The organism is Pajaroellobacter abortibovis (assembly GCF_001931505.1).
In the GTDB taxonomy this organism is placed as follows: domain Bacteria; phylum Myxococcota_A; class Polyangia; order Polyangiales; family Polyangiaceae; genus Pajaroellobacter; species Pajaroellobacter abortibovis.
On sequence record NZ_CP016908.1, the window covers coordinates 568382 to 626052 of the forward strand.

General features: G+C 47.6%; 48 protein-coding genes, 1 tRNA gene and 4 pseudogenes (2 of these 53 running past the window's edge). 31 read left to right on the plus strand and 22 right to left on the minus strand.

Translation table 11 applies throughout. The annotated features are described in order from the left end of the window. Window positions 1-1373, plus strand: partial view of a bifunctional SulP family inorganic anion transporter/carbonic anhydrase gene (locus BCY86_RS02875; RefSeq protein WP_075276368.1) — the 3' portion only. Its footprint begins 913 nt before the window's first position; 1373 of the gene's 2286 nt are visible here — the last part of the coding sequence; the start codon falls outside the window, past its left edge; its stop codon occupies window positions 1371-1373. Here the strand turns inward: BCY86_RS02875 and BCY86_RS02880 are convergent. Further along, window positions 1370-3487 (minus strand): sensor domain-containing diguanylate cyclase, encoded by a 2118-nt coding sequence (locus BCY86_RS02880; RefSeq protein WP_075276369.1) that lies wholly within the window; start codon window positions 3485-3487, stop codon window positions 1370-1372. The two genes, BCY86_RS02875 and BCY86_RS02880, sit on opposite strands and share 4 nt — an antisense overlap. A 314-nt stretch (window positions 3488-3801) precedes the next feature. Between BCY86_RS02880 and BCY86_RS02885 the strand changes: the two genes are divergently transcribed. The 4 genes from BCY86_RS02885 (at window position 3802) to BCY86_RS10700 (ending at window position 6397) form a co-directional block, all read left to right on the plus strand. Further along, a complete protein-coding gene (locus BCY86_RS02885; protein ID WP_156865019.1) occupies window positions 3802-4821 on the plus strand; it encodes a rhomboid family intramembrane serine protease in 1020 nt (339 codons plus the stop codon). A gap of 145 nt (window positions 4822-4966) precedes the next feature. Next, on the plus strand, window positions 4967-5437 hold the full coding sequence (locus tag BCY86_RS02890; protein ID WP_075276371.1) for a hypothetical protein: 471 nt from the start codon (window positions 4967-4969) through the stop codon (window positions 5435-5437). A 244-nt stretch (window positions 5438-5681) separates the two neighbouring features. Beyond that, window positions 5682-5873 carry a thiaminase II/PqqC family protein gene (locus BCY86_RS02895; protein WP_083604143.1) on the plus strand — a complete coding sequence of 64 codons (192 nt, stop codon included), beginning with the start codon at window positions 5682-5684 and terminating at the stop codon, window positions 5871-5873. Window positions 5874-6046: 173 nt separating this feature from the next. Continuing rightward, window positions 6047-6397, plus strand: a complete 351-nt coding sequence (locus BCY86_RS10700) for a thiaminase II/PqqC family protein (RefSeq protein ID WP_075276372.1) — start codon at window positions 6047-6049, stop codon at window positions 6395-6397. Between the two features lie 135 nt (window positions 6398-6532). On the opposite strand, the gene BCY86_RS02905 is transcribed toward BCY86_RS10700, so the two are convergent. The 3 genes and pseudogenes from BCY86_RS02905 to BCY86_RS10040 all read right to left on the minus strand — a co-directional run. Continuing rightward, a complete protein-coding gene (locus BCY86_RS02905) occupies window positions 6533-7699 on the minus strand; it encodes an AIR synthase-related protein (RefSeq protein ID WP_075276373.1) in 1167 nt (388 codons plus the stop codon). Window positions 7700-8507: 808 nt separating this feature from the next. Then, a pseudogene (gene larC / locus BCY86_RS10300) lies at window positions 8508-9827 on the minus strand (nickel pincer cofactor biosynthesis protein LarC). Further along, a pseudogene (locus BCY86_RS10040) lies at window positions 9755-10071 on the minus strand (AIR carboxylase family protein); the annotation flags it as partial. The pseudogenes BCY86_RS10040 and larC, both read right to left, overlap by 73 nt. Window positions 10072-10855: 784 nt before the next feature. On the opposite strand from BCY86_RS10040, the gene BCY86_RS02930 reads away from it, so the two are divergent. The 19 genes from BCY86_RS02930 (at window position 10856) to BCY86_RS03035 (ending at window position 33392) form a co-directional block, all read left to right on the plus strand. After that, on the plus strand, window positions 10856-11182 hold the full coding sequence (locus tag BCY86_RS02930) for a hypothetical protein (protein ID WP_156865020.1): 327 nt from the start codon (window positions 10856-10858) through the stop codon (window positions 11180-11182). Between the two features lie 113 nt (window positions 11183-11295). Further along, window positions 11296-11556, plus strand: a complete 261-nt coding sequence (locus tag BCY86_RS02935) for a hypothetical protein (RefSeq protein WP_075276378.1) — start codon at window positions 11296-11298, stop codon at window positions 11554-11556. Window positions 11557-12800: 1244 nt separating this feature from the next. After that, on the plus strand, window positions 12801-13028 hold the full coding sequence (locus BCY86_RS09625) for a hypothetical protein (RefSeq protein ID WP_156865021.1): 228 nt from the start codon (window positions 12801-12803) through the stop codon (window positions 13026-13028). 135 nt (window positions 13029-13163) lie between these two features. Then, on the plus strand, window positions 13164-14177 hold the full coding sequence (trpS, locus tag BCY86_RS02950) for a tryptophan--tRNA ligase (protein WP_075276381.1): 1014 nt from the start codon (window positions 13164-13166) through the stop codon (window positions 14175-14177). Window positions 14178-14262: 85 nt separating this feature from the next. After that, window positions 14263-15249 (plus strand): AAA family ATPase, encoded by a 987-nt coding sequence (locus BCY86_RS02955; protein WP_075276382.1) that lies wholly within the window; start codon window positions 14263-14265, stop codon window positions 15247-15249. After that, the gene (locus BCY86_RS02960) at window positions 15227-16198 is read left to right on the plus strand and encodes a DUF58 domain-containing protein (protein WP_245776256.1); all 972 of its coding nucleotides are present in this window, start codon (window positions 15227-15229) and stop codon (window positions 16196-16198) included. Before BCY86_RS02955 ends, BCY86_RS02960 begins: the two co-directional genes overlap by 23 nt. Beyond that, entirely contained in the window at window positions 16195-17289 is a 1095-nt protein-coding gene (locus tag BCY86_RS02965) for a hypothetical protein (RefSeq protein ID WP_075276383.1), read from the plus strand. The genes BCY86_RS02960 and BCY86_RS02965 overlap by 4 nt, the downstream gene beginning before the upstream one ends. Then, window positions 17286-18428: a vWA domain-containing protein gene (locus tag BCY86_RS02970; RefSeq protein WP_075276384.1), complete on the plus strand. Its 1143-nt coding sequence runs from the start codon at window positions 17286-17288 to the stop codon at window positions 18426-18428. Before BCY86_RS02965 ends, BCY86_RS02970 begins: the two co-directional genes overlap by 4 nt. A gap of 74 nt (window positions 18429-18502) precedes the next feature. Next, complete coding sequence (locus tag BCY86_RS02975) at window positions 18503-20440, plus strand: VWA domain-containing protein (protein ID WP_245776257.1); 1938 nt, start codon at window positions 18503-18505, stop codon at window positions 20438-20440. Between the two features lie 171 nt (window positions 20441-20611). Continuing rightward, window positions 20612-22468, plus strand: a complete 1857-nt coding sequence (locus BCY86_RS02980) for a BatD family protein (protein WP_172824785.1) — start codon at window positions 20612-20614, stop codon at window positions 22466-22468. Beyond that, window positions 22465-23289, plus strand: coding sequence for a hypothetical protein (locus BCY86_RS02985; protein ID WP_075276387.1), 825 nt, complete (start codon window positions 22465-22467; stop codon window positions 23287-23289). Before BCY86_RS02980 ends, BCY86_RS02985 begins: the two co-directional genes overlap by 4 nt. A gap of 2390 nt (window positions 23290-25679) precedes the next feature. Beyond that, window positions 25680-26660, plus strand: coding sequence for an SDR family oxidoreductase (locus BCY86_RS03000; RefSeq protein WP_075276390.1), 981 nt, complete (start codon window positions 25680-25682; stop codon window positions 26658-26660). Beyond that, window positions 26623-28638, plus strand: a complete 2016-nt coding sequence (locus BCY86_RS03005; protein WP_083604148.1) for a RecQ family ATP-dependent DNA helicase — start codon at window positions 26623-26625, stop codon at window positions 28636-28638. The genes BCY86_RS03000 and BCY86_RS03005 overlap by 38 nt, the downstream gene beginning before the upstream one ends. 49 nt (window positions 28639-28687) lie before the next feature. Next, window positions 28688-29248 (plus strand): thioredoxin family protein, encoded by a 561-nt coding sequence (locus BCY86_RS03010; RefSeq protein WP_075277547.1) that lies wholly within the window; start codon window positions 28688-28690, stop codon window positions 29246-29248. A 248-nt stretch (window positions 29249-29496) separates the two neighbouring features. After that, window positions 29497-30561: an FAD-dependent oxidoreductase gene (locus BCY86_RS03015; protein ID WP_075276392.1), complete on the plus strand. Its 1065-nt coding sequence runs from the start codon at window positions 29497-29499 to the stop codon at window positions 30559-30561. A gap of 2 nt (window positions 30562-30563) precedes the next feature. Next, window positions 30564-30764 carry a sulfur carrier protein ThiS gene (thiS, locus tag BCY86_RS10045; RefSeq protein WP_075276393.1) on the plus strand — a complete coding sequence of 67 codons (201 nt, stop codon included), beginning with the start codon at window positions 30564-30566 and terminating at the stop codon, window positions 30762-30764. Window positions 30765-30766: 2 nt separating this feature from the next. Further along, window positions 30767-31564: a thiazole synthase gene (locus BCY86_RS03025; protein WP_075276394.1), complete on the plus strand. Its 798-nt coding sequence runs from the start codon at window positions 30767-30769 to the stop codon at window positions 31562-31564. 38 nt (window positions 31565-31602) lie between these two features. Then, window positions 31603-32289, plus strand: a complete 687-nt coding sequence (thiE, locus tag BCY86_RS03030; protein WP_075276395.1) for a thiamine phosphate synthase — start codon at window positions 31603-31605, stop codon at window positions 32287-32289. Then, window positions 32232-33392: a HesA/MoeB/ThiF family protein gene (locus BCY86_RS03035; protein WP_075276396.1), complete on the plus strand. Its 1161-nt coding sequence runs from the start codon at window positions 32232-32234 to the stop codon at window positions 33390-33392. Before thiE ends, BCY86_RS03035 begins: the two co-directional genes overlap by 58 nt. Here BCY86_RS03035 and htpG read toward each other — a convergent pair. Then, window positions 33389-35338, minus strand: a complete 1950-nt coding sequence (htpG, locus tag BCY86_RS03040) for a molecular chaperone HtpG (protein ID WP_476703812.1) — start codon at window positions 35336-35338, stop codon at window positions 33389-33391. The two genes, BCY86_RS03035 and htpG, sit on opposite strands and share 4 nt — an antisense overlap. 40 nt (window positions 35339-35378) lie before the next feature. Further along, a complete protein-coding gene (locus BCY86_RS03045) occupies window positions 35379-36455 on the minus strand; it encodes an agmatinase family protein (RefSeq protein WP_075276398.1) in 1077 nt (358 codons plus the stop codon). 381 nt (window positions 36456-36836) lie between these two features. Between BCY86_RS03045 and BCY86_RS03050 the strand changes: the two genes are divergently transcribed. Both BCY86_RS03050 and BCY86_RS03055 read left to right on the plus strand, forming a co-directional pair. Continuing rightward, the gene (locus BCY86_RS03050) at window positions 36837-37190 is read left to right on the plus strand and encodes an MFS transporter (RefSeq protein WP_156865023.1); all 354 of its coding nucleotides are present in this window, start codon (window positions 36837-36839) and stop codon (window positions 37188-37190) included. A 44-nt stretch (window positions 37191-37234) separates the two neighbouring features. After that, a complete protein-coding gene (locus BCY86_RS03055) occupies window positions 37235-37714 on the plus strand; it encodes an MFS transporter (protein WP_075276400.1) in 480 nt (159 codons plus the stop codon). Between the two features lie 947 nt (window positions 37715-38661). Here BCY86_RS03055 and epmA read toward each other — a convergent pair. The 3 genes from epmA to BCY86_RS09635 form a co-directional block, all read right to left on the minus strand. Continuing rightward, a complete protein-coding gene (gene epmA, locus BCY86_RS03060) occupies window positions 38662-39585 on the minus strand; it encodes an EF-P lysine aminoacylase EpmA (RefSeq protein ID WP_156865024.1) in 924 nt (307 codons plus the stop codon). A gap of 386 nt (window positions 39586-39971) precedes the next feature. After that, the gene (gene pgsA / locus BCY86_RS03070) at window positions 39972-40649 is read right to left on the minus strand and encodes a CDP-diacylglycerol--glycerol-3-phosphate 3-phosphatidyltransferase (protein WP_075276403.1); all 678 of its coding nucleotides are present in this window, start codon (window positions 40647-40649) and stop codon (window positions 39972-39974) included. Between the two features lies 1 nt (window position 40650). Further along, window positions 40651-40851 (minus strand): hypothetical protein, encoded by a 201-nt coding sequence (locus BCY86_RS09635; protein WP_075276404.1) that lies wholly within the window; start codon window positions 40849-40851, stop codon window positions 40651-40653. Window positions 40852-40893: 42 nt separating this feature from the next. On the opposite strand from BCY86_RS09635, the gene BCY86_RS03080 reads away from it, so the two are divergent. After that, window positions 40894-40980, plus strand: a tRNA-Leu gene (locus tag BCY86_RS03080). On the opposite strand, the gene BCY86_RS03085 is transcribed toward BCY86_RS03080, so the two are convergent. The 5 genes and pseudogenes from BCY86_RS03085 to BCY86_RS10705 all read right to left on the minus strand — a co-directional run. Next, window positions 40968-43301: a hypothetical protein gene (locus tag BCY86_RS03085; protein WP_075276405.1), complete on the minus strand. Its 2334-nt coding sequence runs from the start codon at window positions 43299-43301 to the stop codon at window positions 40968-40970. The genes BCY86_RS03080 and BCY86_RS03085 overlap by 13 nt on opposite strands. A 152-nt stretch (window positions 43302-43453) precedes the next feature. Further along, window positions 43454-44911 carry a hypothetical protein gene (locus tag BCY86_RS03090; RefSeq protein ID WP_075276406.1) on the minus strand — a complete coding sequence of 486 codons (1458 nt, stop codon included), beginning with the start codon at window positions 44909-44911 and terminating at the stop codon, window positions 43454-43456. Window positions 44912-45153: 242 nt separating this feature from the next. After that, on the minus strand, window positions 45154-46545 hold the full coding sequence (gene fumC / locus BCY86_RS03100; protein WP_075276408.1) for a class II fumarate hydratase: 1392 nt from the start codon (window positions 46543-46545) through the stop codon (window positions 45154-45156). Window positions 46546-47628: 1083 nt separating this feature from the next. Next, window positions 47629-47844: a M15 family metallopeptidase domain-containing protein gene (locus BCY86_RS03110; RefSeq protein WP_075276410.1), complete on the minus strand. Its 216-nt coding sequence runs from the start codon at window positions 47842-47844 to the stop codon at window positions 47629-47631. 56 nt (window positions 47845-47900) lie between these two features. Continuing rightward, window positions 47901-48194 (minus strand): annotated as a pseudogene (locus BCY86_RS10705) (M15 family metallopeptidase); the annotation flags it as partial. 560 nt (window positions 48195-48754) lie between these two features. Between BCY86_RS10705 and BCY86_RS03125 the strand changes: the two are divergent. Genes BCY86_RS03125 through BCY86_RS03140 form a run of 4 tightly spaced genes read left to right on the plus strand, consistent with a single transcriptional unit; the run spans window position 48755 to window position 53527 of the window. Beyond that, window positions 48755-50170: a BamA/TamA family outer membrane protein gene (locus BCY86_RS03125; protein ID WP_156865025.1), complete on the plus strand. Its 1416-nt coding sequence runs from the start codon at window positions 48755-48757 to the stop codon at window positions 50168-50170. Next, window positions 50167-50817, plus strand: coding sequence for a hypothetical protein (locus BCY86_RS03130; RefSeq protein ID WP_075276413.1), 651 nt, complete (start codon window positions 50167-50169; stop codon window positions 50815-50817). Before BCY86_RS03125 ends, BCY86_RS03130 begins: the two co-directional genes overlap by 4 nt. A gap of 9 nt (window positions 50818-50826) precedes the next feature. Then, window positions 50827-52839 carry an excinuclease ABC subunit UvrC gene (uvrC, locus tag BCY86_RS03135; RefSeq protein WP_075276414.1) on the plus strand — a complete coding sequence of 671 codons (2013 nt, stop codon included), beginning with the start codon at window positions 50827-50829 and terminating at the stop codon, window positions 52837-52839. Window position 52840: 1 nt separating this feature from the next. Beyond that, window positions 52841-53527 (plus strand): response regulator transcription factor, encoded by a 687-nt coding sequence (locus tag BCY86_RS03140; RefSeq protein WP_075276415.1) that lies wholly within the window; start codon window positions 52841-52843, stop codon window positions 53525-53527. Window positions 53528-53533: 6 nt separating this feature from the next. Here BCY86_RS03140 and BCY86_RS03145 read toward each other — a convergent pair whose 3' ends face one another. The 8 genes and pseudogenes from BCY86_RS03145 to BCY86_RS09335 all read right to left on the minus strand — a co-directional run. Continuing rightward, window positions 53534-53728 carry a hypothetical protein gene (locus BCY86_RS03145; protein ID WP_216636029.1) on the minus strand — a complete coding sequence of 65 codons (195 nt, stop codon included), beginning with the start codon at window positions 53726-53728 and terminating at the stop codon, window positions 53534-53536. A 13-nt stretch (window positions 53729-53741) separates the two neighbouring features. Beyond that, on the minus strand, window positions 53742-54008 hold the full coding sequence (locus tag BCY86_RS03150) for a hypothetical protein (RefSeq protein WP_075276417.1): 267 nt from the start codon (window positions 54006-54008) through the stop codon (window positions 53742-53744). Between the two features lie 658 nt (window positions 54009-54666). Then, entirely contained in the window at window positions 54667-55098 is a 432-nt protein-coding gene (locus tag BCY86_RS03155) for a deoxycytidylate deaminase (protein WP_075276418.1), read from the minus strand. A 154-nt stretch (window positions 55099-55252) separates the two neighbouring features. After that, complete coding sequence (locus BCY86_RS03160; protein WP_075276419.1) at window positions 55253-55540, minus strand: hypothetical protein; 288 nt, start codon at window positions 55538-55540, stop codon at window positions 55253-55255. A 60-nt stretch (window positions 55541-55600) separates the two neighbouring features. Then, the gene (locus tag BCY86_RS09640) at window positions 55601-55882 is read right to left on the minus strand and encodes a hypothetical protein (RefSeq protein WP_156865026.1); all 282 of its coding nucleotides are present in this window, start codon (window positions 55880-55882) and stop codon (window positions 55601-55603) included. Between the two features lie 766 nt (window positions 55883-56648). Next, window positions 56649-57000 (minus strand): annotated as a pseudogene (locus tag BCY86_RS10710) (4a-hydroxytetrahydrobiopterin dehydratase). A gap of 31 nt (window positions 57001-57031) precedes the next feature. Beyond that, window positions 57032-57355, minus strand: a complete 324-nt coding sequence (locus BCY86_RS09330; protein ID WP_083604151.1) for an ATP-binding cassette domain-containing protein — start codon at window positions 57353-57355, stop codon at window positions 57032-57034. An 18-nt stretch (window positions 57356-57373) separates the two neighbouring features. After that, on the minus strand, window positions 57374-57671 hold the 3' portion of the coding sequence (locus BCY86_RS09335) for an ATP-binding cassette domain-containing protein (protein WP_083604152.1). It continues 98 nt past the right edge of the window; 298 of the gene's 396 nt are visible here — the last part of the coding sequence; the start codon falls outside the window, past its right edge; it ends in the stop codon at window positions 57374-57376.

A 57671-nucleotide genomic window follows, 5' to 3' on the forward strand; every position in this document is an offset into this window, starting at 1 on the left:
GTGGGATCCCTATCAGTGGGGTGATCGCCCGTTCTGCCACTAATATTCAAGCGGGGGCGAAAACTCGCCGCTCGTCCATTTTTCATTCGGTTGCTCTACTTCTCACAGCGCTGTTTTTGGCCCCTGTGATGGCTAAGATTCCAGTTTCCGCGCTGGCTGCCTTGTTGATCTCGGTGTCCTGTCGGACATTGAATCCAACTCGGTTGGTCCACCTGTGGCGTGTCTCTCGGGCGGATGCGATTATCTACATCACCACTTTTCTGATTATTGTCTTTGTAGGTTTGATCGAAGGGGTTCAATGGGGTCTTTTGGCTGCGCTTACGATGGTTGCGATTCGACTTGGACGCACGCAAGCCCAACTCCAAGGGATCGGTTCAGAGGGGACCTATCGCCTCGAATTGAAGGGATCACTCACGTTTCTATCTTCTCTTCAATTAGGTCAACTGCGGGAGGAAGCTCAAGGCATTGAACCGGGCAAGAAAATTGTCATCGATCTCAGTGAGATCACCGATATGGATGCATCCGGTGCGGAGATGCTGGCCGATCTGATCGATCTTCTTCAGCGCAAGGGATCTAAGGTGGCGATCTTTCGCCTTCATGCCGAAGGAAGAAAGTTCTTAGCTTCGGTGAACGGGGGGGAGCCATTGGTGAAACTGATGGCTTCTACAGAGCAAGAGATCGATCAGATCTTGGAAGATATGATCCCGTGGCAAGCTTCGGAGATGCGTTTAATCCGTGGGGTTCAGCGTTTTCATCACGAACAACATATGCATTACGCGAAATTGTTTGAGAAATTAGCGCGCGGACAGGCCCCTCATACGCTTTTTATTACGTGTTCAGATAGCCGTATTGATCCGAATCTGTTGACGTCGAGCGATCCAGGGGAGCTGTTTCTTGTGCGGAATGTTGGGAATATGATTCCCCCTTGTTGCTCTCGAACCGCTTCTGCTGAAGGGGCAGCTATCGATTTTGCCGTCGGTATTTTGTCTGTCAAAAATATTGTTGTCTGTGGTCATTCCACATGTGGTGCTATTAAATCGCTTTTTAATAACGAAGTTGTCCCTGATGCACTGCACTCTCTGAAAGCTTGGCTAAAAGCCACTGAAGCCCGTGAACTGATCACGCGTCTTCCCGAAGGCCTTGATGTGGATGATGTGGCACGTCTCAATGTGCTCTCCCAGATGGATCATTTGCGCACGTATCCCATTGTGCAAGAGCGGGAGGAAACTGGACAGCTCTGTCTTAACGCGTGGTTTTTCAACATTGCGACGGGGCAAGTAGAAGGGTGGTCCACTTCATTGAAGCAATTCGCCGTTTTGGGGACTTCTAGTGGCCGTTTTCCATCTGCATCCAAAATAGAGACAGACACCTAGAAATGGAGGTGGTCTCTCCTCTCTTGAGGGGGGGTGGAGAGTTTGGAATGCCATACCGTGGAGCGATTGCGGCCTGATCGCTTCGAGTAATACAATGCCTCATCGGCTCTCTTGAACAGAACATCCCACGTGTGCCCGTGATCAGGAAAAATCGAGATCCCTAACGAGCAAGTCACATGAAGAGGTTTTTGTGAAGTGATGAACAATTGTTTAGCGCATTCTTCTCGGATTCGCTCAGCGAGCAGCATTGCCCCTTTCTCATCGGTCTGCTCACAGAGGAGGATGAATTCCTCCCCTCCGAATCTGGCTGCAACATCGGTAGTTCGTTTCTGCTTGGAGAGAATCGCACCGATCCCTTGAAGGACGATATCTCCGGTATCATGCCCGTAGTGATCATTGACCTTTTTGAAAAAGTCGATGTCTAAAATCAAGAGAGATAGTTTCTGATGCGAGCGCTCTGCGCTGGTGATTTTCTGCGTGGTAATATTCAACATCGCTGTTTTATTGAGTAGCCCTGTTAATCCGTCTGTTGTGGCGAGTCGCTCCAATTGATGGATCATGCGTGCGTTTGATAAGGAGACCACAAGATGGCTAGCCAGGACCTCGAGAATCGAGCGGATTGAGTCGCCGAATGCGCGAGGTTGATAAGAGCTGAGGATGAGTGTCCCCATCGCCCGGTCGTGCAAAAGCAGGGGGAGGATCAAGAGAGAAGCAACCTTAGGCCATCGCTGATATGGAGACAGCACATGATTTTGTCCTCCATCCATCTCTCCTTTGTACGGGAGGGGATACCGATTTTGAACGACCATCGAAACAAGGCTGTTGTTTTGAGCGAATCGAGTATGGAGTAGAGGATCGAGGGAGTGATCGTTTGAGTGGACAGCGCGGACCTCATGGATTTGGCTCGCTTCGTCAAAGATGGTCACAGCAGCTAGATCGAAAGATGTGATCTCTTGGGTCGCCTGGAGTCCTACTTTGAGAACATCCTCTTCACTCAGCGCGGCTCCGAGCGCTTGTGCGGCTTGATACAGTTTTTCCTGTTCGATTTTTGTTTTTTCTAGTTGTACGAACACGCGTTCATTCTGGACGGTCCGAATACAGAAGCGCGCAGCTTGCATGACTAGGTTTTCTTCATGTGGACTGAATGGCTCTCCTCTCGTTCTGTCCACGACGAGCACCCCCTGCAGCGTCTCATGTTCGAGAAGGGGGAGAGCGAGGAGTGATCGTATCGGACAGGGGCCTCGATAATAAGGAAGGTGGTAAATCATTTTTAAATCTTGAAGGCATAGTTTTTTGCGTTGAGTGGTAACAGCACCTAACACGCCATCTCCGGCATGGAAGGGGGACTCGTCGATCTCTGCTCCGGGTTCGGAGACAAATTGGCAGATGCGTAGATGTGTACCTGCACGGTTAAGCCATAGAAGTGCGGCTGTGTGTAAATGGAGGGAGTGATGGAGAAGATTGAGTGCGTACAAAGAGGCTTGCCGGATTTCCTCTACGCTGGACTGAGTCAACGTACTGTTGAGAGAAGGGATTGCTTGCGTTTGTTTGTTAACCTCCAGCAACCGATAGCTGCGCGCATCTTCTTGAATTCGAGCGATCTCCTGATTGACTTTCTCGTAGGTCTCTTTTTTTGTTTGGGAGGTGACAGAATGGATTGCGAACAGGTGGAGTAAAAGAACCCCAAGCAAAAAACCAGCGCGATATCCTAAACTGTCGGGTGGTTGATCAGAGATGAAATGCCGGATCAGCGCTTCTACGCAGAGATGCCACGCTACGCTCGTTCCCAATGCCCATGGCTGAATCCGAGATGCTATCCAAAGAAATAGCAGAAAAACAAAAGGGGCATGTTGGCCGTCGAGGGTACCATCCCAATACAGCAATCCTAGATTGGTGCCGATACTGAGGAGTAGACCCAGCTCCAGATCAGGGAGCGGGTTCCCGGTGTGGGCCTTTTTCGCTCGAAGAACCAGTAATAAAAGGAAAGACCAAAGTGCGCAGAACGTTAAAAAATGTGTAAAAATAGAAAAGAATGCTCGAGGCCCCAAGCCGTATGCTGTCAGGAGCAAGCATAAAAAAAGGCGTCCCCCTCGTTTTACCGCTTGTTGAAACATCTCAGTAGGTGCATTGAATGACCTTAAAATGAAGTATCTACACTATTGAAGTTTTCAGGAAGATCAATCAGAGGGACGATAGAAATCGACATACGCTTAGGGTTATGGTCTCATCCGATCAGCATATGCATGGAGAGATGGGAAGAGGGTTTCCTACTTGATTGTCGAAACGTCTTGTTTTCTTAGTTCCATTAGATAATTCTAGAAAAGAGGACTGCAAGATTAAAACCATCGAGGATGTCAATCGTGAGAGATGGGAAAAATCATCTTGAGAAGAAGGGGATGGGTATGTTGGGTAGGAAAGCGAGAAGAAGGTGAGTTCGCGATTGGTAGAAATGGATGAGCAAGGGTTTTCTGACCGTCTTCTCTGTTTTTTTGCAGGCCCTCCCGGTTGGCTCGAGCAAGCTCCTGTGACGAGAATGTTGATTTGGATTAACATTGTGGTCTTTGCAGGGGAGCTTCTTAAAACTCATCACTGGTATGCGCTGTTAAGTATCCCCGAAGATGTCCTTCTGACATTTGGAGCGAATTATGCCGTGGCAACTATTCGGGAATATCGGGTGGATACATTGATCTCTTCCTGTTTTGTCCATGGGTCGCTTCTGCATCTTGTTTTTAACATGTTTGCCTTTCGAGATGCCGGATCCCTTGTAGAACGGATGATAGGCTCCGGCTGGTTTGCTCTGTTGTACCTTTTTTGCGGGATAGTTGCCAGTGTTGCCAGTTGTGCATGGGGTTGGATGACAGACGTGGAGTGGCTCAGTGTGGGAGCTTCGGGTGCTATCTGTGGCGTATTGGGAACAACTACTGTGATCGCTTGGAAGGTTCAGGGGTGGAAAGGACCGCTTGCGCAAGCTACTTTAAGGTGGTTTGTAATGATGGCTATTTTTGGATTTGTTGCTGCGCAATCCGGAGTGGGGGTTGATAATGCTGCGCATGCAGGCGGTGCTCTGGCTGGTGTGTTGGTGGGGAGCCTCTGGAAGCGAAAAGTAGAGACTTATCCAATGGCATATTATTTTGTAGGGGTTAGTGCCCTGGTACTGGTGACCGTTGCCGCGCATGTCTTCGCTTTGAGCCGCGATCCTTTGAGCCACATGCGTATGCCAGAGCGTTATCTGTATGCGATTCAATCGCTCGAAAGGGGGGATTGTGCAGGAGCGAGGCGGGCGGCAGACCGAGTAGAACGGCTACTTCATGATCCCCCCTTTCAATCTTCCTCGTGGAAGATGATAGAAAGGCGACAAAAGCGTACAGTCCGAGAAAATCTGAAAAGCATTGAGCAATTGAAAGAGGTGATCGACGGGCACTGCTCTTCTCTCTTGACAAGATCGTGAGGAGTTTCTGCAGGAAGAGGAAAAGAAGCTCTAGAAAAGGGATGATTCTAGCCATCGTTAGGAATCGGATGTCATCCTCTTTTTAGATGTGAAATATGGAGAAAGGGGATAGACTTTTCTCAGGAAATCAAAGAAGAAAGAGGGTATGGTACACTATCTTCTCGTTTTCAGTCACTCTCTACTCCGATGGGGCATTCTGTTTCTATTTTTGCCTGTTTTATGGCGTTCGATCAAAGGGGTTCGCAATCGCTCTCCATATCAAACAATAGACGCTCAATTGCGTCTGGCTCTGGTTTCTTTGCTCGATTTTCAGCTGTTGATAGGGTTGGCTTTATTTTGGGTAAGTCCTTTTACTGAAAGAGGGGAAAGAGGGATGGTCCACGTCATGCGGGAACCTCTCTTGCGATTTTGGACCGTAGAGCATCCTTCCACAATGTTTCTGGCGATTGTTTTCGCGCATCTTGGGAAAATATTTATCAAACGAACATCTCAAGATGAGGTTCGGCAGCAGCGGACACTTGTGTTTTTTGGCATTGCCTTTGTGTTGATGATGGCGGGGATCCCTTGGCCTGGGACCCAATGGGGTAGGCCTCTCTCTCCCCTCTCCATTTCATAACACGTTATCCTGTAAGGTTAAAGTGCATGTCCATCCACGGTTAAGAGAATGCTTTTTTCCATACAGTTGGTGCATTAGTTGGAGGCTTATCGATATAACAAGAGGGCGAAATAGTCGTAAAAATCATGGGCTAGTCCATGATCTTATCCATTTCGGGTTCCTCCTCTCGCAAATCAATTAGAGAATAAAAATGATTAATTTATCGGGATAAGTTTGGAATTATTCTTGAACGGTTGTCGGAGCAATTAAGGACCATCCCTTTAATGTGGAACTTGCTGCGAGTACACTCGCTCTTAATAAGTTTGCTTATTATGCTGAACAGGATGCGTTGTATTTGCAGGATTTTAGTGGGTATCATGCAATCATTGTATCTCGCGTTCTGCTTGAATGCGTTCGGTGTTGTCTGCGTAATTCAAATTATGCGTTTGTTGTCTAGCAGGAAGTAGTTCATCTTTTTTTTAGGAAGATTTTTGACCTTGAAGCGACAGGGCTCATAGCTCCTACGATGCTCTCGTATACGAACTATTTTTTTAAAGTTGCTTCCACCGAGCCTGTGGAAATTGCGATTGCTGCTGTTTTGCTGTGCTTTTGGGTATATCGTGAAGTAGATTGTCTATTGTAGGTCAATCGTACCGAGAAAACCCTTATCTTCGATGGATTGAAACCTATTCAGGCGAGAATTTTGGTTGCAGTGTAAGCGAAGTGATCAATATCTTTGATGACGTTGCTTTGAAAATAACTGAGGAAATGCGAAATAAAATGGTTGCCTCATCTTACAAAAGCACCGTATTGGGATGGCATTTCTGGAGTGACGCTTATCGTCGAACCATCTTTGGATGGGTTTTTGTCTTCTTCAGTCTATTCAGGGAAATGCCGATGAAGTCGTTCTCTTCGATCCATTCTAAGTGTGTCTTTGTAGATGATTCGAATTTTGGGTCTGTCCTGGATAGTGTGAAATAATGTTAGAAGAGAAGTTACGAGGAAGAGCCGATTAAGTAAGCGGGGGAGTCAGGTTAGGCTTGTCGGTTCCTATTTGTTAAAACGAGACCTTTTAGTTGCACTTTGTTGAGATGTTTTGTGGTTCTCATTTTCTGATCAGTCGAAGTGGAGGAGTTCTCCTTGGTGTTCGATGGTAAGAGCAGGTCCTGTGTTCCGTTCAGCGGTGTATCCGATGACTTTGGCCTGGACACCGAAAGCGGCAGCACATTCGATAACCTGGGAGGATGCTTCGGGAACGCATATCACTTCGAAGCGTTGCCCCATATTGAAAACCCGCGCCATTTCTTGGAGCGTGAGCTTTGATTTTTCTTGAATAAAACGGAAGAGAGGAGGGGGCTCGAAGAGGTTGTTTTTGATAAACCGTGCTCGGTGAGCGAAGCGAACGCATTTGGTGAGGCCTCCCCCCGTATTGTGAAACATTCCCCATATGGAACTTTTCATATTGGCTAGGAGTTGTACGATAATGGGAGCGTAGGTTCGAGTGGGGGACAGGAGGGCTTGGGCTACGGTCCATGGGGTTTCAGGGACGAGATCATCGAGGTCTAGATCTCCTTGATAGGCTAGGTGTTCCACTTGAGGTGCAAATGTTTCTGGATAGTTCGTACGGAACTGGCTCTTAAGGAGTTCATGGCGTGCGGCAGTGAAACCGTTTGTGCCGATGCCGGAATTTTCATCCGTTTCGTAGTGGGCTTTGCCAGAGGAAGCGAGACCAACAATAGCAGCGTTTGGGGGAATGCGAGAGCAGTCGATAAAGTCCTGGCGTCGCATGCGTACAGCGAGGGTCGAATCTACGGTGAGGGTACGTACCAGGTCCCCTACGTCTGCTGTTTCTCCTCCACATGTGTGGATCTCGATATGGTAAGGCTGGAGCCATTTGGCTAAGAATTCATAGGACTGAATGAGGACTTGGAGCACCTCTCCTGGGATAAGAGCAGCGTTCCGTCCAATGGTATTGGAGAGTACAAAAGGGCCTGTGGCCCCTACGCACAAGAGATCGTCTAGGTTCATAACGAGGGAGTCTTGGGCGATTCCTAGAAATACGGAGGGATCTTGATGTCTGGCGAATGCCAGGTAAGCCACGTTGGCTTTGGTCCCTGCACCGTCAGAATGGAGGAGAACACAGTGATCTGGACTGCCCGTCCATATATCCGGGATAGCCTTGCAAAAAGCATTGGGAAAGAGGCCTGGGTCTATATTCTGGAGGGCGGCAAGCACTTCATGCTTATGGGGTGAAACACCTCGGTCTTCGTAGTGTGAAGTCATCGGATATGCTCTAAGAAGGGGGAGTCTTTCTTTTATACAAAGATCAGAGGAAGGAAATAAATTTTAAATAAAAAAAGCTTCCTAACCAGGAAGATCACTCTTTCCTCAATACAGACTAAACAAATAGGTAAGTAAAAGTAAAATAAAATGGGATTTGGTGATCTTATGGATGGGCATAGGGAAAATGGTGGGTTTCGTCTTTTACGTTGTGAGCTCATCGTAGTTGAAGAATAGGTGGCGGGGCAAGCGCGGTGGAATGCGATTTTCTGATGAGAGCTGTGATATCTGACAACAGAGCAGGTAGTCTGAATTCATTGTCGATATTACGCATAATAGTTCATGAGTTACAACAGTTGGCGTAACCGGGTTTGTTGGGGGACATTACAAGCCAAAGTCAAACAATTCAAAAGACAAATACTTAATACTTGAAGAAGAATCAAACCGAAGCGAACCATTCGTAGATATTTTGCTGCTGTGGTGATACACTAGAGAAAGCTTTTGAAGGCGAATGTATGGGTTATCAGAGACTACGTCACACTGTTATGAGAGAGAAAGATCCTATTAACTACCCAGTATATAAAGAGGAATTGGCTTTATTAAAAGAAAAAGGAGTTATTGCTTCTTATTCCTTTTATAACGACCTCCGTGATGAGACGTGGATTATTCTTTATTATTAAGTTTTCGTTATCTTTACTAATCTCTATGCCCTCCTTCTCCTGAAAATGAACTGGAAGAGGAGGAGAGGCAAGAATTAGGTCAGCCTTTGATGGACATCGGATGAAGCGGACCAAGCTGTGATGGCTGCAGTTCAGACTTCTCGGACGGGTACTTCGTGAGCGCGAACGAGCTGGGCACAGGCGTCGAATTCTGGTTTACCTTTAGGAATGCCATGGGGGTCTTCTGCGATTTTCATCGGGATGAGGCCGAGAGGGGTTTGGATTTCGATGTGATGGCAGAGGTGTGCTGTGCGGGTGGCTTCAATCCATCGACAACCGAGGGTGGTGCTTTCTGTCAGGAGGATTAATTCGAGGAGGGGGGCTTGTTGATAGGTGGAGATAACGGAGAGTTAAAAGCACGGTCGCCCTTTTTTCATGACGAGAGGGGTGACCCATGCGTCTAGTGCACCTGCTTGGAGCAGGCTATCGATACAATGTCCTAAGAGCTCTCCAGTGGCGTCGTCGATATTGGCCTCTAACACGATGTGAGAAGGATGCCAGGAGGAGGCAATGTGATCTGGAGTTACCCTATGATCGCCCTCAGCAGGTTGGGCCTTTCTTTTGGGTTTGCTGTGCCTGCGTCCCCTCCTATGTGCTCTGGAATCGGAGTCGGCCAGCAGCTTGAGACTACTCCTAGGTCCTGCGATGATGGCAGCCCCCGTTGGGGTTACGAATTCAAAATCGAGCGGGTCTTCATAGGTGATAAGCCCCTTCAAGCATTCGACTGTTACAGGGGCTGGGAGGGGTAAGACTCCATGTTGTGTGTTGATAAAGCCCCGTCCCATTGGTAGGGGTGATGCGGCAAGTTGATGCAGGTTTAAGTAAGTGAAGGCGGCTGCGCTTTCCACGATGTCTACCAGTGCATCGCCCCCACATACTTCATGGAAGTGGACATTTGAGACGGATACACTGTGGATTTTCGCTGCTGCTTTAGCGAGGCGGGAGAAAATAGAGCGATCCCTCTCTTAAACTTTTCGGTCGAAGGGGGCTTGTTTAAGAAGCGTATCAATGTCTCTATAGGGGCGTTCAGATTGATGGCTGTGGACAGTGACTTGGAAGTTTGCTGCTCGAACGCAGTTCTGAAATGGTTCTCCTACGTGAAGTTTTACTTCTTCCAGTTGGAGAGAAGACACTGCTGCTTGAATAGAATCCAGGGGGAAGCCGAGGTCGAAGAGTGCAGCTAGGATCATATCTCCTGCTAGGCCGGATGGAGCATCGAGAGAGAGGAGTTTTTCTTTTCCAGCGCCTTCAAGGAGGGAGGTGCACTTGGTTCTTGTCTCTGGGAAAGAGTGAGTGTGCTGGTGGTGGTGGGGATGATGATCGGAATAGTGTGAATGACTCATGGTGTTGGATGAGAACGGAGGATTCTTGCAGCAGCGCATGCCGCTCCGAATCCGTTGTCGATGTTGCATACGGTGATGCCAGAAGAGCAGGGTTGAGCATTGCAAAAAGGGCAGCAGCAGGCCCTTGCAAAGAACTCCCGTATCCAATGGAGGTCGGGACCGCGATTGCAGGGATATCCACAAGCCCTCCGACGACACTGGGCAGTGCCCCTTCCATCCAGGCTATCACAATCAAGCCAGTGCACCTTGTCAGCACCTCTTGTTTTGCAAAAAGGCGATGAATCCCTACAATCCCTACGTCTGTTATTCGTTGAAAGGGGATTCCGATTTCCATCCCCCCAGGTGGCTTCAGCCATCCCTTGGCGAAGCTCGCTGTTGGTGATCCACACTTGCAAAGCTGAGTTCGTTGGTAGGCCAGGATCGCAAGGCGACGAGGGCTTCCTGGAGACTGATCTCTCCTGCTTGGATTCGGGGGAGAAGTTGATGGAGAAAATTGCTGTGCATTTTAATTTTGGTAGCTGACTGGAGTTCAGTAAAGCACCCATTTGGGAGTAAGGGCTAACTGGGATGGAAATTACTGTACTCCCCTGGACAATAAAATTTTCTACTGCGGTTGTTGAGCTTTTCTGAGAGCCTTGCTGGAGCAGTGTTATCATTCGGGTCAGGGTGAATGAGCTAGACAGCCTTCTCAAGATGAGGCTCGGCAGAAAGTGCATATGTATTTTTCGGTGCGGCTTTTGTGTAGATGGTGGCTGGGATCCCTTGGCCTTAGACCCGGTGAGACAGGTTGCTCTTGTCTCCTCTCTAATAGGATGGGTTAGATCTCCGTCTATGGGTGTTTAAAAGACGTACCTATTCGTGATGGGACGCATGTTTTGAATGATCTTGAGACGGCGATATCTATCTATAGGTTGCATAAAATGTTTAATGTAGTGTACGAGCAGTTTGGATGAGTTGGAAAAGACCTCTATTCAGAGTGGATCGATGGAGTTTAAAATGGCGATCTGAGAGTCCTTTTTTTCATAGCTTAGTTTAATACTAATTAATCTATGGAGGAATTCTATGAGCTAGAGCAAACGTTCTCAGAGGATAGTAGGATGTCTATTGACCAGCGTGAGTGTGGTGGTGTGTGGGCGTCAGGAGGATATAACCGATTCGATGATTTCGCACGGTACCTTAACGATGAATGCTGGGAATTCTGCTCAGAAGCGTGTCGGCGGCGAGAGCAGCAAGCGCTACAAAAGGTTGTCGATGAGTTTATTTTCGATGAGTTCAGTAAAAAATCTGAGATCGTGGCTTATCTCTGGAGAGCGCTCTGTAGAGACAATCTAACGATCGAGAAAAAAAAGAAACCTTTGAAACGATGGATCATCTGTCAGGAAGGGAAGATGTTCATAGAGAAAAAGGTGAAAGTAGAAGCATAAAAAGAAAATGATAAAAATAGAAACAGAAACAGGCTGTCTTCTAGATGTAGATGAGAGAATGCGAATGCTTTTAATAAAGGATGAGACCCTCTTATCTCTGTAGCAGGTCGAGCGTGCATAAATCTCATAAAGAGCATTTTCAACAGCCCTCTAAGTGTTGTGTTTCTCTCTCTATTAAGAAAGAGCCAACGAAGAAAGGTCAATTTAACGCGTTGCTTGAATTAAGAAGGATACGGCATGAGTTTCTTTGTCAAAAGCAAATTATCGTTCGTATCAAGAATAGAAGGGAAAAAATCACTTTCCTTCCGCGTGACTACTCTAAAACGAACGAAAAGATCGATCCATCCTATGATGAAAACATAGGGGAAGAATAATTAAGGATAAGAAGAAAATAAATGCATGCCCTTATACAGAAAAATTAGAAGGAGATATGCACAAATTAGAAGAAGAATTGAAAAGATGGTCAGAAGAGACCCACTCCATACAGAAGACACTTGAGCAAACAATCAAGCAGACACGTGAGTATCTGTCCGTACGTATAAAGTGACGATTTAGTATCCAGAGCTCTATGAAAAATTTCATATTTCTTCATTTTTACGGATATTGTTGCAGCATCGTTCTCATGCAATCCAACTCGGGCAAAGGATATTTATAAAAAAGCGGCCGGCTCTATGCCTAATTCTACCCGTGAGCTTGGCAGTGATCTCGAATGGGAAAAATTTGGTGTACATTAGACAGGATAAGCCTTTTTTTATTCAATTAACTTTTCCTCATCAGCTCTAATCTAAGAAGCTTTCTTCAGACGATATGCAAGGCCTTGTACAAGATATGTATTTAGTGTAGAGGATGGGACCTCAGAAAAGGCCCCCCTCTCATTTCCAATCCATAGAAACAGCGTTAAAACAATATGATTGGTGTTATCTGTCCATGCGCCTTGTTTTTTTAAGTAGGCACTTAAGAAGCATGATGGACACTGTGAAGTATTTTCCCAATCTGGTTTGTAAAGGAATATTACTCTCTAGGGTAGAGAAAATGTTATTGATCGTCTTCTCGGAAGAGCTAGTCTACACGATAAGGATGGGTTTTTTCTTTTTTGAATGGGTGGGTTTGATCCTACCACTGTGGCTCTTTCGTTTAATTTTTGTGATAATTCAGGAAATGGAGTCAGGGGAGCTCCAGTCGAAAGGATGCCAAAAGGGAAAGAGCTGACTGAACAAGATCTAATCAATTCTTTAGTCACAGTAGCATTCGTGGAATGAATGAAATCAGGACAACAAATGGAATGGGGGGTGAAAGAATTCCTTAAGTATCCTGTTGGGGGGGGGTGAGTCTTCGAGTGATAATGATATTGGGGAAGGATTCGAAGCCAATGAAGTGGCGAATCAAGTTACATCTCTAAGCAGGGAGTACATAAGCTCTCTTGTGAAGACGGGCTCAAAAGAGTATCAAGATTTGAGAAAAATGGTTATAGAGAGGCTGATAGGGAAGTCAGAGAGAAATAGGGAATTCATTAAACCTTATTTTTAATCCTATTTCTATCACAGCCAAAAAGTAGGGAGAGGAGGATTCTCTCCCTGCTTTTTTAGTTGGCAGGGCCCTTCGCTTTTCGGTTGTACCTATGTGCCATGCGATCGATTCGCTACATCCGTCTATTCTATTGCATCTTCATGGAGGGGCATTGAGATATAGGGAGACTCCTTCCTCTACGGTTCCTCTTCAGTGCCTCCTTTTCTGTACACAAGAGCCTATTCTTCTCTGTGGTCTGACTCTGACTAGTCGAAGAGTCGGAGTTCTCCTCGGTGATTGGATGGTGAGGGTAGGTCCAGAGATGAAGCAAGCTCGGTGAGCGAAGCGAGTGTATTTTGTGAATCCTCCCTCTGTATTGTGAAACGTTCCCCACAGGGAATTCTGTTTTGAAAGGATCGCGGTTCCGGAGATGTCAAGCTTACATCCCACTCTAAGTATATGGTACAATAAAAAAATGCGTGTTGTTTCGGGGATTCAATCTTCAGGGAAGCTCCATCTTGGCAATTATTTTGGAGCACTCCGTCAATTTCTTAAGCTTCAGAATGAGGCAGAATGTTTCTTTTTTATCGCTAATTTGCATTCTCTCACGACGATCCGACAGGGAACGCGGTTACGGGAGGCGACAACCGATCTCGTCCTGGATTATTTGGCTTTGGGATTAGATCCTGACCGGGTCATTCTGTTTCGGCAGTCGGATGTCCCTTTCCATACCGAGCTCGCTTGGTACCTAGCTGCGTTGACGCCGATGGGACTTCTCGAACGCGCCCACTCCTATAAGGATAAAATAAGAAAGGGGCTCGCCGCGGATGTAGGGCTCTTCACTTATCCTGTTCTGATGGCTGCAGACATTTTACTCTACCGGGCTGATCAGGTCCCTGTTGGAAAGGATCAGCAGCAGCACCTTGAAATTACTCGAGACTTAGCTATTAAATTCAACAGAACATACATCGCTGGATATGACCCTGCTGATCCGGAAGGGGTCAAGTCCAAGAATCCCTGTGGAATTCTTAAGCTTCCTCGCGCTTTGGTTATGAAGGATGTTGATGTGGTGCCAGGGATTGACGGAGAGAAAATGAGCAAAAGCTATGGGAATGTGATCGAAGTGTTTGCAGAAGAGACTGTGGTCAAAAAGCAAATCATGTCGATCAAAACTGACTCTACCCCTGTAGAAACACCAAAAGATCCTAATGCTTCTTCTCTTTTTGTTTTGCTTCAGCTGTTTGCTTCACTGCAAGAGGGAGTTGAATTGCAGGCGTCCTTTCGACAAGGGGGGAAGGGATATGGCTATTATAAAAATCGGCTGCTCGAGCTTTTTCATGAAACTTTTAGAGAGGCTCGCCGACGCCGTCCGAAGCTGGCGAGTGAAAAAGGGTATGTCGAGGATGTTCTTAAGCGAGGAGCGGAGCGCGCGTGCGATGATGCATTGGCTTTGATGAAGGAGGTACGCCATGTGGTAGGGACTCGATAGGGACGAGGTATTTTGGTGAGGGGAGGGTCTTTAATTAATTGTGGTTCTGTTAAGCGAAAGCTTCTTTGGTGTGAGGGGTGCCTGCATGTATGACGTTCGTGCTTTCAATGAATTGGTGATGAAGGAGAGTGCTTTTGTGGATCGGTTGGTGGGGGAAGTCGGCAAGGTGATCGTCGGTCAGACCTACATGGTGGAGCGAATTTTGATCGGTCTTTTGGTGGGAGGTCATGTTCTGTTGGAAGGGGTCCCTGGGCTTGCTAAAACCATGACGGTGCGTACGCTTTGCGATGCCATTTCTGCGAGATTTTCGAGAATTCAGTTTACACCCGATCTTCTTCCGTCGGATGTGATTGGAACGGTTATCTATAATCCACAGCGTGGAGAATTTACTTCTAAGCTCGGTCCGATTTTCGCGAATCTTGTCCTCGCAGATGAAGTCAACCGGGCCCCTGCGAAAGTGCAGAGCGCTCTGCTTGAAGCGATGCAGGAGCGGCAAGTGACGGTAGGGGATAAGGCCTATTCATTACCAGAGCCTTTTGTGGTGATGGCAACTCAGAATCCGATTGAGCAAGAGGGGACGTATCCTCTTCCAGAAGCGCAAATTGATCGATTTTTGCTGATGATCAAGGTCGGGTATCCGTCTCGTGAAGATGAGCGGCGCATCATGGACCGGATGACTACGTTCGAACCACAGAAAGTTGAACCTATGATTACCCCGCACGAATTGATGGAAGCGCGTCAGGTGATCGGTCAAATTTACATGGACGATAAAGTCAAAGATTATATTGTCGATATTGTTTTTGCTTCTCGGGAGCCCGAAAAATATGGGCTCAAAGACATGACCCACCTGATTGAATTTGGAGCCTCTCCTCGCGCTTCGATCGCTCTCAATCTTGCAGCGCGTGCACATGCCTTCCTTCGAAGGCGAGGGTATGTGACCCCTGAAGATATCAAAGCAGTTGGCCCTGATGTATTACGGCACCGTATTGTGACAACCTATGAGGCGGATGCTGAGGAGGTCAATTCAGACCAGATTGTTCGTCGTCTCTTTGAAATGGTGGAAGTCCCCTAATCGCTTTCTGTTTTTTATGATCCTCAAGGAACTTCTCTCGACACTGCGTACGATTCGAATTCACACAGCGCGATTGGCTAATGAGAATTTGTGTGGGCAGTACGTTTCTAGCTTCAAGGGGCAAGGCCTTGCCTTTCGAGAAGTTCGGCCTTACCAAATGGGAGATGACGTACGCGCCATCGATTGGAATGTCTCTGCGCGGATGAATGAACCCTTTGTCAAGGTCTTCACAGAAGAACGGGAGATGACTGTCATGTTGGTGGTCGATCTGTCCGCGAGTGAGCAATTTGGAACGTATCGGGTTTCGAAGCTCCGTCTTGCATCTGAAGTTTCAGCGCTGATTGCATTTAGTGCCATCTGGAATAATGACAGGATCGGCCTTATCTTAGGGGCTCAGCGCGTTCATCAGATGATCGCTCCGAAAAAGGGAGACAAACATGTCATGCGGCTCATTCGGGAGATCTTGGGGTTTGAGCCACCTTCTCCTCTTCCGCAAGAAAAAAGCGAATCGGCTGGGAGTGGATTGAGGCTAGGGTTTGGAACGGATCTAAAGGCCTCTCTTGAGGCTCTGGTGCGTGTCTCTCATCGTCGTAGCGTAGCCTTTCTCATTAGCGATTTTTTTGCTCAGGACTATGAGAAAGCACTTGCGCTTGCTGCCGCAAATCACGATATCATTCCTGTAGTTCTTACGGATAAGCGGGAGCGTGAGCTCCCCCCCATCGGATTGATAACCCTTGAGGATTTGGAAAGTGGAACGAGGAGGGTGGTGGACAGCTCAGACACGGGGATGAGACAGGCGTATCAGAAGGAGCTAGAATCGTTTCAGGCAGGTCGTCGGCGTTTGTTCAAAAAGCTGGGACTTGATTTTGTGGAAATCGATACGGCGGGTTCCTTTGTGAGACCACTTCGCGATCTTTTTGCACGGCGTGCAGGGAGAGTACGGCGATGAATTCTGTATTAAAAAAAGCTTTTTGGTTGACCAGCTGCTCGTTTGGTGTCAGCATCCTATCCCCTCATGAAGTGAAGGGAGAAGCGGCGGCCGAGGTAGAAACACTGTGTGTGGAACAGATTCCTACGGGAATGCAGCGCCCAACAGTCGAAAGTCATTTCCCTGAGCGTGGGATCAATGGCTATCGGGCTGTATTGCAAGTGGATGTGGAGCATGGCAAGGGGGAATCGATTTTCCCCTCTGGATTTCAGGTTGAGAACAGTGGGAAAGAAGTGGAAGCCTTGAAAAAGGCTGGTTTCTTCTTCCCTGTGCAGACAGGCAAAGAGAACTTAATCCAAAAAAAGACGATCGAGCAAAAAGAGAATGAACGGGTTCATACGCAATTGGAGATCCCGTTCCTTGTACTTGCTCCTAAATCTGGTCGCAACACGCTTGTTCTCCCTTCGTTACCGATCGCAATTGCGCGTGCCAATGGGGAGTTGGCTACTCTGTGTACCCACTCCCATTCTTTTGTGGTGGAGGATTCAATCGATTCTACTCCTGAAGCGAAGCCACAGGCCAATGTCCCCCCCCGTCAGCAGCGTGAGGAGTGGATTGCTCTTAAGCAGGCGGTGATTTGTATTAGCGCGGGTGTCGTGTTAGGTATATTGGTGGCGTATGGAATTCGTCTCTGGAGAAGGAGACCTGTACCACTTCCACCGCCGTCTCCGCCATGGGAAGAAGCGCTTGAAACATTGGGGCAGATTCGCACAGCAGGTCTGTTAGAAGCGAATCGTTTAAGTGAGTATTTTGACAGGATCCACGATACGATCCGCTTGTATTTAGGTGCTCGCTATGGGTTTGATGGACTGGAGTCTACGACGGATGAGATCGCGGTTGTTTTGCGTTCGATCGTCGCTTCTGAAAGCAAGGTGTTTCCTCAGGTAATTTCCTTTTTACAAGAATGCGATCTGGTGAAATTTGCAAACCTTACCCCTCCACTGGATGCGTGCAACCGTGCGCTTGCAATGGGGGAGTGGATCGTTCAGGCAACTCGCCCGTCCTCTTCTAACATCCCACCACTTCCGTCTGCGCATGAGGAAGAACGATGAGAACAAACGCTTGGCGGCTTGTGTGGAATATACTTGCTCTATTGGGAATATTGATTCTAACACTTCTGTATCCGGCTATCGATTACTACCGAGTGTCCATGCACATTCATTGGGAGAATCGTTGGGCGCTTTTTCTCCTGATAGCAGTCCCCTGGATTTTGATGCGGGTGACGGTGGGGATGGATAAACGCGTTCCTACTTTTCGATTCCCTGCACTTGCATTGGTTGCTCGTGTGTCCCCTGGATGGCGGGCTAATTTGCGTGATCTTCCAGGGATTTTGAGGACGGGAGCGCTCTTTCTCGCAGTTATCGCTCTGGCTCGTCCACAGGATATCGCACGTGGAGAGCATGCGGATGAGCAAGGGATCGATATGGTGGTCCTGCTTGATCTTTCTGGGTCGATGCGAGCAGTGATGGATGGAGAGGGGGGGAATTGGAATGTGGGAGTGAATCCAGGACAGAGAGTGACACGACTCGATACAGCGAAGGAAGTGATCAATGATTTCATCCGGCGTCGGCGGAGCGATCGGATCGGAGTAGTTGTATTTGGTCGAAGCGCTTATGTACTGTCCCCTCCTACGTTGGATTATCAGCTCCTGACAACCTTGGTGCAACGGATGGAGCTCGAGATGATCGATGGCAATGGGACAGCGATTGGAGATGCAATCGGGGTGGGGGTTGCTCGTTTGCGCCGCGGAAACGCCCGGTCAAAAGTGCTCATTGTACTAACAGATGGGGATTCCAATGCGGGGATGATCTCACCGGAATATGCTTCGCAGCTAGCCCAAATACAAGGAGTGAAAATCTATACCATCCAAATTGGGACCGGGGATGAAGTCGAAGTCCAGAACGGGGTAGACTTGTTTGGACAGCCCCACTATGTCCGGGCCCATTTCCCGGTCAATCCTGCTCTTTTGAATAGTATCGCTAGCCAAACCGGTGGGGAATCCTTTATCGCTGCAGATCGACAAGGACTTGAAAACAGCATGCATGCTATCCTAGATCGTCTTGAAAAGACTCGTTTCAGTTCTCAAACCGCTACTGTCAAGGACCTCTTTATGATCTTTCTGGCGCCTGCAGGGTTCATGATAATGGCAGAAGTGATTTTACGTCTTACTCTTGTTCGTCGATTTCCATGAGATTCGCATATCATTTTTGGGATTCTTCACATTTTCTGGTAGGAGGCGTTATTGCCTTCGGTCTCCTACTGATAGTGGCTTTACTCGTCAGAGATCGAGTGGTTCGAAGGTGTGCGTTTCATCAAGTGGGGGATGAGTCGCTTGTCCGTACTTTAATTTGGGGGGGTGTCACTACGCGTAGATGGATCAAAGGAACCCTTTTCCTATTGGCTATGGTCTGTATGGGATTAGCTTTCGCTCGCCCTCAATCGAGCCGGGGGACGCGATTGATCCCAGCGACGAATCTGGATGTGGTGCTTGCTCTGGATTATTCGAAGAGTATGTACGCTCGAGATATCATTCCGAGTCGAATCGATCGTGCAAAGGTGGAAGTAGCTCGCTTGGTACGGCAGTTGGCAGGGGCTCGATTTGCGGCTGTGGCTTTTGCAGGTGAGCCGATGAGCTTTCCTCTAACCAGCGATGGGGCAGCGATTGTGCAGTTCTTGCGGCAACTAGAGCCTAATGACATGCCTGTGGGAGGGACGGCTACTGCGCGTGCCCTTAGGCGTGCAGGCGAGCTTTTTAGTCGCGATCCCCAAGCAAAAGATCATGTGCGTGTGATCGTCTTGATCACAGATGGCGAGGATTTGGAAGGGGACCCAGTCATTACGGCTACTGCGCTTGCAAAAGAAGGGATTCGGGTGGATGTGGTGCAGATCGGTGGCAAAGTACCTGAAGCGATTCCTGAGGTGAATGAAGAGGGAAAGATCATCGGATTTCGCCGGGATGAACAGGGGAAACTCCTCACGACGGAACTCTCTGCAGAAGGGGAAGTGCGGCTTTCCAAAATTGCTTCTTTGACGGGAGGGACGCTCGTTCGCTCGGAACAGGGGGGAACGGGAATTGAACAGATCACAGAGACGTTATCCCGCATGATGCGCGAGGAGTTATCCGAACGGGTCGAGTATGTCTTTTCAGAGGAATATGCTTGGCCACTTGGTTTGGCGATCGTTTTTTTGACTGTGGAAGCCTGGATCGGTGAGGCCCCTCTCCGTAAGCAGAGGAAGCGCTCTTTGCGTTCGATTTTGTTTTCCAGTCTATGGCTTTCTCTCCTTACAGGGATTGGATGCAACAAGTGGAATCCTGCTCATCCCTTTGAGCACAATGCTCCTTTAGTCAGTAAAGCAGTCGATGCTCTGGATGGGGGAGATGCCTCTGCAGCGGCTCTTTCGCTTGAACAGTATCTAGGGGCTGGAGGCTGTGCGGAAGGGAACATTGGGATTACCCCATCTATGGAGAAACGTCCCGCAGCTGTATACGATCTGGCACTTGCCTATTTTTTGCAAGCGGAAGGAGAAGGGCCTCCTTTTGGTGAAGAGGAGGATGGGACCCAATCAGCAAAGGATTCTGTCGCGCAAAAAAGGATAGAAAAGACGCAATGTGCACTTCAGTTGATTGAGAAAGTGCTCTTGGAGAAGGGAGTTGAGCCATCGTCGGATTGGTGGCTGCTTGGCCAGTATCTAAAGGGAAATCTTCATTTTCTGAGAGGTCGCTATCAAAAAGCAGTCGAGGCATATGAAGCTATTCTCAAGCGCACTCCGGCGCAAGAGCAAGGTGTAGAGGGGGGAGGGGGACCCGAATCCCTTGAAATCGCACGACGTGCGGCTTGGAACCGAGCGATCGCAATTCGAAGGGTTGAGCAAGCTCCCCCTTCGCCTCCTCCTGATGGAGACTTGGATGGTGGTTCTTCTTCTGACAGAGATTCAGGAGAAGGGGGAAGTGGACAGGGACAGGCAAAGAATCAGCAAGACCAACAAGAGTCTCCTTCTGATGCTGGTGCTTCTTCTGAGCCTTCCGAGGGAGGAGGGAGTGTACAAGGCGCTTTTCCAGACGTCTCATCCCCTTCTGGTTCACCTTCATCTGATCAAGGGGACAGAATTCTCGAACAATTCGAACATGCTCCTACCGTGCAGCAGGAAGTTGCAAAAAAACGAGCGAAGGCCCGTCAGCTGCGGGGAGGGATCGATAAGTGAGCGATCGATTTTGCTTGCGGACTTAATGCCATGACGATCTTGTCCTGGATTCAGTTGAGAGTGGAATCGATCTTGAAGATCTCGGTTTGTCCCGCATGGTGGATCTGTTCAGCTCATGGAGCGAAAAGATACTCATCTTTTCGAGCTCTCTCCTGGTTTCTCGCTTTGAACGTGGTCCTTTTCCATGAGTCTTTTGCTTGGACTCAGCAGGTAGGCTCTGAGGTAGAGCTCCTTCTGCATGCCGAAAGTGAAGTCGTTGGAGTGGATGACTCGTTTGAGCTGGTTTTATCGGCTTCTTCTTCTGCAGGATCGATTACCAACCCAACCTTCAATCCAGGTTCCTATTTTCACCTGCTCGGGACACGTACTTCCCCTACACAATCGATTTCTATTATGAACGGCAATCTGCAGCGGAGCCATGGCTTGACAGTTGTGTTCTCATTGAGTCCAAAAAAAATAGGTGAGTACGTCCTTGGACCTGCTGCCGTAGTGATGGGTGGAAAGCGATGGGAGTCCAATCAAGTCCGCATCCGGGTTGTTGCTTCTGCTCAACCTCCCCGTGCCAGATCGGGGAGAGGCTTCCCATTCCCTTCTCTTTTCTCCTTTGGCCCGTGGAAAGGACTTTTTGGTGATCTGGGTGCAGACGAAGAGACAGAACCCTTGCCTTTTCAATCTCTCCCTATACTGGCGGATGAGCATCTTACACTGTCTGCTCCTAGAGGGGAGATCGCTTTCTTGCATGGTGTCTTGGATAAATCCTCCGCTGTAGTAGGGGAACAAGTCACGCTTTCTCTTTACCTGTATATCGAAGGTCATAGAGGTTCTCTGGATATTACGGATGTCCACGAATCCGATGCCAGCGACTTTCTCAAGCATTCTCTTCTTTCAGAGGACAGTGCTTCGAAGCCCATCGGATACGTCAACATAGAAGGGAAGATATGGTCTGTCAGCTGTATCCGTAAGCTGGCTCTATTCCCTTTAAAGACTGGTGAACTCGAGATTAAACCCATGTCGATCTCCCTAGGCCGACGATCGATTGCAGCGAATGTCCGTCAAAGTGAGTTTTTCCACATTCCCATTGGAGAGCCCCCTATGCTGGGTCGACCCGCGGGCTATCGGGTGGGGGACGTCGGTGACTTTCAGCTCTCCGTGCAAGTTTCTCCTCCTGAAGTGGAAGAAGGGGGAGGTGTATCGGTTCAGTTAGAGCTTTCAGGGACTGGTAATATCCCTTCGATGCTCTCTCTTCCCGTTCAGCCTAGGGTGGAGTGGCTTGACCCGATTGTTCACGAGAAGTTGGCTGTCGATCAGGCAGGGAAGTGGGGAGGGGCTCGCAGTTTTCAGTATATCGCTCGCGTTCGCGCTCCAGGGGATCTTTCCTTGGGTGAGATCAGCCTCCCCTACTGGAATCCAGAAACTAAAGCCTATGGAATTGCTCGTGCTGCGCTCGGCAAGGTATATGTCAAAGGTAGTCTAAAGAAAAAGGCGGCTTCCTCTTCTGATCAAGAGAATTATTTGATGCAGTTACCTGTTGTGTGGAAAGAGCTCGTAGGTGTTCAGGGAAAGGGTCTCTTGATAGCGGACTCCCCCTTGTGGGGTGTTGGTCTGGTGGCTCCTCCTCTTACCTATCTTCTTGTGGAAGGGGTCTGGTTGTGTGTTTGCCGTTACAGAAAGCGCCAGTTGGCTTATGCTTCTTCTTCTCTTGCAGAGCTCGATCGACAGCGGGCCAAAGTGGAATCACTGCTCAAAGCGGGAGATGCTGTTCAAGCGGATGCTGCAATGGGGCGTGCTCTTGAAATGGCACTTTGCCACTATCTGGACTGCAACCTCCGCCTTCTTCCATGGACTGCGATGGGATCTGCCTTTGAAAAGAACCAACTCCCCCTGGCAATGGTCCAAGATTGTCAGAATATTCTACAGGCTTCAGAAGTGGCTCGATTTGGGCATCCGGTGGTTTCTCTCCCTGAAGTTGAAAAGAGATGGAAACGGACTCAAGAGGTGATCGATTCCATGAAGAGGCGTGCTGCATGAAGTTCTTGAAGATACCGATGCGCGCCATATACTGTTTCATGATGTTGGGAGACAAGGGAGCTTTTTCTGCAGAGAAGATGCCTTCTGATCTGTTCCGTGACGGAGTGAGCGCGCTCGAACAAGAACGACCAGTCGAAGCAATCGCTGCACTGGAGGCGCTTGCGGATCGTGGTGTCCAGGACGGAGCGATCAGCTATGATCGGGGTCTTGCGTACGCTCTTCGGGTTCGTCTAGGGGCTGGTCAGCCGGGGGATTTGGGACAAGCTGTTCACGCCTTTGAAGAAGCTCGCATTCTGAGCCCTGATCGACACCTCCAGGTGGAAGCAGCAAAAGCTGCTCGTACAGTGAGGTTGGAAATTGCGCGGTTGCAGAGGCAGGAGGGAAATCAGGTATGGCTAGAAGATAGTACGCCTTGGGATCAGGCCGTTCTATCCCTTTTGCCAGAGAACGTATGGGCCATTGGAAGCTTAGTGGCTTCGCTGTTATGTTCGCTTGCGTTTGCAGTTTGGAAGCACAGTCCTGCTTTTGCAATACGGAAAAGTGGAGGGATTGTCCTATGGCTGACTAGCCCCTTGGTTGTCGTTTTGGGAATGGGTAGCTGGAAAGCTCGGAGCCATCGCCTCACACGAGAGGAGGGGGTTATCATTGCTCCTATTGTTCGGTTAGCGGATGAGAAGGGGGTTCCGAGCGCAGTAGCATCGCATCTGTGCGAGGGGATTCGGGTTCAAGTTAAAGCGAGACATGGGATGTGGCTGCATATCACAGGTGGCTTTAGGGAAGGATGGGTTCCATCCGGAACCGTTCGGATGCTTCCAAAATAGCTCAACTTTCCCATAGGCCTTTTTCTGTGTATAGGGATAAAAAAGTTATTTTTTTCTTTTGCTTTCTGCTAAGCAGACTCGTCAGATACTCTTCATTTGGGCTAGGAAACAGATTTTTAAAATGTAATACACAATTAAATGAATTTGATTCGGAAGGAAATGCATTAAGATAGGTTGTAGATTGGAGTGACCAAGGGATGTGCTGCTTTCGCTTGACTTAGTTTAACACATCTAATTGCATGATGGAGGGGGCTTATGGGTTATGAAAGAAGTTCTCAAATCATAGTAGGGTTTCTTATTCGTTGGCGTGATGTTGTGTGAGAACCATGGGGATATGACTGCTCCAATGATTGCACAGAAAACCTTGGCGGTGAATGCTGGAGGTAGTTCTGAGAAGCAAGTGATTCAAAAGGCTGTTGACGAGTTGATTCTACGAAAGCTGGGGAGATAAATCTGAGGTGGCTGCTTATCTCCAAAGAACGCTTCGAGGGGACTGGCTAGGGCCGCACGAACAATAAAATATTTCTGAGGTGATGGCTTCGGTCCGCGAGAGTAGACTAGAGCCTCAAGAGAAATTTAATTGGGAGAAAATCAACAGAATAGAAATAAGCCGTTTGCTTTATGAGAAAGCGCAAGTGCTTTTAATAGAGGACGAGGCTTTGTTTTCTGAAGAATCGGTTAAATGGTTTACAAATCTCGTGAATCGTATTTTAGAGCAGCGTCATACTCATGAGATACTGTCTGGTAATCCATTCTAAGGAAGACGATATTTCCAAGTTGCTTGAATTGAAAAAGATCCACCATCAACTTCTTATTCAAAGTCGGCATATCGCTTATATGAAAGATAGGGGAGAATTGTCGCTGCTCTGTTCACGTAAGTATCATTACACAAGCGCATGCACCAATTTTTGACTGAACAAATGGGAACAAGCGGTTGATAATACGCTAGAAGATGCTTATGCGAAACAATTAAGGGAAGATATTCATCAATTGTTAGAAAGAAACGGGGAATACAGGAACCCGGATCAGAAGTCTTGAATCATCAGGCAGAAGGGTGGGCTTCTTATGTTATCTCTGTAGCACTCTAAGAAGATAAGAAAGGACTTAAAGAAGTTGCTCTGCGTGAGTCAGAGCCAAATGAGCAGAAAGGAGAGAAAAGTTCAGCGATTCTTGAGATTTTAGCCTGACAGCTGAAAGAGCTCACTTTCAGTCCTGAAGAGGAGTGGAAGAGAGGACATACGGCAAGATTGATTCTCCGTACGTTTGATGTGATGAATTGATGCTTTCAAGCACATTCTGAAGAATTGTGTGTTTCTTCGAATTTAGTGAATATTGTTGCTGAGTTAATCTCTCGCAATCTGACTCGACTCGAGGAAAACATATTCGTCGAGTAGAGGAAGATTTTACTTCCGATCAATGTCAGTCGCTTGTGGTTACATTGAATGGGAAGAGTCTATGTTTGTTTATCCAGTTAAGTCTTCTTTGTCTGCTTAAATCTGAGAAACTTTCTCCAGATGATATGCAAGGTCTTAAGCGTTTACAAAAGAAGTGTCTCTTGGAAGGGAAAAGATCTCGGAAAGATTTACTCTCTGATTTTGAGTTGATGACAGGGGAACCTGCTTGGATCACTTTAGCGTTTATCCAACGCTCTGAGTATTCAGGGGGCATCCGAATCATTCGTTTTCAGATCAAGCCTCAAAATTCATCAACGAGTGAGCGAGATATAATAATCTTTTTTGGAAAAATGGACGGTAACATCAGAAAAGGTAGTGCTAAAGCTGGGGGGAGTTCTTAAATCCCCTGCTCGAGAGTTTGTTTCTTTGGAAGAATTAAAAAAGAGTCCGAAGCTGCTGGAGCGGCGCATCAGATTCAATTAAGAGGATGTACGGGTTTTCTTAGAGGGGCTACTTCACCGGGTACCAAACATTGAGGCTGCAAGTCTGTGAGGCGGCTGTTAAAGAAGTCCAAAAGAGGTGGGGGGATAATTAAACGCAACCTTTCGTTATGTATCCTTTGGATCTTCTACATGCTGTGGTAGCCAGTCGGCCTCACCATTTACATCCACTAAAAATCAGTCTGCTGAAGTTGTGAAGTAGAGTATCACTTGATTCGTCTTGTATTTACTCATTCGCATGTCGTTGATCTAGCCAAGGAGCATCCAGAAGGCTGTACCAGGAAGCGTGTCCTCTCACATACAAGCTTTGGATTTGGATGGGATGATCGTCTATGCGCCCTCTCTTTATTTTTCTTATACTAAAGTTGGTGCATATAGGGTGTACTGATCCCACCGCGAATCTTCAGGTTAAATGTGGACTCGCTTGAGTACCACAGGTTAGTTTTTAGGTAGGAAAAAGATTTTTATGGAGGCATAATTTTTATGGAGAGCAGATATGATGACATATTTAGTAACTGGGGGGGCAGGATTTATTGGCTCTTCGATTGCCCAAGCGCTGTTACAAGCGGGGGAGCGGGTTCGGATAATCGATGATTTTTCGACGGGTCGTTGGGAGAATATCGATTCTCTTCCGGGGCGAGTGGAATTAATAGAAGGGAGTATTCTTGACCCTGCACTTGTGGATCAGGCTATGAGTGGGGTTGAAGTTGTGTTCCATCAAGCAGCGGTTCCATCGGTTGCTTTTTCTGTCAACCATCCTGTTCAGTCTTTGCGTGTTGGAGTTGAAGGGACGGTTGTTCTTCTTGAATCTGCTCGCTGCAAGGGGGTTCGACGTTTTATTTTCGCTGGGAGCTCATCTGTTTATGGCAATACGCCTGTGCTTCCGAAATTGGAAACGATGTCCCCTTTGCCGCTTTCTCCCTATGCCGTTTCGAAGTTGACGTGTGAGCATCTGCTTATGGTATTTTCAGGTCTTTATGGTCTTGAGACTGTTACTTTGCGGTATTTCAATGTGTTTGGTCCACGGCAGAATCCTGCTGGCGAATATGCAGCTGTGATTGCGAGGTTTATTACGGCCATTCTTGAAGGGAAGCGGCCTATTATTTATGGGGATGGAGAACAGACACGAGATTTTTGTTTTATTGAGAATGTGGTTGATGCGAACCTGCTTGCTGCCTCGACTTCTCGGAAGCTCAGTGGGGAAGTGGTTAATATTGCATGTGGTCAGCGAGTTTCGTTGAATGACCTTGTGGTAATGCTTCAGGAGGAGGCGACTGCCTGTGGTTGGTTATCTTGTTTACTATCTCCTGAATATCAGCCCCCTCGCGCCGGTGATGTCCGTGATTCTCTGGCTGATTTGAGAACAGCCCGGGAGCTGATCGGATATACCCCTCGCGTATATCTGAGGGAAGGTTTGCGCATGAATCTTGAGGCATTTCATGCGCTTCGAGAGAATGCATCTGCACCCACTCGATGAGTTCATGTCGTCTCTTTTTTCCTGTTCTTCTTCAGAGACGTTAGGACAACTACTATCTAAACAGTTTAGACTTAACAGTTTTCATCAATGGCAGCGAGAAGCCATTGAGGCTCTTTTGGGGGAGCCTGGTCGTGTCCTTCTGGTGGCTCCTACGGGAGGGGGGAAATCGCTCACGTATCAACTTCCTGCGGCACTTTTGCCTGGAGTGACTCTTGTGATCTCTCCGCTGGTGGCCTTGATGGAAGATCAAGTGCATGCGCTTTTGTCCAAAGGGATCAAGGCGACTTTTCTAGCGTCTACGCTCGATGCAGAAGTGCGTCATCGTCGCGAGTTACGTCTTGAACGTGGGGATTATAAGCTGGTGTATATTGCCCCTGAGCGACTCGCTTCAGAGTGCTTCATGGCTCGCTTGTTACGGACGAAGATCTCGCTTGTAGCAATTGATGAGGCGCATTGCATTGCTCAATGGGGTCACGATTTTCGCCCGGATTATCTCCGTTTAGGGGATTTGATGACTCGCCTCAAACCCTCCAGGGTGATTGCTTGTACAGCGACAGCAACGCCTCAAGTCCGGGCTGAGATCTGTCAGCATCTTGGATTTCAGGAAGGAGGTTTTCGTGAAATTCTTCGAGGATTTGCTCGTCCTAACCTCCATCTGTCTGCGCATTATGTAGAAGGGGTCAAAAAAGCCTGTAGGGTGATGGAAGAGATGCTGGAGGGAGTTCTTGGCTCGAGTGCTACACCGAGAGGGGGGGCGATTGTCTACACGGCGACCCGTAAGCTGGCTGAAGATGCATGCCACTATTTGCGTGTGCAGGGGTGGCAGGCTAGTTTCTACCATGCTGGGCTTGAGCCTGAAGCACGCGCTTCAGTTTCTTACGCTTTTGCAAGGCGCTCGGTCGATTTAGTGGTGGCTACCAATGCATTTGGGATGGGGATCGATCGCTCTGATGTTCGGGTTGTAGTTCACTTGCAGCCCCCGTCCTCGATCGAAGCGTACTACCAGGAGGTGGGTCGGGCAGGACGGGACGGTCAAGAAGCCTATGGGCTTCTCCTCTGTTCTGGAATCGATATTGCTCTGCGCCGCAAATTGGTGAAGAGCAATGGGGCTGGGGAGCCCCTTGATACTAATGCGGAGCTCAGGGCGTGGGATCAATTTCGAGGGCTTTTGCGCTATCTGGATGCGCGCTCCTGTCGTCATGACTTTATTCTCCGCTATTTTGGGGATGAGCAAGAGCTTCTCGGTGGGTGTGGGCATTGTGATATCTGTGAAGCTGTAGGTTCGCATCCAGCTCGTTCTCTGGACCAAGAGCGGGATCTGCAAAAGACCACCTTGATTGTACGTAAAGGGCTCTCCGCTGTTGCGCGGGCGAATGGTCGAGGGGGGCTTCACGCTGTTGCAGAAATGTTGAAAGGCCTAGAATCGCCTAAGATTCGGCGCTTCGGTTTTACACGTTTAAGTACATTTGGCCTCCTTTCCGAATATCCATTGCCTTGGATTTTTGCTCTTCTTCGGGCGTTTATCGCTGCAGGATGGATTGACCTCACCACCAGTGAATATCCCGTTCCCCTCGTCACAAAAAGCGGCTGGGATGTTCTCCGGGGATCTGCTCCTGTTCGATTGCTTCTCCCGCCGTTCTCTTCTCCTTCTTTTCTGCAATACAAAGCTGGTCCTACGCTCAAAGAAAAAGGCATTCGGAGGTCTTCATCCCATGTGTCTATGCGTCAGAGAGGGGGCGGTGCTCTTACCAGAGACCCTTTATGGATCGCTCTGTCCGCGTACCGCGCACAGGTGGCTAAGAGTAGAGGGCTCCCTCCTTTTACGATTGCCCACAATAAAACTCTGATGGAGCTGGTGATCAAACAGCCAGAGACAGAGGCAGCGCTTCGGGACATCTACGGATTTGGCCCAACTCGGATCGCGCAATATGGAGCTGGATTTCTTAAAGTAATTGAGGAAAACAAAAAAAAACGATAGGATGTGGCTGGAAATCCAAAGAGTAGAGAGTAGAGTAGAAAGGATAACCATGGTTCTTACCCCCTCTTCGATGCTTCCACTTGGCACACAAGCACCTTTTTTTTCACTTCTCGAGGTTGTGAGTGGCCGCACTGTCTCGCTTCATGATTTTGCGTCTGCTAAGGGGCTATTGGTCATGTTTATTTGTCGCCACTGCCCTTATGTGAAACATATTCAGGATGAGCTTGCTTGTTTGGGACGGGATTATCAGCACAGCAGTTGCAGCATTGTGGCGATCAGTTCCAACGATGCGTCGATATATCCGGAAGACAGCCCTTCTAGCCTTAAGGAAATGGCTGAAGAGCTTCAATTTGTTTTCCCCCTTTGTTATGATGAAACTCAGGAAGTAGCCAAAGCCTATCAAGCTGCGTGCACGCCTGATTTTTTCCTCTTTGATGACCAGCGCAAGCTTGTCTACAGAGGCCAACTGGACGATAGCCGACCAAACAGCAGTCAACTTCCTACAGGAAAAGACCTGCGAGCAGCAATCGAAGCAATGCTAGCGGGGAGATCCGTACCCGAACTCCAAAAGCCGAGCATTGGATGCAATATCAAGTGGAAGTCGAAATAGCGCCCAATTTAGACCTAAGTGAAAGGGTGAAATACTAAGCACCTTCACTAGGGAATGCTCCTAATCCAAATGATTCAACAGGAAAAACGTCTGATCTTGATCAGTAAGCTACGCTTCCCTCACGAAACCTTCAACAAGCGATGATTAAGCCCGATGCGACCCCCTTTACACAGATGGAAAATAAACGATGAAAAATAAACAAAGTGCCTCATTGAAAAAGTTTTTAAACAAAAGCATAACATAAAAAAATGGAAGCGGGGATTGCAGGAGCAGGAATTGTAGGACGTTTGTTGGCTTTCTCTCTCCTTCACGCAGGCTGGAAGGTATCTCTGTTCGATCAAGATACAAAGGAAGGTCGAAAGAGCTGTAGTGGTGTGGCTGCGGGGCTCCTCACCCCCTTTTCAGAGTTAGATAAATCGCCTACTTCCGTTGCCAAACTGGGGTGGGTTGCCATTCAACAAGATTGGCCTGAAATTCTGTCCCTCTTGTCCTGTCCTGTTTTGTTACGAAAAGGGGGGAGCCTTGTTGTAGCACATCCCAGGGATCAGGTTGAATTTCCTCTATTTCTGCGGAGGCTTGCTTCTCGCTGGAGCCCTGAGTGTTATCAGCAACTCGACAAGGAGGCATTACATCAGCTCGAACCTGCCTTGTCTCGATTCCAAGGAGCGTGTTACTTTCCTGAGGAAGCATCCATCGATACGCAAGCTGTTTTTCAGAGATTAGGCCATTACCTAACGGAGCACGGTGTAGAATGGCATTCGAACACTCCAGTACAGTCAGTAGATTCAGGTCAAATTGTGCTTAACGAGGGCCTTTTTGAGTGCGATATGGCCTTTGATTGCAGAGGACTGGGAGGACGTGCTTCCTTCGAACAATTGAGAGGTGTGCGGGGAGAGCTTGCCATTGTATCCGCTCCTGATGTTTCTCTTCAGCATATTTTACGCCTATTGCATCCACGAATCAGCCTATACATTGTACCTTGCCCTCCCTTTCGGTATATCATTGGGGCGAGCGAAATTGAGTCGGAGGATTTCAGTGAAATATCCATTCGCACGCTTCTAGAATTGTTGACGGCTGCCTATTCAGTCCACCCCGGTTTCGGAGAAGCGCGTATTCTCGCTACGAGGACACAATGCCGCCCTACCTTACCTCACTCTATCCCTCAAATTAAATGGAAACAAAATTTTCTTGCTATCAATGGTCTCTACCGTTATGGTTACTTACTGTCTCCAACTTTAGTAAAAGATGTTATGCAGTTCCTAAAAGATGGGATGGGTGCTGTGCAATATCCAGAATACTGGAAGGAGCAGTAGGAGTGGAGATTATTGTTAACGGAGAGTCACAAATGCTCAAGGAAGGCTGTTACCTTCGAGAGCTACTTGCGCAGCAAGGGTGGGAAGATCACCATTTTGCAGTATCTATCAATGGAAAGATCGCTCCTCGTGCTCTTTACGATACGATAGAACTTAAGGAGGGCGATTCCATTGATTTCATTCTCCCTATGCAAGGAGGGTAGTGATGTGGGAGGTCGGTGATCGGCAACTCACGAGCCGCTTCTTTTTAGGGACAGCCAACTACCCCTCGCTTGATATCCTGCAACAAGCGATCCAAGAAGCGCACGCGGAGGTGATTACTGTCTCTCTCAAGCGGCAACATCCAAGTGGGAAAGGAGGGCAGAAGTTCTGGGATATCCTTCGAGCTGTAGGTTGTCATCTCTTACCTAACACTGCAGGCTGTCGAACTGCTGATGACGCCATGACGATGGCAGAATATGCGCGGGAACTCTTTCAAACTTCGTGGATTAAGCTAGAGGTCATCGGAGATGAAGATACTCTGCAGCCCGATCCGTTTGAACTGGTCAAAGCAGCAGAAGTTTTAATAGCCAAAGGGTTCTATGTTTTTCCTTATTGCACGGAAGATTTAGTGCTTTGCCAGCGTCTTGTCGAGTGTGGTTGCCAGGTATTGATGCCATGGGCTTCCCCGATCGGATCGGGAAGGGGGCTATTGAATCTCTATCACTTGCAAACCCTACGAAGCCGTTTCTCGAACACAACTATCATCATTGATGCTGGGATTGGGCGACCTTCGCATGCAGCGCTTGCCATGGAGTTAGGATTTGATGCTGTGTTGCTGAACACGGCAGTTGCTCAGGCCCAGTATCCAGTCAAAATGGCACAGGCTTTTCGAAATGCCATTGTTGCAGGTCGTATAGGATATGAAGCAGGAATCATCCACGAAAAAACGATGGCGTATCCAAGCACCCCATTACTTGATACTCCCTTTTGGCAAGCCACAATTCAACAACACAAAGTGTGAGGAATAGAAGTTGAGCTATAGGAAAGGAGGTTGATGGTTTGGGTGCGTTATCTTTTGCAGAGGTTGGTCCTGAGCCTTTAGGCCTTTATCCGATTGTTCATACACTGGAGTGGGTTAAGCGCTTGGTCCCGACAGGTATCACAACCCTGCAGCTCCGCATGAAGGGATGCTCGCCTTCTCTTGTCGCAAGCACGCTCCCTCAGGCAATTGAAGTTGCCCGTCTTTTCAGGGTAAGGTTATTCATCAATGATGAATGGGCTCTTGCTGTTCAGTATAAGGCTTATGGAGTCCATTTAGGTCAAGAGGATCTACAGCATGCAAACCTCTCTGTGATCCGCGAAGCAGGGTTGCGACTTGGTATCAGTACACATTCAGATGCAGAGATCCAAAAAGCGTTTGCTATTGAACCCTCCTATATTGCTTTTGGTGCTATCTTTCCTACCTCTACTAAACCTATGGCGACAGCTCCTCAGGGAATTGATATGTTAATGCGAGTGAGGGAAAAGATCCCTCTCCCTCTTGTAGCCATTGGAGGTATTAATCTATCCAATATAGATTGGATTTTGCAAACTCAGGTCGATGGCATTGCGATGATCTCGGCCATTACTCAAGCGGAAGATCCCATAGCTACCACCCATTTGTTCTTAGAACGAATTGCTCAACGAACATGTCCTCCTCATTTTCAGCCGAAGAGCTCCTTCAATACTCCCAGCATTTCAAATTAAAGGAAATTGGGGAGGATGGGCAGGCTAAGTTAAAACAAGCGCGTGTGCTATGTATCGGTGCAGGGGGGCTGGGTTCCCCCTTATTGCTCTATTTGGCAGCAGCAGGTGTAGGTACCTTAGGTGTTCTCGATGAGGATAGGGTAGAATTGAGTAATCTGCCGCGGCAGATACTGTTCCCTTTCGCATCCTCGCGCCAGAAAAAGGTACATGTTATTCAACGTCGGTTAAGGTCGATCAATCCTCATGTATGTGTTCATGGGTACGCGGAACGTCTGACCTTGGCAAATGCAGAGCAATGGATTCAAGCCTATGATATCGTTGCGGACTGTACGGATAACTTTGAGACTCACTACCTTGTTAATGACGTCTGTTTTTATCTGAATAAGCCTTATGTTTCTGCAAGTATTGCAGAAACCAAAGGTCAAATTTCCTCTTTTCTTGATCAAGAGGGCCCTTGCCTCCGTTGTCTGTTCCCTTATCACCCAACCTTCGATTCCGTTCCGAATTGTACAGCAACAGGTGTTTTCAATGTCCTACCCGGTTTGTTGGGCATTATACAAGCGACTGAAATCATGAAATGGATCCTTGGAGTTGGGCACTTGCTTTGTGGCCGTTTATTGACTGTCAATATCCTTAATATGCGATTTAATGAATTTTTTTTTGGACAGAATCCAAATTGTGAACTGTGTGTTCATCGGCATTCACTAGAACAATTGATAAGACCGAGCTCTTTTCCAGCAACCATCCATTCCATTAGGCACCGTGCAATCACAGCTAAAGAATTAAAAAAGCGTTTAGAGAATCGAGCGCCTCTCTTCCTTTTGGATGTCCGGACTCCTGAGGAACATCAAGTAGATCCTCTTGGAGGCTATCTGATTCCTTTGGATGAGTTGTCCTATCGGCTGCAAGAAGTAGATACAACCATCCCGGTGATTGTTTACTGTCGATCGGGGGCTAGAAGCCAAAAAGCTGTAGAACTTCTTCTTCAACGCCAAAGAAAAGGAGAAGGTGAGATCTATTTCCTGACGGGAGGTCTCATGGCTTGGTACGAGGAGAGTAGAAACAGAGCTAGCTGGTGTCTGGGTTTAAACAACAGGAGTTAGCCATGCTTAGAAATTTCCTCAGGAGGGTTGTGAGTGGGAGAAGGAGTATTGTGATTCATCACGATTTGTTGGAGCAGACAGGTAATGCGCTTTCCAAAGAAGTTGGGATCCTCGACTTTTCCTCCTTCCATCAGAAGTGCTTGATCGTACAGGATGGAGATCCACTCTTGGAGTAAGTTTGAGTTGGGGTCGCGCTGATAAAAGTCTTGGAGAGCTGTTACGAGAGGGTGGGTCGGGTTGATCTCGAGGATCCGTTGGGAAGTAGGAATTTCCTTATGCCGAGCACGCAGAAGTTGCTCAACGAAAGCGTGAGGTTTCCCCTGAGGGACAACAAGACAACACGGGGAGTCAGTCAGCCGATCGGAAAGCTTTACCTGTGAAATTTTATGCTTGAGAGAGGTCTGTATCAACGATAAAAACCCCTGCAATTCCTGGGATGGAGGAGGGGGAGAAAATTCACTCGTTTCTTTCGGATCTAGCATTAATTCAGCGCGCATAGCAGATACGAGCGGCTTCCCCTCGAATTCGTGCAAGCTTTCGGTAGCCCACTCATCGATAGGATCAGTCATATATAGCACTTCGTACCCGCGGCTTTGTAGGGCTTCAATATAAGGGCTTGAAGTCAGCGCTTGCTCGGATTCTCCTAATACATAATAAACAGCTGGTTGACGCAAAGGCATCCGCGCTACGTATTGAGTGAGGGAGATCCACCCATCTGATTTGGAACTACGGTAGCGGAGTAACCGAGCAATCCGATTTTTGTGCTCCCAGCTCATCGTAAGCCCTTCTTTTAAAATAGCGCCGAACTGCTTCCAGAAGAGAAGATAATTTTCATTTTGTTCCTGAGCCAGTTCCTCCAATAATTCGAGCGATTTTTTCGTTACCTGTTTTTGGATCGATTGGACAATAGTCGAGTCTTGCAGTGTTTCTCGGGAGACGTTGAGAGGAAGGTCATCGGAATCTAGTATCCCCCGAATAAATCGAAGCCATGGCGGTATCAACTCTTCACAGTTGTCCATGACAAAAACACGGTTTACGAAGAGACGGATCCCTTTTCGCGTGGGTTCTACCTCAAAGAGTGGGGCGTGCTTGGGAAAGTAAAGCAGTCCAGTAAATGACTGAGCTCCTTCGATAGTGAAGTGTGTATGTGCAAGAGGGTCTTCTGCATCTCGGGTCAGGTGTTTATAAAATTCAGTGTACTGCTCTTCTGTAATATGGCTGCGTGGTTGTTGCCATAAAGCCTTGGTCTGGTTGACTATTTCCCAATCGCGTATTTTTTCTCTTGTGTCGCCAGGGTAGAAGGTCCCTACTTTAATGGGATAATTAACGAAATCAGAATACCGCTTGATCAGATCGCGTATTTTCCCTTCTTCTAGCCACTGTTGCTGATCGGGCTTGAGGTGCAGTATGATGGAAGTCCCTCGTTCTTGACGCTCTGCTCCTTCTATGGTGAAATCGTTTTGGGCATCGGAGGACCAGCAAAAAGCTTTCTCCTGACCTGCCTTGTGGCTGATCACATCAACCCGGTTGGCTACAAGATAGGCGCTGTAAAATCCCACTCCAAATTGTCCAATTAGGTTGGCCCTTCCTTCCCCTTTTTCCTGAATCATTTTGAGGAAGGAGCGCGTTCCTGAATGAGCGAGTGTGCCTAGATTCTCGGCCAGCTCTTTTTCATCCATCCCTATCCCTGTGTCTTCGATGGTCAGCGTGCACTCGGCTGGGTTGAGGATCAAGCGAATTTCGAGGGTGGAGTTTTCTCCCAGGAGGGTTGCATCTGTCAGTCCTTGGAAACGGAGCTTATCGAGAGCATCTGCTGCGTTTGAGATCAGTTCTCGGAGGAATACCTCTTTATGGCTATAGAGAGAATGAACCAAAAGATGCAACAGCTGATGGATCTCTGCTTGAAAAGAGAAGGTCTTTTTTTCTTGGAGAGAAGTGCTCATGATCGGTTGGTTGCTCCTGTATTAGAGGGATGAAGAAAACTCATCAGTCGAAAGGACTTATTTTTTTCAATATCTTCACTTTGTGGTGAGAAGCAAGAGTCCAAGCGGAAAGTTTGTATAGAATTCGAGCCCCTACGTTTGCATCCCACTCGTCTTGAGAAGGAAGAGGGGGAGGGGATACTTCGGTGAGATCAAACCCCACGATACGCCTTCCTGAATGGACGAGGGCAGCCAGTAAATAGACTGCTTCTTGAAAACTCAATCCTCCCGGTACGGGGGTTCCGGTATGGGGGCAGAGAGAGGGATCGAGCACATCAATGTCGAAGGATATCCAGACCTGCTCCGGAAGAGGAGAGAGCACGCAAGAAGCGATCTCGCCCCACAAAGTTCCTTTGAATTTTTCTAGGTTGAGATGATAGGCATCGAACACATACACGCGTTCTGGCTGGCTTTGAGCGTAGGTTGCTTCTTCTTCTCCAGCATCTCGGATCCCCACTTGTACGATCTTGTTCACTTGAGGAATGTGTTTGAGCACGTTGTACATGATAGAGGCATGGGACCATTGAAACCCTTCGTAGTTGGCCCGTAGGTCGAAGTGTGCATCGAGGTGTAGAATTCCAAAAGAAGTATAATACTCTGCTGCAGCTTGGATCGCTCCAAACGAAACGGAATGCTCCCCTCCAACAATTCCTGGGAGCTGATTTCGGTAGAGGATCTCTTTCGTCTTTGAGTAGACATGATGGTTCAGTTGGTTTCCGAGTCGATTGGTGGTATCGAGTGAAGAGAGGGCAAGTGCATTGGAAGAAGTTCGATCGGGGAGCTTCCTGATAGCTTCCACATGCTGCTTAGCGATGTGATTCCATTCGTGGACCTCAGGAGATTCGGGTAACATATAAAGCCCAGCTTCGTAAGGCCGTTCCACCTCTAAGTCATAGAGATCAACTTGGTGGCTCGCTTCGAGAATAGCCATGGGACCTCGAGAAGTCCCACCCCCGTAGGAAGTTGTGGCCTCCCATGGAACAGGTAAGTAGATGAGTGAAGATTCTGTTTGGGAAAAAGGGAGCCCAAAAATGCCTGAGGAAGGTGGGGTAGGAGCATTGGGATCAAAAGAGAGATTCATGGTGTCTTCCTTGAATAGCCTTGAATGAAAAGCAAGGAATATGCCTCATTCAACGGTCATTTTGTCATGGGGTGTTTCCAGCTGCATCTCATTGAAGAGTTATGAGTATATAGATGACTTTGTGAATATGGGAGCATGAATGGATAGACGCTTACTCTTCTTTCAACTGCATCGTTTTATTTCGATGCTGGCGATACATATCCAGTCGATGGTTGTAGGTTGGCAAATCTAAGCTACAAGCGTGTCGTCCGCTCGATCTAGGATATGTTGGATTGGCTTTTTTTCTGCCAAATGCTGGTTTTTCACTCTTTTTGGGATATGTGGCAGATCATTTTAATCGTCGGTGGGTTGTGCTTCTCTGTGAACTTCTCCTGATCGACTGTGTCTACCTCTTGGGTACTCTCTTGTGGGATCGGAACCCCTCCTTTATATCTCATGTGCGGAGTTCTTGTGCTGTTCGGAGGGATTCGGGCATTCAATGGCCCTACGACGCGATCGCTCTTTGGAGATCTGATGTCCTCTGGCGAGATCACGCGGGCTCTTGCATGTGGGTCTCTAACGCATCAGCTTTTCTCGATGGTTGATCCCTCTGCAGGCGGCTTTTTTCTCTACGTATTTCATGGAAATGTGGCTTTCGTTTATTTTCTCTATGCATTCCTTTACGGCTTTTCCTTTTTTTTGCTGCTGTGGGTTCCTCCGTATGTTCGGATGCAACAGCCTGTAGTTAAATTCTGACAGGGCTGTTTGCCGGGCTGCATGCGATTTGGAATCATCCAATTTTGCTTGGCGCCATTACGCTTGATCTGTTTTTAGGAGGTGCGGTTGCTCTTCTTCCTGCCATTGCGCAAAACGTCTTACATATGGGACCGTCAGGATTTGGCCTCTTGAGAAGCGCCCCTTCTTTTGGTGCGATAGCGATGGCCTTATCGATAGCCCGCTATTCACCACCGTGCTGGTCTGTGGATGCTTGTCAGTGTTTTTATCTTTGGGATGGCCACTATTTTGCTTGTGTTTCCTCTTCTTTTTCACTCTCCATGGGGACTCTTATCTTGATAGGGGCTGCGGATCCAGTCAGTGTGGTTGTGCGGCGTACTCTGATTAATGTGGACTTACCTCACACTTTGAGAGGATGGATGAATGCAGTCAGCCATTTATTTGTGGGAGCATCGAATGAACTTGGGGAGTTAGAATCCGGGATGACAGCAACCTGGTTTGGTACAGTTGGTGCTGTTGGGGAAGAGGAGTCTGTATTTACCTGATCGCATGTTTATGACCGGTTCTTTCCCTTTCCATACGCAAGGTCGATTTTGCCAACCTCAAAGAGTGGAAGATTCTGCAAGAGGTGTGCTACTTTTCTCCTTCTATAGGTCGAAAAGGGGGGAATTGTTCTTGGCACTGAACTGATGAAGGCTGGATGTTCATTCTGCCCTCTCTTTTTTACTGATGGGTAGGATGGGATTTAGGGTGATGTCCAGTGTCATGGTCTCAAGTTCACGAATCGGTTTTAGATATACTGCGCGCCCGTCCCGACTCTGTCGTGGACATGTTACAAGAACAGAGGAAAGAACTTCTTTGCTACGGCTACCTACAGGTGAAGAGTAGTGAATTGAGGAATTCAGCAGCTATACAACTGTAGGCTGACCTGGTGATGACTCCCAAAGCCTCACTAGCGAAGTGGTGTAAAGTGCTGATTCAGCGGAGTGCACCGGATTGGAGGGAGACTTCTCGGGTACTATCTGTGGAGTAAATACCCTTGGATTCTCTCCGGGAAGAGGAAATAGTTTGTGCGGTATATTTGATTCTGTGCGTGTTGACCACGATGATTTTGATCAAGCACTGAGCTATGGAATGGAGGCATACTGAGCACTAGAGCAAAGTACTCCTTATGCGATTGTCTTTGTATATGAAAACTCTATACTTGGGCTTAGGGAGCCACTGGAAGGAGTAATTAGAAGAGATGCTATCGTACTGCAAGCACGAGGGTTAAAGGTGCCGCAGGAGGTAATACGACGAGTGCTGGCATTTCGCAATTTGGAACAACTCGTTCAATGGATTGCTCGTGCTGCAACAGTAACTCACGTCGGTGCTATTTTTGATTGAATCCTAACAGATAAGTGTAATCGATTTTATCGCGAGCTGCTTCACAATTGCACTGTACTGATTCTATTGTTTGTTCAAGAACAAGAGGAAAAAGCGTTGATTTAAATTATAACTCGTCGATGGTAAAGCTGATCACTTGCTGGATTTGATTGGTTCCGCAGGTGAGGGCAACCAGGCGATCGACGCCTAGGGCATTGCCACCGCTCGGGGGAATTCCTTGAGCGAGGGAGGTCAAAAATCGCTCGTCAATAGGATAGACCGGTCGCTGAGAGGCGCGCCTTTTGGCTTGCTCTTGCTCCAGTCTGAATCGCTGCTCTTGAGGATCGACAAGCTCACCAAAACCGTTGCACAGCTCTACTCCTGCTATATACAGCTCGAATCGTTCTGCCAAAAGTCGATTTTCGGGTTTTGTGCGTGCGAGGGAAGCTTGCGTCGCAGGGTAATCGGTTAGAAAAAGAGCGTGATCAAGTTGAGCGAGAGCAGGTTCGATAGTTTCAACCAGGAGTCGAAAGAAATCGTCTTCTGCATCAGCGGCTAGCGCAAGGGTTTCATGAGGGGAGAAAGATGCATATCGTTCAAAGGCTTCACATACGGTTATTCGAGCAAAAGGGGGAGATGTGTTGAGAACCCGATTGTCCAGCCGAACGACCCCTCCAGTGACATAACCGATCAGCTCTTCTGTATCCTTGATCATGTCTTCCATGCCTGCAGAAGCTCTGTACCACTCCACCATGGTGAACTCTGGGTTGTGCCGCTCTCCGATCTCACCTTGCCGAAAGCATTTGGTGATCTGCATGATTTTGGAATACCCCTCGGCGAGGAGTCGTTTCATCTGATATTCAGGAGAGGTGCTGAGATAATAGGTTTTTCCTGTACGTCCTTCTAACACTTCAAACGCATTGAGGTGAAGATCGAGTCCAGGCGAAGGGACGAGAAGAGGGGTCTCTACTTCCAGAAATGCTCGTTCTTCAAAGAAATGGCGAATCGCTGAGATGATGTGAGCGCGCTCAACAAGATGCTTGTGCACAATCGATCCAGTATAGGAGGAGAAGGGAGAGAGAAAGGAAAATTAGAAAGAGACATCAACATCGGGAGGGGGCCTTGATGCGTCCAAGATCAACACGCGGGACATTGTACAGATGTTTGGAGTTGAGCTGGTTTGCTCTGCAAGAGGGGGACAACAAACTCCATTCGTTGGGTTTGAAGTATTATGCCCCAGTGACGCGAAAGAAATGCAAATGAGCCCCTTGGCGCAGTCTGGGTCACTGGGTTGGGTTAATGTGCTGCATCGCTCCCCTTCTCCCTGAGCTGCACAAGAGGTGAGAAGCCCGATTAAAAAAGAAATGCAGCTTTTCATTAGCCAGTTGTTTGTCGATGTCCACAGGGAAAATAGAGCAGATTGGGGTATCCAACAGTTCATGATGGGTTCCTCTGGGGGGATAGGGTGTCATCCTGTTTTTTTTGTACTTTTGCTTCTATCGTAGTTGTCAGTAATCGCAAGTATTGACCTGCGCTCGCAAGAGAAAAAAAAAGAGAAATATAGAGAAGCACCGTGCCCACATAGATTAGATCGACTGCCCCTAAGTGAATCCCTGGATAATAAGAGAGCTCATAAGGATAACCTAGGACAAGAGCGATAATTCCTATCATTTGAAGCGCTGTTTTAGTTTTTCCTTCTTGTCCTGCAGCGATGACAACACCTTCGTTTACAGCGACCATCCGCAGTGCGTTGACCGTTAATTCTCGCCCTAACAGAACGACTACGATCCAAGGTGTAATCCGACCCATCGCTGCACACCATACGAGGGATGCCATTACGATTAACTTGTCTGTTAGAGGATCCATCAGTTTTCCAAAAATGCTGACGAGATTTAATTTGCGCGCCAGATAACCGTCCAACAGATCAGTGAGAGCAGCAGCAGTGAAAATGAGTGCTGCGTAGACTCCATCTGCGGGAGTATCTTTATCAAGAAAATAAAGAAAAGGGGGGATCGCAAGGACCCTTCCCATCGTGAGAAGGTTGGGTAAATTAAAGGCATCTTGAACGATTGAGCGTCTATGCTTTGGAGGCTGAAAGGCCACTTGTTCATTCATGTCATGTGACCGCATGGAGAAGAAGAGGGCCAGAACGGTAGGTTGGGTATTTGATGCTTGTCTGACCAGTCTTGTATTCTTTCTTTCGGTCTATAGTTACGCTGAAGCCGAAATGGTGTCCATCTTTATCCTCTATTGAGCTGAAATTGAGGGAAAGAGGGTGCGGATCGATTAAAAAAAGGCGTACAGCTCTCTCAGGCATAGACATGTACGAGCTTTGCCTTGTATAAGAATTGAAAGCTTTGGCTCCTTGGCGGAATTGGCATACGCAGCGGACTTAAAATCCGTGGCTTGAAAAAGCGTGAGGGTTCAAATCCCTCAGGGGCCACCATCGGGTCGTGATCCATCTGGCTGAGAGGAAGGGAGTACTTGCTGGATGCACTGTAAGCTAAATTGAGAATTCGGCACAAGTTCAAGATTGATAATGATAGCTTGATCGCACTTGCTAGCGGGTCGTTTCCCGTTCGCTTTTTCGACATAGCAGAATCCGAGTTTGTCTGGGTCCTCTGCACAAGTTTCTCCTGGAACAACCGCTTGCTGTTGAATCTCACAAACTTGAACGTTGGTGTTTCTTGCATCCTTAGAGGAATCTTGAAGTTGCTGCATGATGGAAGGATCAGGGGGTCGCCTTCCTGGCTTATGGCAAAGGTTCGGATCCGTGGATCCATTGATCGTTTCGAGGACCAAACATGAAACCCTTCCATCTGGATCAGGCCGGAGGCGTTGTGGCAAGCATTGGCTTCCAAGTGCGTTTTTAAGGCGTTCCATCAAGCTTGCGATGGCAGGGCGATATCCATAGGTATCTTTGCTTTTGTCCATATCGATTGGACAGAGAGAGGAGATGGCGGCTTGATCTCCAAGCAACTTAGCGAGTTGCAGCATCTTGGGGGTAGGATAGACTTTTGCCCGAATCTGTAGGTGTTTCTGAACAGGATCGCAGAGAGGTGGGATCGGATCTGTAAAGGAATCTTCGGCTGGACAGTCGCAGCTTAGAGCATTTTCAGGTTTGCTGCAGTCGCGCGGAGTGGTGAGGGGAAATGTACAAGCGTATTGGAGATCTCGAGAACCAATGATTTTAATAGAGGAAGTATCCCATTCTCGTCCGTGAATTGGATCAGCATCATCCTTTGCTTGAATCCCAGCACCCGCTTTTGTGATCGCATCACGTGGCTCAATCGATTCAATCATATGTGGATCGATCCCTGTGAAATCATATTTTTCTGGATCTTTTCCTAAAATCTTAATCCAGTCGGCATTCGTTAAACGGCTTTTTTCTGGATCTTTTGCGTCAAAATGAAGGAGTTGATGAGGAATCCCTCCGATATGAACATAAAAGATATTTTCTGGAGGTCGATTCCCGAGTGGCAAATTACAGAGTTCTTCGTTGTTGGAAGCAGGGAGAGACTGCGCAAAAAGAGGATTGGTGCACGTAGGATTGCCAACGTAGTTGTTTTCACCAGGCGGATATTCTCCATCTCGATTGGGTATTTTGGATGACGTTAGACCATTGAAATAACGGCTGAGGGGAAATTGTACATCGACCCCATAGCGCTGCTTCATGTGCACGTGGCGCAAGTTGTTGATGTCTTCTTTTGCACTGTCGGTAAACATTCCTTTGGTGAGAAGGCAATTGGGATCGTTCTTGGAGGTTGTTGTCATCCTGCACGATGTGCAATCAGGGGACATAGGGTTCGTTGCACAGATGGAAGTGGGGCGCGGCATCAGGTTGTTGGTGAGAAATTTATATCCTTGTCCACCTAGAGCACGCACATCGATCTCTGAATAGTTTTCGTCTGAGATTTCGATGATGACCACGGCCGAGTCAGGGCGGAGAAAATCGTGGCGCTGCTTGAGAATGGTTTCATCGATCCCCTTCCACTGAGCGGTCTCCGTAGACGTGTCGATCGAACTGTAGGGATCGGGTTGAATGAGGAAACGGTACCAGTCTTCCATTTGGGATTCAATGCCGCATCCGGTCTCCCCTACCGCAACAATCTCTTGAGAACGCTGAATCAATTGAGTTGGGTCTTTAATGGTAGGTCTAGAAGGGGGTGGAGGTGCATTGCCGCCTGTACTTGGATTCGCAGGGGTTGGATACCAAGCTAAAAAGCGACTTGGATCGATGTCTGGAGGCAGCGGTTGATTGGGATCGGTAGTCCGATAGACCAAATGCCCCTGATCGTCGAAATATTGGGTAGCCGTTGGCTGATTGGGGCTTATGAGCAAACCATCGCAAATGCTAATCCCTTTTTTGGGGGTCATTCTGGGCCCTAGCGAGGAGGTAACGACTCCGATGTGCAAGTCGTGCACAGGGGGGAATTCTATCTTACTACCCAGGGGACAGTTCCCATTTTGAGAGTTGCTTACAAACTCGTCTGTGGATTTGTCAAGACAATGAGGGGCGACGAGCCGATTGATTAAATCGGGAATCGCTTCTTGGAGAATGCTCTGTTTATCTCCCATAGAAGCGGAGTTGTCGATTGCAAGCAGTAGATCGACCCTTTCAATCGGGGTTGCTCGTATGCTTTTCGTGAAATTCGTTTTAACAACAGGTTCTTGCGGGACGGTAGGTCGCTGCAGGCATCCTGATACGGTGACTGTACATACAATACCTAGGAGAGAGAGGAACTGACCTTTTTTTTGTTTATTCATAGTATAAGTCGTTAAAACGTTTTGAACTGGGAGCAAGTGAGAGGATGAAGCAAGGTAAGATAATCCATGGCAGATTATCATGGCGCTATTAGACGAGATTTGCAATCAAAAGGGAGTCTCTTCGGATGAATGGTTCAAATTCTTTCAATCCTCTATTGGTCAGAAGCGAAAATGACTTTGCCCACTTGCTTCTCTTGGTCAGAAGCCGCTTGGTGTTCTTGCTCTAGAGTAGCTGTTTCGGTCTCTAGATCTTCGAAGCGATAGTAAATTTGACCGTTATCCTTTATTTCAATATCCCCCCCTAAATCTTGCACGATGCGGGTGAGTTGCGACGAATCCGCAGGGATACCAGCAGACTGTTCCCACGCAGAGAGCAGCTCTCTTTCTGAGAGAGGGATTTTGCTTTTGGTATGTCCAAGCACCGCCCGTAGAATGCCACGCCTTCCATTCTCGTGGGCGATGGACCGCGCTTTGAAGGGGCGCATGCACAGTCGGGCAAGAGGGAGAAAAAATAGACCAAGCGAGAAGAGAAAGGGGATCCAACCTAATACAAGTGGTGCACCCATTGCTTCTGGCTCAAAAGAGGGATGGGCGGTGAATACCGCGTTGAGCCGGTCCAATGTCAAATCGGCTTGGATTGCAAACCAACTCATCCACAGGTTAAATGCGTTTAACCCTCCAACCAATAGATTGAATTCCCATGAATTACCGGTGAGAGGAGGGAGCTTTTTGGGTTTTGCCCAGATGGGAGGCGGAGCTTGTTGAGAGATATTGTCTGTTGTTTTACGGAGGTTTGCAAAGCGATAGACAATTCCTCCTTCGGAGGAAACATCGACTTCCCCTTCGTAGTCAAGCATCAGGCGAGCAAGGATCGGATCGGCCTCAGCGCGCGAAAGCCCGGTAACTCGCATTATATCTGAGATCCCAATTCTCCCTTTTTGAGCGCGCACCTGAGCTAAGATGGAGCGCTCGGTAGCCTGGGGATCCTCTGGGGGAGAGGAAGGACCGAAGAAAAGTCGATTGACCTTTTCGTAGAAAGGGACATTTGCTCGCTTGGTATTCATTCTGGTGGTGTCCCATCCCCACCTGGGCTCTACCCGAAAGGGTGAGAAAGGATGGAATGTCCAGAAAAGTGCTTCGTTCATAATGCGAAGCAGAATGAGTGCAAAGCGGGACGCTGGAAACTCATCTCGATCGGAAGAATTCGATTGTTGACTGGAGCGGGCCATGCTCAAGCCAAGTAAAATGGATACGAAAATCAGTGCGTAGGCCACCAGCACCATCGTTAACCAAGCGCGCACAAAAAAGCGGAGCGCTCCCATTGCAAACTTTGCGATCCCTTTGAAGACGGACTTCAAAAAATCGATCTTTTCCCACGGTTTAGTGAATCCGTACGGGAAAAGATAAAGAAGAACCCCCTCTTCGGTGACTCGCAAATGGCCCCGATATTCGTTCGTAAGCCATTGCAACCCTCGTTCGGCATCGCGTAGCGGTATACCCGCTTGCGTTGCTGCATCGGCTACCGTGAGCGGCTCTCTGGGAGATTGAATCGAGCGCTCAAGGAGTCTCCCTGTTTTTTCAGCTTGTACGAAAGTAGAAGAAGAAGGCACAATAAAACAATGCCTCTACCTTATCATCTGTTGTTTAAAGAGGAAGCTACATAAATCAAAGAAAGAGCGATCAACAACGTAATCAAAAGAAGACCCACCAGCTTGGGGCCAGTCCACTCTTTTTCTTGTTGGCTAAGTGTACTTTCGAATGAATTGAATTCCATGTATGTGGAGATTGTGAGCGATTTCTTTAAAAAAGAGAAGAACATTTTGCTTCTCGAACAAAAGAATGACCCATCTCTTTATGTGGATGGACCAATCATCTCTTCTGGCTTAAAATGAGCATCGAATTGCTCTTCTGTCAGAAGCTTCAACTGCAGGGCTGCTTGTTTTAAGGTGATATTCTTTTCATAAGCCATTTTAGCTATTTTTGCAGCATTGTCATACCCAATGATGGGGTTGAAGACTGTGACCAACATCAAGGAGTTGGCGAGATTGCGGGATAAAATCTCTTGATTGACTTTGATCCCCTGAACGCATTTGGTTGTGAAGCTTTGACAAGCATCTGCTAGCAGGCTGATCGACTCCAAAAGATTGTGAATAAGAACAGGCTTATAGACATTCAACTCGAGGTGACCGCTTGCTCCAGCAAAAGCGATTGCTGTGTCATTCCCTATGACGTGTACAGCAACCATCGTAAGCGCTTCAGCCTGAGTGGGATTGACTTTGCCAGGCATAATTGAGCTTCCAGGCTCGTTCGAAGGGAGGATTAGCTCTCCGAGCCCGCAGCGAGGGCCGCTTGCAAGAAGGCGAATATCGTTGGCTATTTTGAAACAAACCGTAGCCAAACTGCGTGTAGCGGCGCTTGCACTCACAATTGCATCGTGGCCAGCTAGAGAAGCAAATTTGTTTTCTGCTGTGCAGAAAGGAGCTTTGGTCAGAGCGCTGATCTGCCTTGCTACTTCTTCAGCATATCCAATCGGGACGTTTAGACCTGTTCCTACTGCGCTGCCTCCTAGCGCAAGATGGTAGAGAGGATTTAAGGATTCGTTCAACCGATCCTCTGCGAATTTCAGTTGCGCTGCGTAGCCAGAAAACTCTTGTCCTAGAGTCAGAGGCGTCGCATCCATCATGTGGGTGCGCCCCACTTTGATGAGAGAAAGGGAAACCTTTGATTTCTCTTCGAAAGCTTGACGCAACTCACGCACAGCAGGCAGGAGCCGCTCGCTGATTTCCAGTGCGGCTGCCACATGCATCACCGTCGGAAAACAATCATTGGAAGACTGAGAGCGATTGACATCATCATTCGGGTGGATAGGCTTTCTTGACCCTAACTGTCCACCTGCCAATTCGATCGCGCGATTTGCGATCACTTCATTCGCATTCATATTAGACTGCGTGCCGCTTCCTGTCTGCCAAACAACAAGGGGAAAGTGATCGTTTAATTTCCCTTCGATTACTTCTTGGCAGGCTCGCACAATCAGATCGCACTTTTTGGAATCGAGTTTGCCGAGAGAGGCATTCGCTAGCGCAGCCGCCTTTTTCACAATTCCAAAGGCCCGAATGACTATGGGAGGGAAACGATGATCTCCAATCCGGAAATTCTGTAGAGAGCGTTGGGTTTGAGCTCCCCAATAACGGCCTTCCGGTACTTCAATGGTGCCCATGCTGTCGGATTCAGTGCGTGTTTTCATAAGCTTGAATGTAGTTTCATGGTTGTGTAAGTCAAGGAAAATACTTGATTTCTCGGCAGTTTTAGAATTCTAAAATTCCCTCTTAAAAAAGAGCAATCATCTTTCTTTTTAGCTATTTTGAATCCTTATGAGTGTCGGCTCTAGGCTTCGGATCTCGAATCGCAAAATTGAATTCGTTCCCGAAGGGGTGATTATCCAAGGTAAAATGCCACCAGGCGTTGGGATAGCTTTTAAAGCCTTGGGCTTTCATCACTTACTTGAATAGTATGTGACTTTTGTGTGCCTGATCTAGAGATTGTAGGCGAATCGGTATTGGCAATTGGGTCAAACAGACCGTATCCACAACCCATATTCATTACTATTGTTGTCAAATCGTTCTCCTTGGGGTAAGAACCACCTCTTTGAGTGGGTTCCCTTCACGGTGTTCGGCTTGAGGAGGTGCAGGCAAGGGGACGAGGGTAATATCTAATGTACTGCCTAGTGCATGCGTGGAATAGAGCCTGATGTATCCCTTCGCCAAAATTCAGACTTATCAACGCATGGGTAAAATTCTTTTTTCATTTTCTGGTCTTGGAGATCCTGAGCCCATTCGACTGCGTCGTAAATCGAGAGACCGAATCGACTTTTGTACTTCACTTGACTTTTGAGCGACTTTTTGGGTAAGCACACATCGATTGGACTCAAATCCTTTGAGCGGCATGTCCATAAATTATCGATGTGCTGTAGCGAACCTCTTCTAAAATGGTTGGATCGATATCCCACAAGTACACAAATCCTTTGGGGAGATTTGAGGAAACAAAAGGGGAAGGGGGCGAGAGGGGGATAGGGCAGCTCCTCGATGAGAAGTGCAGCCCGTGCGTAAGGATTACTGGGAAGAATAAGTGGATAGTGCTCTACTTTGTTAACCGCACGTATTTTGAAAAAATTGGATTGATGTACATGTTCCCTCCTTCAAAGATCGACAATAAAAAAAAGCGAATGATCTCTTTTTAAAATAACTGTTCACAGATAAAAAAGAGCACAAAAAGGATGGTTTTTTCTTTCTAAAGAAAATCTGTTCTTAGTGAATGTAAGTCCAGCACTCTACTCTACAGAGAAATCAAAAGGCTTAGCAAAAGGCTGTGGACTGAGTGTAAAACGCCGCCATTCTTTAGGATAGTTTTTGAAGCCATGGCGTTCCGTGATACCCTGAAAAGGGCCGCGTTTTTGATGGATTTCTTCAGGAACTAGCGATGAGTCTGTATGAGAAACAGGGATCAAACAGTTCAAAGCCTCCCCCCATGTCGATGCTGTTGTCATCAAACCGTTCCCCTTTGGGTAGGAACCCTTCTTTGAGCGGGTCCCCCTCGCAGTATTCAGCTTGGAGGAGGAACGGGCAAAGGGACTAACGTGATATCCACTATGCTCCCCAGACAATGCATTGATTGTTTAGAGATATATCTCTCATTGAAAAGAATCGATTTATCAACGCGTGGGTAAAACTCTTTTTTCATTTTCTGATTTTGAAGCTGATTCGACCACGCCACGAAATCATCAACAGCCCGTTGAGGGCGATAGCAATCGTAAACTTTGAGGGTGAGGTTGGAAGCTTTCAGAGCTTTCTGGACTTCTCTCAATGCTTCAGCTGCTTGTCGGGTCAGGATACACTTGGGGGCATGATATCCTTATTACTGGTCTTCCGGGGAGGTTATGGGAGGTGGCATAGCGGATTTCTTGCAAAATAGTGCTGTCAACATCGCGCAGGTAGACAAACCCTTCAGGTAAAAAGGAGAAAGAAGAGTTAGATGAGAAGGGAGAGACTCAGAAAGAGGGGGCTTGGAGGTCCCGCAGCTGATACATAACATCGACTCCAGAAGCAATAAAAAAAAGAGGGTAAAACGATTGGGATGGATCTCGATCTGACTTAGACACATAGGCATATCTTACTGTCGAAATGAAAAGAAAGCTGGGAAAGAAAAAAAAGATAGCAAAGGAAAAGTCTCTTTGCGTGATCCTGTGTGCAGCAGGAGCACCCAAGATTTGGATTTTTGGAAAAAAGATTGATCTTCATCCAAAAAGTCCCTTTTCTGAGTAAGGCCATTTGGGAAAGCAGAGCAAATGCAGTTTGGCATCATGACAATGTGACAGTGAGAGAGTGATATCCCTGATTCATCTACATCAAAACAAGATAACTTGCCTGTTTGTGATTCAATGGGGGTTCCTTTCCTTGATGCATTCTGCCCATGCACAGCCGCTTATAGAGCGAGAAAGGCCTTCTTCTTCCGTTTCAACTCAACAAGAGGGGGAGCTCGACTACATTCTCGAGCGCATTGAAATTAAGGGGGATACCAAAACGCTGGGCCAGGTGATTCGAAGTTACTTCCCTAGGATCGGGAAGAAGCTCAATATGGATCATAAAAGTTTGCAAAAAGCTCGTTATCAGCTTCTGACGACCGGTTTTTTTCGGGATGTGCAGTTTGTTCTCCAGCGTGGCTCGCAAAGGGGGTATGTGATCCTCACGGTCTATGTGAGCGAGCGAAATACCCTGATTATCCAAGATGTTTGGTTAGGTTTTTCTCGTTACGCTGCTTCGGATGGGACCGCACAACCTTTCACTCTTTACGGAGGGATCGAAGGGGGAGAGACCAATCTGATGGGAACCGGGATGGGTTTGGGGGGGGCTTTGGCAGGCGCCCAAGACCAGATTGCCTTTCGCACTCGATTTTCTTATCCACGCGCATTTGGAACCCCGTGGATGTTTGAAGCGCAAGTGGGGTACAACGGGGCTCAGGAATATGTGACGGCTACTTCTCCTTTAGGGGATCGGAGCACTTCGAGCCAACTGCTCGATACCCCCCTCTCGTACAAGCGATCTGGTGGCGAAGGGGTTATTGGACAGGCGATCAGTTCCTTTTCTCGCCTTCTTTTGCAATATCGCCTTGAGGGGATCGATGCCAATCTACCTGAGGAAAATCGAGGTAATTTAATCAATAATAAACTGATCGCTGGGAAGTCTATCTTAAGCGCGTGTGGGGTTAGTTGGGTATTGGATACGCGGGACGATCCGTTTCTTCCTACAAAAGGGGAATGGATTTCGGCTCATGCTTTGCTTTCTACTTCGTGGATAGGAAGCTCCTATCAGTTTATCAAAGTGGATGTGCGTGCTTCTCGCTGGTTTGTACTCCCTTGGAAGCATATTTTTCGGGTAGATGGCATTATGGGGCTAATAGAGGGGGAAGCCCCTATTTTCGAAAATTTTTATGTAGCTGATTTTACAGATCTTCTCCCTCACCGCGTTCTTGATCTGAATTTTGATCGCCGTTCCTCACCGAACCTCCTCGGTACTTCTATCGAGACAATGCGGTATGGAGAGTATGCAGGTAAGTTGAATATTCAGTATCGGTGGCCTATCTATCGAGGGCATCGCTCTATCTATGGTGTTGATCTGTTTGGTTCTACAGGTGTGTATACGGTGATCGATCCAGAGATTGTGAAAAAATCCATGGAACATTATCGGGGGATCAATCGCGTGCCCATCGATTTTACATTTAATTTCGGGCTACAGATGGATACAGTAGCGGGTGGCTTTACCTTTGGACTTTCTAATTTTGTAGGGTTGGTCCCTTTCCCTAGCGGAAGTTTATGAGAGAAAAAAGGCATTGTCGATGGTTTGTTCTTCTTTTCTTTGGGCTACAACCGTCAGCTCTTAAGGCGGCTGACACTTCTCCACAGGACCTTCCTTTGCGAAGTGCGTCGTTTCGTTGGGATGGAACTCTTCTGCGAGTCAGCTTCTCTTACCGCGATCTAGTGGATGGACCGACTGTTCATAAGCTAGTCAGTGGCATCCCTGTTCTTATCCGTACGCGTGTGGATGTGATTCGGAAAAAAGACCAGTTCCCCGTCGCTTTTTTCGTTTATTCTTGTCATGTTGTCTATGACCTTTGGGATGAGGTCTACCGCATTACAATTTCTCAGTCAGGAAGGGAGAATAAATCCGCTGCATTAGGTGTGGAAGGGATTCTTCACCAATGTGCAGAAGGGCGAGATTGGCCCATTGTCTCGCGAACACTCTTAAAAGAAAATAAAACTTATTTTCTTCGTGTTTTGTCTGAAATCGATCCCACGGATCCTGAACTTTTAGCAGAAGTGAGACGTTGGATAGGACCACCATTGGGTACCCATTGGCTAGATCCAGGGGGAGCTCTTTTTGCTTCTTTTGCGAAGCTTTTTGTTCGCAAAATAGGAGGGAGCGAGCGTCATATTCTGTTCCGAACTCCTCCCCTTCCGCATTAGGATAGTTGCATGCAGTACCTCCCCTATCCCGCCTCTCTTACCAGCAAACTGAAGACACTCCCTAAGAAACCTGGGGTGTATCTTTTCAAGGATGCCGCGGGGAAGATTATTTATGTTGGCAAAGCGAAGAATTTGCGTTCGCGGGTACGGAGCTATTTTCAAAGTAGCCTTACCGATTCTCGCGCTTCTATCCCTTTCTTGCTTCGGGTGGTTCGCGATTTTGACACTGTTGTGGCGGGGAATGAGAATGAAGCGCTGATTTTAGAGAATAACCTGATCAAAGAATACCAGCCAACCTACAATGTCCGCTTGAGAGATGACAAAGAATATCTTTCTCTCAAGTTGGATATCTCGCATTCCTGGCCTCGTTTCTATCTAGCCCGGCGGTTTCCTGCTCATGCAGAAAAAGAACGAGTCTTTGGCCCGTATTCCTCTTCAATGGCTGTCAGGCGCGCACTTTATCTGGTCAATAAGCACTTCCAGTTAAGAACGTGTACGGATACAGAATTTCTTGCGCGTCGATACCCTTGCTTGCAATATCATATCAAGCGTTGTCCTGCACCCTGCGTCTATGAGGTAGAGGCTGCATGGTACGCGAGGCAGATTCGATCGGCGAGTCTATTTTTAGAAGGCCGTTATGATGAGCTCTCTCGTGAATTGGAAGTGCAGATGAAAGAGTATGCCCAGGCGATGCATTTTGAGCTGGCTGCTGTGTATCGCGATCAATTGCGTATGATCGCACAACTCCAGGAGCAGCAGCGAGTGGTCTCGCTGGACCGGCGCGATCGTCATGTGATCGGCCTTCATCGAGAGGGGGATCTGGCAGAAGTGGCTCTTCTGATCATCAGGAAGGGGAGACTTACGGGAGTAGTGACTTTCTCAATCAAAGGGGTCGAAATCCCTGATGAGGAGGTGATCGCTGCCTTTTTAATACAATATTATGGAGGGGAGCAGAAAGATTCTTGCTTTGAGGAGAATCGTGAAATGGGCCGTCAAGTTCATCCTTGGGTGGGTCTGATCCCTCCGGAAGTCATTCTTCCTGTTAAACCGGAAGGAATGTCCGCTATAGCAACATGGCTCTCAAAAAAAGCAGGGCAGTATGTCTCTGTCTTCTGTCCAAAACGGGGAGAACGAGTTGCTCTGCTTGCGCTTGCCCATCAAAACGCGCGTCATGCATTTGCAGAGAAGCAACGTGAAAGCGAAGATAGTGAACGTAAACTCGCGCAGTTTCAGCAAGGGCTTCGCCTTCCCAGATTCCCTCGTCGGATCGAGTGCTGTGATATTTCTCATCTAGGAGGAACGAATACCGTTGGAGCAATTGTCGCGATGACGGATGGACAGCTCGATAAGAAACGCTATCGCATTTTTCATGTGCGCGGGATAGGAGAGGAGAGTGTTGGGGGGGATGATTATCACGCGATGTATGAGGTGTTAGCACGCAGATTTTGCAGAGGCAAAAAGGTAGACCTCTCTAGCCACGCCGATCCAGAAAAGAGGGCTGTCCACCAGAAAGAAAAAAAAGGAGGGATGAGCAAATCTGACTCCAAATGGGAACTTCCTGATCTATTTGTGGTCGATGGTGGACGTGGTCAGCTTGCAGTTGCTCTTGCTGCAGCTCGCGATCTTGGACTACACGATCTCCCTGTGGTAGCGATTGCCAAGGAACGAGAAACAACTGTGGGAGAAATCCTGTCGGATCGCGTCTATCTTCCGGGGCAAAAAAATCCGATTCCTTTGGGGAAACATTCAGCAGCTCTCTTTTTGCTTACGAGGTTACGTGATGAGGCGCATCGATTTTCTAACCGCGCTCGCGAGCGGCTGGGATGGAAAAGGTGGAGTCATTCGTCGCTCGAGGATATCCGTGGGCTTGGCTCTGCAGCGCGTACCGCCTTGCTTTCTTCTCTGGGGAGCATAGAGGCAATCCGCAAAGCGGATGATGCAACATTACTTGCCATCCCAGGTATTCGCGCGAGGCATGTCAAAGCGCTTCGCGCTGCTTTCTCTGACGAGGAGTCCTCCTGAGATGAAGAGGACCATTTTAATCATTGAAGATGAGCCTCACCTCGTGATGGGGCTTCGTGATGCGTTGGAATTTGAAGGATTTCATGTGGTGTTTGCTGCTAATGGGCGAGATGGTATCGCGCTGGCCAAATCGGCTTCGCCCGATGCGACGATCCTCGATCTGATGTTGCCCGATATGAATGGATACGCAGTATGTGAAGCGTTGCGTCGACAGAATCCCCATTTACCTATCATTATGCTCACAGCTCGCTCGCAGGAAATCGATAAGATTCGGGGTTTGGATGCGGGTGCAGATGATTATGTGACCAAGCCTTTTAGTGTCAATGAACTCATTGCGCGCATACGGGCTATTTTTCGTCGCGCCTCTCCCAAGATCAATGCAGTCAAGGAAATTCAATTGGGAAATATCTCGATTAATTTTGTGAAACATGAAATGACCGCGCGAGGTCGGATCCATCCATTGTCATTTTATGAAGTTGAACTGTTGCGCATGTTGGTTGAACGAATGGGCACCCCTGTTCATCGAGACGAAATTCTATCTCGCATCTGGGGTCTCGAGGCCTCTCCGACCAATCGGACAGTCGATAATTTCATCGTCAAATTGCGCAAGAAAATGGAGATTTCTCCAGAAAGACCGAAATATATCCTGACTGTATACGGATATGGATATAAACTGATCAATGACTGAGAATAGTTACACCCGCGGTACAATCAAGGCGATCTCAAGAAAGGGGAATGGAATATTGCCAGATTGCTTGTGAGGCTTTTGTTGAAGCCAGTGGCTTGTCACTCGATGGAGATAGAGAAGGATAGATACAGCAGTCTGCGAGAGGGAGAGCGCTTGGATCTGTTTGCAAAAAGAAACGGGAGGTGGATGCAACGTCGGCACCTCTGTGCCCGGTTCATAAAGCACAATCTGAGTACCTTTGATCGGATAAGAAGGTACTAAACTGAGCGATTTTTCTCAACAGTGCTTGAACCTCTATTTTCACAGTAGGATAAAAAAGTGCGGGCGCAATTTTGAGAATGATTCCTCGCTCATCTCGGGATGGATTGAGAGCGGTGTATTCCCCTAAAGAAGAGAACAACTCATCTGCGTCGATCCTGCCTGATCGTTGAGGAAATAGGCGTTGGATTAAGCGCCGTATACAAGCGCTCTGTTGCTCCATCACATCAGCAAAATCGATCGCTTATGGTGAGCTCGAAGAGACATTACCTAACTTCGATCGCGGTGAACGCAATGGAAGAAAAGGGGGCATCGGTGCCGCTTCGCGTAGCAGTTGTGTTTGAATGAAAGCAGAGGCTACCAGTGTGACCCATCTTGCTTCGGAGGAGGGGGAGAAGAGAGAGGAAAAGGATATGGGAAAACGTTGGTTCTCTTTCGGTTGAAATGCTGTGTGGGTGCCTAATAATTATTCAAGGCTTTGAGTAGGTGCTTTAGCTATTGAAGTAATATTTGATGATTTTTCTTTGGGTGGGGTAGAGTGGCTCTCAAACACCGCTTGAACAATGGAGTAACGCGGTAGCATAAAAAGAATCCAGTGATAGGGTATCCTTCCCTTTTTCATGGATGGGCTGGTGAACAGCAAAGGATAACTACTTTGCGTTTTTTAAGGCTGTGATTGCGCTCTAGTCGGAAGGTATATTGGTTGAGAGAACGAATGACCATCGGATGAAGAATCAAAAATTAGGGTCGATGGCAGAAAGGAACGAAAAACCAGTAGATTATACAACTACGTGGATTTTCTTGCTTAAGAGAGCATTCAATGTTGAGACGGTAACAATCCATACATAACGATTTCTGTATTTGAACAAGACACGATTCAATTAGTGAGTGAGTAGATGCACGAGCTCAATATCCAATTGTTGAGCAACTGGAAAAATGCGGTCGTCTTGATAGAATTCACCGTAAACGATGCGTACCAGGCCTGCACTTGTCAGCAACTTAAAGCAGTTCCAACAGGGGGAGGCTGTTACATACATCGTCCCTCCTTGAATCATGACACCATGTCGCGCCGCTTGAGCCACAGCATTGGTTTCTGCGTGTAACGTTCGTGTGCAATGGTTATTGACCAGAAGATGCCCTTCCTCATCACAATGAGGCAGTCCCCGGATAGAGCCGTTATATCCTGTTGCTAAAATACAGTGGTCTCGGACGATGACAACCCCTACAAACTTTCGATTGCAAGTGGAACGCATTGCAACTTCACGCGCAATATTCATAAAGTATTGATCCCATGAAGCTCGTTGTCTGGTCATGGATACAGAATGAAGAAGTGTGTGGAGAGGTGCAAGCAGAAAAATGGGGACTTGGTCCAGTCAGATTGAAATGGCATTAAATTAAACAGAAGGTTCATCAAACTGCTTTGATTGGGTGTGAAAGGGGAAATTCTATCCACATGTAAAGATATATTTAAGGACTGATATCGGGAAAGCAATTGTTTTCTTCTACTGCTTCTGTCTGGTCAACTATCTTATAAAATAAGCTTGTTGTCTCGATGGTTATATTAAAGGGCTGGTTTTTTCCAAGGCGATTAATAAGCTTCTCGAAATAACTCGTCTCAAGTCGCTCTTTGCCTATTTTTTTCTGCATGGCCAGATCGGAGAGCAGGGTAGCTTTGCCTTGGAAGGGGTTGACCTGGAGCAGAATAAACTCAGATTGGCTATCGAGCGAGTAAGTAATTATTGATAGGGTCTGCAAAGAGCTCTCTTCATCTGCCTATTCGTGGGGGCCTATCTTGCTGACAAGGAAATGGACGACTTATCGATAGAGACTTCCTTGGATATAGAAAGGAGGGATGTCAATGCCTACAAGTTGTACCTGCTTTGTGTCTCCGTCAGCGACTGTTTGGCAATGCCCACTCTGTGTGAGCCGAATGAATGCAGTGGAGAGACTTGATAAATAACCGTCTAGATAATTATCATGAGAAAGTGAAGGAGGGCATTCCATCCCAGGTTTACACGATCGATGACGAGATAGGATTTTCTTACTGCGAGCTGGTTGCTTCTCTTGAGGTAGAGAAGAGGTACTGTCACTGTGCACTCTGAAAGATCTATCAAAGCGCGGTGATCCGAGGTCCCCACGCTCCTTGGGGAGTTCGCTTTCGATGGTACGTTGTCTCCTAGTTGGAAGATGCCTGCTACTCGCAGGAAACTTTGTGGAAGTCCTAAGTAGTATTCCGAATGAATTGTCCCTTCTGCGATGACAAGAGCTGTGGAATGAGCAAGTGAGATAGCAGCCTGAGGCTTATAATTGTTTGGATAAATGAATGTCGGAATCGATCGAGATTGTTATAGAGGGAAGGAGCCTCGAGCGTACCTGAGGCCTCCACATGAGCATCTTGAATGAAAACCCCTGTTTTGAGTGATTGGGTCCCTCCTATCGAAACAGCATGATACCAATCGATCAACAAAGAACCGTTCAGCGGGTTAGGCAGGGAAGCATGAGAGACCGTCGATGTGTTGCCTTGAAGAAGTCCAAGAGGAAAGGGGCTATCTAATAATTTAGGGCGACATTCGTCTTTAACTCACCTGAACTGAAAAGCAGGTTGGTTCGCTTCTTCAGCTGCATAGTAGTAGGCTTCCCCCTCTTGTTGTTGAGCAGTGGTCAGATTGAGATGAGCATTTTTGTGGTTACCCACCTTTAGGTCTTCAGACTCAGAGCTTAAAAAGTCGGAAGACGTCTGACCAGAGCATGCTGCGAGGAAAGCTAAGAGTAAGTACTATTGATTTCGCATGGAATGATTCTGTCCTTAAAAGAAGGAAGAAAGTTAAAAAAAGAAGTTAATAAGTAGATGATCGATAGTTCATCACGAGGAAGGAGGACTATGCGGAAGCCCGGAAATTTTCGCTGCGAGAATGAAGTTATTTTCTGTGAGCCCGTTGATTTTGTGCGTCCATAGCTCTAAAACATATTTCCCCCAGTCGATAGCAAGAACAGGGTGATGGTGTTCCCTTTCGGCCAACTCTGCAATTTTGGTTGCAAAATTCATCGGTCCTTTAAAATCATGAAAGACAAGTTCTTTATAGAGATGGCCGGCAGAGTTGATCTGCTATTCATTTCCTAGCTTGAGCAGCAGTTGATGGGCCATGCTGGGGGAGAGGGGGGGGAACATTCCCATGGCATGGAGTACAAGTCTTATTTATCCATGAACTTTGCATGAACTTTTTGCTCTCTTATAGGTAATTTTAATCAAAATAATTTTAACAAATCTTCAGACAAAGACCATTCTGTCCCTTTGGCAGAAAAATCATATAAAATTTGGCCGTGATGCATCACGAGGATTCTATCTCCTAACTCTAGCTTATTGTGAACGCTATGCGTTACCATCAGCACAGTTAAAGCACGTTCCGTTACGATCTCCTGAGTGAGCCGTACAATCATAATGACTGTCTTGGGATCCAGTGCAGAAGTATGCTCAGTAAGTAGCAGGATCTTTGACTTTTGTGAAGTGGCCATGATCAGACTTAAAGCCTGCCTCTCTCCACCGGATAGCAGATTCGCTTTGACGTGCATTCTATTTTCAAGGTTGAGTTAAAGGGGGGCTAAGATTGCTTTAAATTGCTCTCTTGTCTGTTTGGAGGTTGCTAGGGAGAGCCTGCGCCTTTTCCCTCTGTGGGAAGCAATGCTGAGATTTTCTTCAATGGTGAGGTCTGGAAAGACCCCTGGATCTCGAAAAAACCGTGCAACCAACTTCGCTCGGATATGTTCGGGAACGGATGTCACTTTCTCGTTATCGATCCACACTTCCCATTCTGTGGGGATGATGTGACCTGCGATGACATTCATCTGAGTCGATTTGCCGGCTCCATTTCCACCGATCACTTTGATG

Coding starts and splice junctions, on each gene's coding strand:
- BCY86_RS02880 (WP_075276369.1), bottom strand. CDS start 3,487: ATGTTTCAACAAGCGGTAAAACGAGGGGGACGCCTTTTTTTATGCTTG.
- BCY86_RS02890 (WP_075276371.1), top strand. CDS start 4,967: ATGGTACACTATCTTCTCGTTTTCAGTCACTCTCTACTCCGATGGGGC.
- BCY86_RS02905 (WP_075276373.1), bottom strand. CDS start 7,699: ATGACTTCACACTACGAAGACCGAGGTGTTTCACCCCATAAGCATGAA.
- BCY86_RS02930 (WP_156865020.1), top strand. CDS start 10,856: ATGTCTATTGACCAGCGTGAGTGTGGTGGTGTGTGGGCGTCAGGAGGA.
- BCY86_RS09625 (WP_156865021.1), top strand. CDS start 12,801: ATGTGCCATGCGATCGATTCGCTACATCCGTCTATTCTATTGCATCTT.
- trpS (WP_075276381.1), top strand. CDS start 13,164: ATGCGTGTTGTTTCGGGGATTCAATCTTCAGGGAAGCTCCATCTTGGC.
- BCY86_RS02955 (WP_075276382.1), top strand. CDS start 14,263: ATGTATGACGTTCGTGCTTTCAATGAATTGGTGATGAAGGAGAGTGCT.
- BCY86_RS02965 (WP_075276383.1), top strand. CDS start 16,195: ATGAATTCTGTATTAAAAAAAGCTTTTTGGTTGACCAGCTGCTCGTTT.
- BCY86_RS02970 (WP_075276384.1), top strand. CDS start 17,286: ATGAGAACAAACGCTTGGCGGCTTGTGTGGAATATACTTGCTCTATTG.
- BCY86_RS02985 (WP_075276387.1), top strand. CDS start 22,465: ATGAAGTTCTTGAAGATACCGATGCGCGCCATATACTGTTTCATGATG.
- BCY86_RS03000 (WP_075276390.1), top strand. CDS start 25,680: ATGATGACATATTTAGTAACTGGGGGGGCAGGATTTATTGGCTCTTCG.
- BCY86_RS03005 (WP_083604148.1), top strand. CDS start 26,623: ATGCGCTTCGAGAGAATGCATCTGCACCCACTCGATGAGTTCATGTCG.
- BCY86_RS03010 (WP_075277547.1), top strand. CDS start 28,688: ATGGTTCTTACCCCCTCTTCGATGCTTCCACTTGGCACACAAGCACCT.
- BCY86_RS03015 (WP_075276392.1), top strand. CDS start 29,497: ATGGAAGCGGGGATTGCAGGAGCAGGAATTGTAGGACGTTTGTTGGCT.
- BCY86_RS03025 (WP_075276394.1), top strand. CDS start 30,767: ATGTGGGAGGTCGGTGATCGGCAACTCACGAGCCGCTTCTTTTTAGGG.
- BCY86_RS03035 (WP_075276396.1), top strand. CDS start 32,232: ATGTCCTCCTCATTTTCAGCCGAAGAGCTCCTTCAATACTCCCAGCAT.
- BCY86_RS03045 (WP_075276398.1), bottom strand. CDS start 36,455: ATGAATCTCTCTTTTGATCCCAATGCTCCTACCCCACCTTCCTCAGGC.
- pgsA (WP_075276403.1), bottom strand. CDS start 40,649: ATGAATGAACAAGTGGCCTTTCAGCCTCCAAAGCATAGACGCTCAATC.
- BCY86_RS09635 (WP_075276404.1), bottom strand. CDS start 40,851: ATGCCTGAGAGAGCTGTACGCCTTTTTTTAATCGATCCGCACCCTCTT.
- BCY86_RS03085 (WP_075276405.1), bottom strand. CDS start 43,301: ATGAATAAACAAAAAAAAGGTCAGTTCCTCTCTCTCCTAGGTATTGTA.
- fumC (WP_075276408.1), bottom strand. CDS start 46,545: ATGAAAACACGCACTGAATCCGACAGCATGGGCACCATTGAAGTACCG.
- BCY86_RS03110 (WP_075276410.1), bottom strand. CDS start 47,844: ATGACAACAGCATCGACATGGGGGGAGGCTTTGAACTGTTTGATCCCT.
- BCY86_RS03125 (WP_156865025.1), top strand. CDS start 48,755: ATGCATTCTGCCCATGCACAGCCGCTTATAGAGCGAGAAAGGCCTTCT.
- BCY86_RS03130 (WP_075276413.1), top strand. CDS start 50,167: ATGAGAGAAAAAAGGCATTGTCGATGGTTTGTTCTTCTTTTCTTTGGG.
- uvrC (WP_075276414.1), top strand. CDS start 50,827: ATGCAGTACCTCCCCTATCCCGCCTCTCTTACCAGCAAACTGAAGACA.
- BCY86_RS03140 (WP_075276415.1), top strand. CDS start 52,841: ATGAAGAGGACCATTTTAATCATTGAAGATGAGCCTCACCTCGTGATG.
- BCY86_RS03150 (WP_075276417.1), bottom strand. CDS start 54,008: ATGGAGCAACAGAGCGCTTGTATACGGCGCTTAATCCAACGCCTATTT.
- BCY86_RS03155 (WP_075276418.1), bottom strand. CDS start 55,098: ATGACCAGACAACGAGCTTCATGGGATCAATACTTTATGAATATTGCG.
- BCY86_RS09330 (WP_083604151.1), bottom strand. CDS start 57,355: ATGCACGTCAAAGCGAATCTGCTATCCGGTGGAGAGAGGCAGGCTTTA.